Genomic DNA, 57,671 nt, shown 5'->3' with positions numbered 1-57,671 from the left:
CTACGCTCAGAACGCCACTACTACTGAAGTCTGGTTTGCCATCAACGAGCACTGGCTCTCTACCGTCAAAGGTTGCTCGCTCTTTGGCATCAATAAAGACACTGGCACCAGCCCCTTCTCCACTTATATCTGCAAACACTTGAGCACCCTTTCTCATTGCGAGAGAGTTGGTATCAATGCGGACTTTACCACCATTTCCTACAGCGTCTTTTTGTACCCTATTAAAAATACCAGTGTTTACACCAACAAACTCTACTTGCTCGGCTTTGATAGTTACATCACCAGCATTCCCTCTTCCACCTGTATCAGTTAACAGCTGACCGCCATTGGTAAGGGAAAACACTCCGGTTTCAATTTCTATATTTCCTCCCTTGCCCTGACCGTTTTTAGCTAGACTCGCATTTAATGTAGCTCTATTGGTGAGTTCAAGCAATTTGGTCTTAATGCTGATTGCTCCGCTATTTCCCTCGGCACCACCTTGCACTACGCTCAGAACGCCACTACTATTATCTCCTACCCTGCCATCAAAAATCACTTGTTCTTGGGCATCAATAATGACATTAGCCCCATTCCCCTTTCCGTTGATATCTGCAAACAGTGCTGCACCATCTTTTGCTACTAACGAGTTAGTATTAATGCGGATTTCGCCACCGTTTGCCACAGCGCCTTTTTGTACTCTATCATAAATACCACTATTTGCACCAACTAACTCGACCCGCTCGGCTTTGATAATGACATCACCAGCATTCCCTGTTCCAGATGTATCAGCCAACAGCTGACCCCTATTGATAAGAGAAAGCACTCCGGCTGTAATTTCAATATTTCCGCCCTTGCCCCGACCATTTTGATCTACACTGGTATTGAATGTAGCCCCATTAGTGAGTTCCAACAATTTGGTATTAATGCGGATTGCTCCGCCATTTCCCTCAGCACCACCTTGCACTGGGCTAAAAATGGCATTAAATCCTACGCTGCCATCAAAGGTCACTCGCTCTTTCGCATCAATAATGACATTGGCACCATCCCCTTTTCCGAAGATAGCGGCAAAGAGTGTAGCGCCATTTTTTGCTACAAACGAGTTGGTATTAATACGAATTTCACCACCCTTTCCCTCAGCGTTTGCTAGTACCCTGTTAAAAATAAAACTATCTGGGCCGACCAAGTTGACCTCATTGGCATTGATAATTACATTACCAGCATTCCCTTTTCCATTTGTATCAGCGAAAAGCTGACTGCCATTGGTAAGGGAAAAAACACCGGGGGTTGTTGTAATTTCAATATTTCCGCCCTTGCCCTTGACCGGACTGTTGCCAGCTGCACTGCTATTGACTTGACTTCCTGAATCGATCTGGATGCGGTTACTCGCATTTAGGATAATGTTGCCTGCATTCCCCTGTGCCACGCTAGCAGTATAAAAGTTTGTATTATTGGTAAGTGTGAGCGTTTTGGTAGTAATGCGAATGTCTCCACTATTGCCTATGGCATCCGTTGAATCTGCAGGGCTTGCGGCTCTACTTCTATTAAATAAGACGTTCTCACCAGCATTGATAATGACATTGCCTGCATTCCCCTGTCCATAAGTACGGTTATCTATTTTTGAATTATCCGTGACCGAGACAGACTCAATCGCATTGAGTCTAATATCTCCAGCTGTAGCGTTATCCGTTTGCAAGTCTTTGGCGATGCCAGCTGTTAGTAAGCTGCCAGTTGAAATTCTAATGTTTTGTCCATTAATCGTAATACTTCCACCACTCCGGTTGTCATTAACCATGACATTGATTCCTGCTTGATTCGTTAAGGTTACATCAGCTCGTTGCACTCCTTCAGGAAAGATTAAAGTGTTGTCCTTTAGCTCTACTGTTCCCTGTTTTGCCAAACCTCCCAACTGAACTTGACCGCCGGGAGCTTGCAAAACGCCACCATCTAAAGTGACATTTCCCCCCACAAAAGCTAAAGTCTTTCCTGCTGGCACTTGGAGTAAAGCTAGATCGGTCTGTCCTGGCGGCACGTTGTTAAGATCGGTGTTCTTGAAACTTGCCTCTGCACCATTCTTTTGTCCCAAATTCTGACCGGAACCCCGCACCTCAATTGAGCTGGGATTATCTCGAAAACGCAAGCCAATAGGAATATTAATATTTAACGTTGGTGGTAGTGCTTGAGGATTGGTGGCGCTAAACTCGAATCCATCAAACAATAAGCTCTCAGCAGTACTGGCAAAAAATGAACCACCCACATCTAGACGCGCATTTAGTCCAAAGACAATGCCATTTGGATTGATGAAGAATAAGTTAGCATTACTACTCAGCACACCCAGTGTTCCTTGAATATTTGATTGATTTGTTCCTGTCACTCGACTGAAAATATTTTGAATGCCACTTTGCGGATTAAAGTAGATTCTCCCGTTGGGATCGACGTTAAATTTCTCAAAGCTATGGAACAAACTTGTCCCGCGAGTCGCTCCACCGTCAATGCGATCGCCAAGACTGCCTTTCACATCAACATTAGTATTGACAATAGAACTTTCACTACCTAAGGTGTTGTCGGGAATAACTTGTTGTGCGTTTGCAGGGGTGACAGCGACAAGACTTGCAATAGAGCACAAGGGGAAAGAGAAGAAAAAGAGCGATCGCTGTATCTGTTTCATAATTAAATCCACAATTCAAAAGTATTTGTGAGAAATTTCTTAAAAAGGGCTGTAATTGACTGAAAAATAAAAGCCTTTTTCTTGTAAAGTGCGATCGTTATCCCTCAAATCAGCGTTAATCAGAGGAATACCGTAATCGATACGGGCGGTTAACGTGTCGTTCATTTGCCATTGCAAGCCCAAACCAACACTTATTAAAGTATTGTCATCTAGGCTGCGGGTATCAGAACTGTTCCAGCCAACACCAAAATCAACAAATGGGACGATTTGCAAAACTCCATTCACCTCTTGTACGCGTAGAATCGGAAACCTAACTTCTGCTGAGGCAAAAAAGCCATTATCAACCAACAGTTCATCCTGTCTGTAACCCCGGACACTTCGCAAACCCCCCAAGCCTATTTGCTCTAGAGGGACTAGGGATTTCGAGGAAAACTGTAGATCGGAGCGAAATAACAGTAGGGTGTCTGGTGCTAAAAGTCGTATGTATTGTCCTTGTCCCCGCCAAGAGAAAAATCGACTATCTGGGGGATCGTTATTAATAGTTGCATCAAATAACCCTACACCAAGACTAAATTGAGAGCGGAGAGCAAAGACTTGTCGCTGGCTGCGCTGTGTATATTCCTGTACAAACCGCAGTGCTGATACACGTGTTTCTCCATTCCTGTCAGCGCCTGCAGAAATGGGAAAGCCTTCCCCGTCAATTTCTGTCTGGCTTTGCTGGCGAGAAAAGGATAAGCCCAGCGCCAATTCTTGGGACGGTGTTTGGATGATAGGTTGGCGAAACCCTGCTTCTATGTAAAAAGAATCACCCGTGATATCAATGCGATCGAAGGGGGGTTCAATCACTGTAGTATCAGTAAATCCGCCTGCTATATTGATAGAGCCGTTGCGGGAATTGACTGGTACACTGTAGCTCAGGTCAAGGGCATTACTTCCATCTGTATTTGTATATGTTGCTGCAAAGCCATCACCTATACCAAAAACATTGCCTTCACTAATACGGATACCTCGGCGAAAACTACCCACACTAGGAGCACGACCATTATCGACAAATAATTCTGTTCTAAAAGAGTCTGCTTCAACAACCCTCACTTCCACTACACTCTGTTCGGGGCGCGAACCTGCGGACACTTCAGCAGAAAGCCTTTCAATTAAGGGATTAAGTTGTAGTAATTGTAGTGCTTTGAGCAGGCGATCTCGATTTAAAGGTTTAGATGTACTACGTTTGATGCGAGAGCGTATGTAGTTTGGATTTAACCGTCGAGTTCCTGTAATCTTAATTTCCTCAACTCCGCCTTCAACAATTTGAACTTTAACAATTGCTCCTTCCGGAGATAATTCTTGTCCTGCTGTAATCAGAGCACCAGAGTTAATGTATCCAGCATCAACATAAAGTTTTGTGATGACAGCCTCAACTTGCAGCAGTTCGGAAAAGGTAATTGGTCGGTTAGTATATTCTGCTGTCCTCTTGCTTAAGGTTTCATCACTAAAGGCTGTGTTACCTTCAAATTCAAACTTTTTGACTGTGATACTTTCAGAAACATCAGGACTGGATTCTGAGGAAGGAGGTGTAGGTGGAGTGGTATCAAGTGGAGTTTCTGGTAAGGGTTGTGGAGCGGGGATAGGTTGTGGTGGTGGTGGTGTGGGAGTTAAAGGATTGGGGATATCGGGGGGATTGGGAGCCTGAGAAATAATAATGTTGTCGGACGCTGTCTTGTTATCTGTAAAAGTTAAGCTCTCTAATTCAGAAGGGGGTAAACCTCTGGAATTGATACGCTCGCGAGGTAAAGTCTCAGCTGAGACTTTACAAGTGCAAGAGGTAGCTATTAACGCCTTCAGCATTAATGAAACAACGAAATTAATTTTTAAATAACCGGGCTCTTTGCCCATACTCATGGTATAATTCACTCCTTCGTAAATTTGACTCTTGCAAGCAACGCTCGCGTCTGGTATTTTAAACAAGATTAGAGTTATTTTTTCTACTTAGGAATAATTACCATAGTTTCCCTTGTTAGTCACTATAAATTTAACAATCCTTACATAAGGGAACACCAAAAAATAAATTATCCCAAATTCAAAACTAACGTGTGGGGGCGCAAGGCATTAGACCCTTAAGATGGGATGATTGTTTAATTGGAAGTCCCTAATAAAAAATCATGAATTATGAGAAGAAACTGCCTCTTGCCATTAGTTAGATAAAATTTACTCTGAGTGAGAAATTCACATAGTATAGAAAGTATAGATTTTTAATAAAACCTGCAAATTCACGTGCGTTTAATTTAACAATAACAATGTAATGTGAATCACTTAATTATAATAGAGTACAGGTAACTTGAGAATAGGTATAGGAATTCTATTTGATTTTTAAAATACACGTAGGTAGGGCTATGCCTACCACCCCTTTATTGAGAAGGTGCAAGATGTCAGATATGAAATAATATAGCCTTTCTCAGTCTAATGAGGTACACCCCCCTTTCATCCCCCCTTAGTAAGGGGGGACAGAGGGGGGTAATTTTTGTACCTCACTAGGTTGAAATTTGCTATAATATATTAAATTTTGTTGACCTGGGGAGTGACAAACTGTTGCTGAAAAATTAAAGAATTAAGTGTATAAAAATGACGAAACAAACGGAAGGTTTAATAGTTGGACGCTACAAAATTGTTAAAGAATTATTACAAGGATGCTTTGGTATAACATTGATATTGAAATACCTAATATGGTATGCAACAATTAAAGTAAATCAGGTAGAGCCAAGTTTGGTTAGATGAGATTTACGGAATCAGCAATGAGTAGGTTGTAGTTATTGTTGGGGTAAAACCTGAAAGGAAACTTCACCTAAAGAGTTTTCCATAACCAGATAACAGTACATTTGGGTTCATATGTGTACAAGTGGCACTGCGTTGAGTAGTGTGTTTGAGTCGGCGGAAAATCTTCTTAATTAAAAGTGCATAAAAAGTTAATTTTGTTTACCCCAGTAAGAATGTATGAGGAAAGCTCTTTGAGCTAAACTTCCATTTAGTAAAAAAGGGTAGGGGTTACGCGCATATGAAAACTTTTGTCAAGATGTAAGTCCTATCCTTAAGCGAAAGTTGAGAAAGTATCAAATAGTATCTGTGGAGGTATCTATACTTATGCTTACTCAAAATCTGAATACCCTAAAAACTAAAGATTGGTTCAGAAAATTAGCTTGTGTTGTGGGAATTGCTAGCGCTATCACTCTTATCAGCTTTCCTGTACTTGCTAAAAAATTTTATCCCCCCTATAGTCTGTTCCAGCCTTATGCGGCTCGCAGTTATCCCTACCGTAACTCTGAGAAGAGCATTGCTGATACTCTTGCCCAAGATACCAAATTTGATAATTTGGTATATGAATTAAAACAAGCAGGTCTTCTAGACACTCTCAAGCAAAAAGGTCAATTGACAATTTTTGCTCCTACCAATGAAGCTTTTAAGGCTTTATCTAAAGAAGAGTATCAACGCTACAGCCAAAAGCTAAATCGCGTAAAAGTTTTGAAATACCACGTGGTTCAAGGTCTAATTACTGACAAAAATCTCAACGGTAAGGAAATTACAACTCTAGAGGGTCAAAAGGTCAAGATTACGGTTAAGGACGACACAGTTAAGCTGAATAATGCGACTGGAATACATCCCTCAACTCAAACCAAGAATGGTGTGATTATTGAAGTTAATCGGGTGCTTTTACCTCCTGGGTTTTAGTCTCACTCATTTGAGTCCTAAATTAAAATACTACGCTCTTCGCGCACGCTAACGCCAACGGGCAGCTTAAACCTGTTAAAACGGGTTAAAAGCCCTGCGAAGACAGCGTAGCTTGCACTGTCTTATACCCTTTCACGAAAAATACGGATACATTTTCTTGAATTTTTACGCTGATACGTTTTTTAACATCTTTTAGGAGTTTATTAATTTGCTAATTGTGTTGATGGATGTAGTTACTTTACGTTTTTGAGAAAAAATCTCTCAATGAGAATTCTTTAAGAAAGACTAGAAAATAAATAAAAATTTTGAATAAAAAATTTGAAATTGATTATGAAACAGAGTACGCGATCGCTGTTTCTTACAACCATACCCCTAGTCACCTTGGGGTGGATTGCTTCTATAAACACCGCCAAAGCGCAAATCACCCCAGATAACAGTCTTGGAAATGAAAGTTCCGTCGTGACTCCCGATGTTGAGATTAAGGGAGTTCCGAGCGATCGCATTGATGGAGGTGCAGTTCGCGGAACAAACCTGTTCCACAGTTTTCAGCAATTCAATGTGGGTGAAGCAAGAGGAGCGTATTTTAGGAATCCGCCTGGGATTGAGAACATTCTGAGTAGAGTCACAGGGAATAATCCCTCGAACATTCTGGGGACGTTAGGTGTATTGGGCAACGCTAACCTATTCTTCATCAATCCTAACGGCATTGTCTTTGGACCGAATGCCCGTCTAGACGTGAGTGGTTCATTTTTAGCAAGTACAGCCAACAGTCTAGTATTTGATAATAATTTTGAGTTTAGTGCTACTAATCCCCAAGCACCACCACTGTTAAGTGTTAATATTCCTAATGGTTTGCGATTTCGGGATAATCCAGAGAAGATTCTGGTGCAGGGCAATGGTCAGGGAGTCAGATTAAACGATGATCTTATAGATACTGTAGATGCATTGCGGGTGGAATCCGATAAAACCTTAGCTTTAGTGGGTGGCAATCTCAGTTTGGAGGGAGCAACCTTAAAGACTGCTGGAGGACGAATTGAATTGGGTAGTGTTGCTGGAGTTGGTTTAGTTCGCCTCAATCCAATTAATAAAGGTTTATCCCTGGACTATGGTGGCGTGCAAAACTTCGGCAATATTCAACTATCCCAACAGACGACAGTTGATGCTAGTGGGAAAGGTGGCGGTGATGTACACGTAACAGGCAGGCAAATTACTCTCACCAATGGTTCCCAGATTGAAGCAAGTACTCTAGAGTCTGAACCAGGAGGTAGTTTGGTAGTAAACGCTTCCGATTCAGTAGATTTGATTGGGGTCTCTCCATTTAGTTTAGTTCCCAGCGCTTTAGTAACTTTTGTCTACTCAGGAGCCACCAGTCGAGGGGGAGATATTACTCTCAACACTGAACGCTTGAGCATCAGAGATGGAGCAGGAATGTTCACGGGTACTCAAGGAGAAGGAAATGCTGGCAATTTGTTCATTAATGTTAGTTCTCTGTCCGTGACTAATCGTTCTTTAATCGATTCCAGTACTTACGCCAAAGGAGCAGGGGGAGATATTACTATCAATACTACTGGACTCTTGAGCATCAGAGATGGAGCAGGAGTATTCACGGATACTTTTGGAGAAGGAAATGCTGGCAATTTGTTCATTAATGTTGGTTCTCTGTCTGTGACTAATCGTTCTGTAATCAGTGCCAGTACTTCTGGAAAAGGAAATGCTGGCAATTTGTTCATTAATGTTGGTTCTTTGTCTGTGACTAATCGTTCTGTAATCAGTGCCAGTACTTTTGGAGAAGGAAATGCTGGCAACTTGTCTATCAAAGCCAGTGAGTTAGTAGAAGTGCTTGGTACAGAAGAACCCAATACAAACCCTTCTTTGCGGGCTAACGTAGAACGAGAAGCCACGGGATCTGGCGGAAATTTAACTATCGACACAAAAAAATTAGTAATCAGAAATGCTCAAGTAGGAGCTTCGACTTTTGGCAAAGGAGATGCAGGTAATCTTACAGTTAACGCTTCCGAGTCAGTAGAAATCACTGGAAAAGTCTTTGGCATTAACCCAGAACCTGGAAAGCCGCCAATTAGAAACCCTGCTGGTTTGTTCTCTCAGGTGAATACCCAAGGAGAAGGTAAAGGGGGGGACCTGACTGTCAACACTCCACGCTTAAGTATTGGTGATGGTGGCAAAGTACAAGTCGCTGTTTTCGGTAAAGGCGATGCAGGCGATTTATTGATTCGCGCTTCTGATATCGACATTTATGACACACCAGGTAAGGCTGACTTCTTTGAGGGGGGTATATTTGCTGGCTTTCAAGTAGATGAGGATGAAACTACCGCTCCACCCAAAGGCGATTTTGGCGGAACTGTAACTATAGAAACTGATAGATTACGTGTTCGAGATGGCGGAACAGTCACAGTATTTACTGAAGGTGATGGCAATGCAGGGACGTTGCGAATCACTGCCAAAGATTCTATAGAGGTGTTTGGTGAAGTTGTTGGTAAAACCACCAACCGTAAATTCACGAGTTCAATCAGTGCCAGAGCTACAGCAGATAGTACGGGCAATGGAGGAACATTAATACTTAATACTGACAAGTTAATTGTCAGGGATCGGGGTCAAATAACCGTCAGTAGCGAAAATAACAAACTTGCAGGCAACCTAGAAATCACAGCTCGCACTATCAACCTTAACAATCAAGGCGTCATCACAGCTACCTCCAGGGGAGGTGACGGTGGTAACATCACTCTCAACTTCAGAGACTATTTATTCATGCGCCGCAATAGCGAAATTTCTACTTCTGCAGGCACACGGGAGACTGATGGTGGTAACGGCGGCAATATCTTTATCAATAACCTTCCTGGTTACCGAGGCTTTGCGATCGCCACACCCGATGAAAACAACGATATCACCGCTAATGCTTTTAGGGGTCAGGGTGGTCAAGTGGTTATCAACTCAAATGGCATTTTTGGGTTTGTACCTCGCAGCCGTCAAGAGTTGGAGAAGTTGCGTCCCGATGATTTAGATCCAAGACAAATACTGACTAATGATATTAGTGCCATTTCCCAACAAAATCCGTCTTTGAGTGGCACTGTCACTCTTAACACCCCAGAAGTTGACACCAATCGGGAGTTAGTGAAATTACCAGAGAATGTCGTAGACCCCACACAGCTGATTGCCCAAAATCCATGTCAGCAAGTTGCTCGAAGTGAATTTATTGTCACCGGACGAGGCGGATTACCTCTTAATCCCAATCAAACCATCAGTAGCGACAATGTTCGCATTGATTTGGTAAAACCTGTTGCTAACACAAGGAGTTTTAAGAGTACAATTCAGAATCAGCAATCCATGAGTTCAACAGTCAAACAGATTGAACCCGCTCGAGGATGGGTTTTTAATGAAAAGGGTCTGGTAGTTCTCACAGCATTTGACTCAAGCAGTACTGGCTTCCAGCGCTCCTGGCAAACACCGACAGCTTGCCCTGCATTGTGAGGACAGAATGGCGGGAGTTTTACCCCACCCTAACCCTCCCCTTGTAAAGGGGAGGGAACAAGAAATCAAGTTCCCTCCCAATCCATCGCTACGGTGTACTATCTCAGAGGTATTTACTGCCAATTTCCTACAAGAACAAAGGGTGCCCAAAAATGGGGATGCTTGAAATTAAATAGCTTGTACCGCACATTCTTGGGGTTGAGAAGGGCCAGTTGTGCTTGACGCAGTGCTTCTGCTTTACTGGTGTTGTTCTTCCTAGCTTGGTTTAACTGGTCGTAAAATTCACTCATCATATCACCAGTGCTTTGATCTTCAACTCGCCACAGTGTTGCTAGTGTACTGCGAGCACCAGCTCGCACTGCGACTCCAGCTAGCCCCAAAGCAGCTCGGTTATCTCCAACAGCTGTCTCGCAAGCACTCAAAACCAATAATTCAATTGGTCTAGTTTGGGAAAGAGAGCTACCCCTAAGTATATTACCTAAATCATTGACACCGATACGTCTATCCCAAGCGAGGATAAAGGTGTCGTTAGCTTTAGAGCTAAATTGACCGTGAGTCGCTAGATGAACTATGGAAGGGACGCGAGCATTAGCAATCTGTTGTTTGATTTGTTTGCTTGTAAATTGCTCGTTAAGAATCAACCGACTTGAGATTCCAAATTCCTGAATTTTTTTCAGTTCCAGTTCTACGTTGCGTAATGGTTGAAATTCCGATTGAAATTCTTCATTAATTTTGCTGAGCCCTGCTGTGAGAGCTGTGAAATTAATCTGTGTGATTGGTTTTGGATCGACTAGCTGTAAAGTAGGTGTGACAGCAACAGCATACTTTTCTACTAGATATTGTTTGCCATCAAATAGCACACTCATTGGGATATTTCGTAAATTTCCATCTAGCACAAAAGCCAGAGTTCGGATATTATTCCTACTTGCTAACTCTGCCTCTAGGGGTTCGATCAGCCAATCATACAACTGTTTATAGTACGTGCGCGAAAACTCTTCTGCATTACTGACAGGAGTTTTCAAAGAACGTTGTACCTGTTCTACAGTTTCTTCAAACTCTTTTGGCTCAATAGGTGTTGCATGAAGGCTTAAGGTTCGCTGATTGTTTTGAGTGGGTAGGCTGAGAATAACATTTAATTGATTTTTCAAAACAATTGTGTAAATAACTGCTGCTGTTTGGTCTACTTCATCAGCCTGTCGGGGATTTGAGGTGACACAGGCTTCTCTAAAAAAGTTGTTAAGTTCTGCAACTTGGAGTGATTCTATCACATTCCGCGCTTGAACGAGCGGTTCTTTACTCTCCTCATTTTTCCCTGCTTGTTTTAAAGAAGTTGCGTATTCCAAATCTAACGCAACTAACTCTCGGTACACTGGTTCAACACTGTCTCGAAACGAAAACTGAATTTCTGGGTTGATTGCCAATAAATCGTTACGCAGTGACTGTAGGGCATTATAAGCTTGGGTATAAGCGCTAATTGCGTCTTGAATGTCTCCTGTTTGTCTCCGTATCCTTCCCAACTGCCAGAAAAACTGCGAGGATATATCTGGAGATTCAAAGGTTGAAGCCAAGCGCAAAGCCTGTTTTGTCAATTCTTCCGATCGGGACAAATTTTGCATTGAGCCAGACACTTCATACACTCCGCCCCGATTTCCCAAAGCATAAGCTTCGGCTCTTTTATCTCCCAAACTTTGAGCTTGTTCTGCTGCTCGTACTAAGATTTGATCGATCTCGTTGAATGATGGTTGTTGGGTGTTAGTCTTGAGCATAGAACTATCTTTCTGAGCCAATTTCACAAGACTTTGGGCAAAGTTGATTTGGCGGTACACTCCTGTGTGGCTGGGGGAGAGGCTACTTAGTTGAGGGTAGAGCGATCGCGTCAGTTCTTCTGCTGCTGGCAATTGGTCAAGTTGTATCAAGAAACTGAGATGATTGAGTTGTGCTTGCTGGCGAGTGGTTGGTGATGGGGACAACTTCGCCGCTTGGTTATAATAATTTAATGCGCTGGTTTCATATTTTTGTTTTTTGTCCAGAATGATTTCTCCTTCAGAGAGAGCTCGTAAGGTATTGCCTAAACTCAGATAGGTAGCAGCTATCTCTTGGCGAGAGTTCAATTTTTGAGCTAATTCTAGACTCGGTTCTAAAATGATTCTAGACTTTTCTAACTGACCCTCAAACCGCAGCAATTCTCCCAAACTTCTTAATGCCACAACTACAGGTAGAGAAGAGGCTTGATTCCTAATTTTTTGGAGTTTCATTGTAACCTGAACTGGACTTAATTCACTGAATTTTTGACAATTTTGAACTCCAATTTCTTGACTTAAAACTTCTAACAAAGTATTGCAAGCACGAGGAAAAAGACCCATATCTTGCATGATTTGAGCTTGGTTAATCTTGCTTTGAGCTAATTTTGACTTTTCCTCAATTTGACTGTATATTTGAGCAGCTTGTTGCCAAGTTTTTAGAGCATCTGCTGATTGGCCTCTTTCCCGTTGTAAATAACCCAGAACATCCAAAGTTTGAGCTTGGATTTTGAGTTTTTCATTTTCCTGCGGTTGCGTTTTTAAAAGTCCCAAGCTATCTTCAACTGCTTTTGTTGCTTTATCCCAAGCTCCCAATTGTTGATAAGTTAAAGAGAGATTGCTCAACGCCATTGCTTGGTTTAAACCATCTCCTTTGGCAGCAAAAACAGTTGCTGTTTGTTCCCATACCGTCGCTGCTTCCTCAAACTTTCCATTGCGGTAGAGTGCAGTAGCCTTGTTTGCTAGCTGTCCCCCATCTTGCTGAGATGAGACAATGGGGGTTGGTGAAGACACGTTAGCAACAACAGGCGAGATGGTTGCTGAGAGAATAAATAATAAGGCGGCAAGAAAAAGGGAACGTCTTCTATATATTCTTTTGAAGAAAGTTTGTAATTTTTTGAGTCTAGAGTCTCTGGATTTCATATTTCTTTACTCCCGTCAAGTTTTTGGACTCGTTCCCCGACTCACTCTGGGAACGCACTTCTCAAAGACATTCCCATGCAAAGCAAGGGAACGAGGAAGTCAGCGTGCTGCACAACTAGCAGGTGTCTGCCAAGAGCGTTGCGTGCCAGTACTTGTGGGATCGTAAGCTGTCAGAACTATCTCGCCTTTATCGTTGAATACCCATCCTTGGGCTGGTACTATCTGTTTAACAGTAGAACTGATTGAGGGCTGATTTGTCCACGCCCGGTAATGAAAAACCTACTACCTAGATCCTGTTGACAGGGATTTTGGGCGAGCTGCTGTGTGGCATCTACAACATTCTCTGGCAATTCAACTAAATCTTGGCTGGGATCGACATCTGGCGTATTTATTTGTACTATACCATTTAAGGACAAACTTTGTTCGGCAAAAGCTGTGATGTGATAAAGCTAACGAGGAAGTCAGGGTGCAGCACAACTAGCAGGCGTTTGCCAAGAGCGTTGCGTACCAGTACTAATGGGGTCATAAGCTGTCAGAACTATCTCGCCTTTGTCGTTGAATACCCACCCTTGAGCGGGTACAACCTGTTTGGCAGTTGGACTGGTGGATAGCTGATTTATCGTTGCGTTACCAGAATTCGTGGTACTAGCAATAGGCGCAAGCAAATCAACGCGAACATTGTCACTGCCTATAACTTGATTGGGGCTAGTTGGTACACCGCCACGTCCGGTGATGATAAATTCACTAGCAGAAAACTGTTGACAAGGATTTTGGGCAATCTGTTGTGTGGGGTCTACAAAATTCTCTGACAATTCAACTAACCCTTGGCTGGGATCGACTTCTGGTGTGTTGAATTGCACTGTACCACTGAACTGAGCACCGAGATTTGAGCTAGCATCAATTTCATTATTTGCGTTTCCACGAATTGCGCGAGTTTGAACTAAACCAAAAATACCTTGAGATGTAATTTGAATATCACCGCCGAAACCTGTTGAAGCATTGGCAATAATGTCATTGTCTTGTCTTGGAAATGCGATTACAAAACCCCTGGCTGCATCAATAGTAATGTTACCTCCATTGGCATTCGTGTCTGGGTTTGCCTGAGCAGAAATGAGGCTACCATTTCGCAACGACAATAACTCTAAGCCCCGTAGCGTAATATTGGCTCCTGGTTGATTATCGCTCGATCTTCCGGTTTCAGCAATTAGACTTCCGTTGTTCAAGCGAATCGTTCTCGCAAAAATATCTAAATTTCCTGCTTGTCCTTGCGGGCTGCTCACCGAAACCGTTCCTCCATTCTCAACTGTCACTTCTCTAACTGGCAAATCTCTAGTGTTCTGAATTGTCAAGTTTCCTCCCTGTCCCCCTGCGGTGGCGTTAGCAAATATCCCACTGGCAGCTCCTTGATTACTTTCAAAGTTAGGGTCAAAACCGGAAAGGGTGAGGCGATCGGCAACATTCAAGGTAATATCTCCAGCACGACCGGTATTACGACTCGTTGCAATTACTTGTCCGCCACCAGTCGCGGTAAAGGTATTGGCGTTAATCGTGATGTCTCCACCACGACCAGAATTGTCAGTTAATGCTTCAATTACAGCCGCGTCCGCTAAGCGAAAGTCTCCTGTTGTCAGGATAATATTTCCTGCGGCAATCGGTTCTGTGGGAGTTGTTCCTCTTTCGGCACTAGCAAACAATCCACTGGAAAATCCTGTAGAACCAATGCCAGAAATATTGACAAAATCTGTAGCATTGACAGTTACATTTCCCGCTCTTCCGGTTCCACCTGGTTGACCATTTTCTGCTCGGAAAACAACAGCACCGATTGCAGCACCATCTGTGAGGGTGAGCGATCGCGCCCTGATTTCGATATCACCACCAATCCCTATCCCTCCTTGTCCTACAGAGCTATTGATTTGGCTGGAGTTAGCAAGCGTAACCGAATCATTAACCCGTACTGATACATCACCTGCTTCTGATACACCTCCTGATGCTCCCCGACCAGAAGTCACAGTGGAGATTCCACTAGAATCATTCAATGATAGCGAGCCCGCTTGAATGGTGATACCACCACCATTGCCGATGCCTCCCTGTTCTACCGTGCTGAAGATGGCACTGGGGAAGAGTCCTGAATTGCCTGAAATATCTCTGTTTGTGAACCCGGTAAACAAGACCTCTCCACTAGCTTGAATGCCAATGCTGCCGGCATTTCCTTGTCCAAGAACACTGGTTTGCAGTTGAGAGCCATCTCTTAAGAAGAGGTTTCTGGCAAAGACAGTGATATTACCCGCATCACCAATTCCTCCCCGTTCTACTGTACTGAAAACCGCATTTACACCAGTAAACGAAATATCTCCATTCTCTGCTCGTAGCGTTACGCTCCCAGCATTACCCAATCGCTCAGTGGAAGTTCGTATTGCAGACTGATTTATAAAAGAGATTCCATCAGTAGCATCTATTAATATGCTACCTGCATTTCCACGTACAACCTCTGAACTTTGTGGGTTAGAGCCGAGAACAAGGGTTTGCAATTCAGCGCCATCTCTTAAGGAGAAATTTCTAGCTGTAATATTGATATTGCCACCATTGCCGATGCCTCCCTGTCCTACTGTGCTGAAGATGGCACTGGGGAAGAGTCCTGAATTGCCTGAAATATCTCTGTTTGTGAACCCGGTAAACAAGACCTCTCCACTAGCTTGAATGCCAATGCTGCCGGCATTTCCTTGTCCAAGAACACTGGTTTGCAGTTGAGAGCCATCTCTTAAGAAGAGGTTTCTGGCAAGGACAGTGATATTACCCGCATCACCAATTCCTCCCCGTTCTACCGTACTAAAGACCACACTTCCACCAGTCAGCGAGACGTCTCCATTCTCTGCTTGTAGCGTCACACTTCCAGCATTACCCAATCTTTGGGTTAAAGTTTGTATTGCAGACTGATTTACAAAGGAGATGCCATCAGTAGCATTTATTAATATGCTACCCGCGTTTCCACGTACAATCTCTGAACTTTGTGGGTTAGAGCCGAAAACAAGGGTTCGCAATTCAGCGCCATCTCTTAAGGAGAATGTTCTGGCTGTAATATTAATATTTCCACCATTGCCGATTCCTCCCTGGTCTACCGTGCTTAAGACACCACTAGGGAAAAATCCTGGATTGCCTGAAAAAACATCTCTATCTGTAGACCCAGTAAACAAGACCTCTCCACTAGCTTGAATGCCAATGCTGCCAGCATTTCCTTGTCCAAGAACACTGGTTTGCAGTTGAGAGCCATCTCTTAAGAAAAGGTTTCTGGCAAGGACATTGATGTTACCTGCATCACCAATTCCTCCCCGTTCTACTGTACTGAAAACCGCATTTACACCAGTAAACGAAATATCTCCATTCTCTGCTCGTAGCGTTACGCTCCCAGCATTACCCAATCGCGCAGTAGAAGTTCGTATTGCAGACTGATTTATAAAGGAGATCCCATCAGTAGCATCTATTAATATGCTACCTGCATTTCCACGTACAACATCTGAACTTTGTGGGTTAGAGCCGAAAACAAGGGTTTGCAATTCAGCGCTATCTCTTAAGGAGAATGTTCTAGCTGTAATATTAATATTGCCAGCATCACCAATAGCTCCCGTTTGCACATTAGTAAAAACGGCACTGGGGTTTTCATTTTGTGGGTCGAAACCACTAATCGTCACATTGCCCAGAACATCAATCGTCACATTGCCACTGTTTCCTTGAGTGGTCGAAGAATTGTTATCTGTAGAACCAAGAACACTGGATTGCAGTTGTGCACCACTAAGTAAAGAAAGGGAGCCAGCTTTGATGGTAATGTTACCCCCTTGACCATTTTGTGCTCCAGGAGCCACATTGCTAAAAAACAAACCAGTTTTTAACTCCACAGCGCCACTAGCTTCGATAGATATGTCGCCAGCTTTACTAGAGCCAAAGATACTGGAACTTAATTCTGCCTGATCGATAAGCACGCTCCCGGCAACAACAGAGATATTACCAGCCCCACCAAAGCTAAAGTTTGAGGCATCCAACTGTGCCTGATTGGTTAGAACAAATGAACCTGTTCTAATATTGATATTACTACCATTAGCCGTAGTTCCAAAGTTGACATTGTTCTCAATTCTGCTTTGGTCTATTCTGGTTTCTCCAGTAGCATCAAGCGTAATATCCCCAGCTCTAGAGTTAACCGTTCCCAAATTACTAAAAAAGCCAGAGGTCAGCAAACTTGTTCCTGAAATACTTATATTTCGAGCGGTAATATTAGTACTTCCACCACCAAATCGGTCAGTAATAACGTTGATACCTGCTTGATTGGTTAGAGAGACATCAGCACGTTGCACACCCGTAGGAAAACGCAAATCGTTAAAACGCACACTATCACTCTGTATCTCTACAACTCCAGGGGAAGCCAAGCCTCCCACCTTAACTAGACCTCCGGGGGCTTGCAACACCCCGCCTTCTAAACTGACATTACCACCGACTAAGGCTAAATTCTCTCCTATTGGCACTTCGAGTGTTGGGCTAGAAAAACTTTCAGATGTGCCATCAAGTCCCGCCTGCTGACCAAAACCCTGCACCTGAATTGGTTGTGGATTTTCTCGAAATCGCAAGCCATTGGGAATATTTACGCTTAACAGTGGTGCTACTTGTGTGTCAGTAGCGCTAAACTCTCTACCATCAGGAAATTGGAAACTGCTGGCTGTGGTTGCCAAAAATGAACCACCAATGTTCAATTGGGCATTCTGTCCAAAAACAATACCAGCAGGATTGAGTAGAAATAAGTTAGCACCGCCATTGGCGCGAATTAAACCATCAATACTCGAAATCGAACCACCCGTGACTCGGCTGATAATGTTTTGCACGTCGGGAGCATTGTTGAAGAAAGCCGAGCCACCTGTGAGCACAGAAAATTCTCTGAAACTGTGAAACAGGTTTCCCCCTGCTCTATCGCCGTTATTTATGGTGAAATCTATACCATTAGTGGTATTGACAGTCGTCGAGAGAGTGCCATCAGAAGAAATTTGCGCTCTGACAGTGCTGATAGAAGCAAGAAACCCTAAGGTGACAGGGGGTAAGGTGAATAAAAAGAGCGATCGCTTAACTTGTTTCATAATTAATACTTAAAGGAAAATGGGAGTAGGGGTAGGGGGTAGGGTGTAGGGGAAGAGGAATTTTCCCGTAAATGACATTCTCTAAAACGGACTGAAATTAACTGAAAATAAAAACCTCTCTCTTGCAAAGTCCTATCGCTATCCTTGACTCAACATCAGTCAGTGGAAAACCATAGTCCAAGCGAGCATTCAAAGTGTCACCTATCTGAAATTGCAAGCCCACGCCAACACCAACTAAAGTATTGGGGCTTCGGTTAGGTCTCCCAGAACTATTCCAGCCAACACCAAAATCAGCAAATGGCACGAGTTGCAAAAGTCCATCTATATTTCTCACTCGTAGAATAGGCAACCTTACCTCCGCTAACGCAAAAACACCATTATCGACCAACAGTTCATCCTGGCGGTAACCTCGAACGCTTTGCAAACCCCCTACACCAAATTGTTCTAAAGGTACCAAATCGCTTGTTGATAGCTGGACATCAGAACGCAAAACCAGTAACGTATCTCGTGCTAACAACCGTACATATTGCCCTTGTCCCCGCCAGGAGAAAAACCGACTATCAGGAGCATTGTTGTTGACAGTCGCATCAAACCACCCCACTCCCAAACTAAATTGAGAGCGCAAGGCAAAGACTTGTTGAGAATTACGCTGTGTATATTCTTGAAAAAAGCGCAGTGCTGATATGCGGGTTTCTCCATTTTCATCTGCTCCTGGGGACAGGTTGCCAAAACCCAGTCCTTGAATTTGCGTCCTACTTTGCTGTCGAGAAAAGGTGAAACCCAGTGCTAATTCTTGAGTAGGAGATTGGATGACAGGTTGACGGAAACCCAAATTTATGTAGAAAGAATCTCCCGTAATGTCTATACGGTCAAAAGGTGGTTCAATGACCGAAGTATCGTTAAATCCACCTTGCACAAGGATAGAACCATTGCGGGGATTGACTGGTGCTGAGTAGCTGAGGTCAAGGGTATTGCTACCATCAGTATTGGTGTAGGTGGCAGAAAAACCATCACCAAAGCCAAAGACATTGCCTTCGCTAATGCGGATACCCCGTCGGAAACTACCAACACTGGGAGCACGACCATTATCAAGTAAAAATTCTGTTCTAAAGGAGTCTGCTTCTACGACATTAACTTGCAAGACACTCTGTTCTGGACGCGAACCTGCGGACAATTCAGCTGAAAGATTTTCGATGAGAGGGTTGAGTTGCAATAGCTGCAGTGCTTCTAGCAGACGGAATCGATTTAAAGGTTTAGAGGTACCAAGTTTGATTCGACTGCGTATGTAATTCGAGTTCAATCGACGAGTTCCTGTGACTTTAATGACCTCAATTGAACCTTCAACAATCTGAACTTTGACGACTGCTCCCTGTGGTGACAATGCTTGTCCTGCAGGGATAACAGCACCAGAATTGACATACCCAGCATCGGTATAAAGTTTAGTAATAATGGCCTCAACTTGCAGCAGTTGAGCAAAGGTAATTGGTCTATTAGTAAAGTTAACTGTAATCTCGTTTAATTTTTGGTCGTTAAATGCTGTGTTACCTTCAAACTCAAATCTTTCAACAGTGATATTTCCAGGAATTCCAGGGCGCTGTTCTGATGGCTGGGGTGTTGGCGTTACATCCAGTGGAGGTTCCAGAACAGGCTGCGGAGTAGGAATTGGCTTTGGTGGTGGGGGAGGAATTGGACGAGGGAGGATAGTACCTGGTGGATCGGTTTGAGACAGGTCGGTAGGATTCTGAACCTGAGATAAAATGAAAGGTGGTACCGTGTTGTTATCTTTCGGAGTCTGAATCTGAAATTCAGAAGGAGGTAAACTTTTCGTACTTCGATCTTCATTAGGCAAGCTTTCAGCCAAGGCTTTGCACGAAAGTGAAGCGATTGATACTTCGAGTATCAATGAAACAGCTAGATTGAGTTTTAAGCACGCAGGCTGTTTACCCATAATCATGGTAAAATTTACTCCTCTCTAAAAGTTTCTCTTGTAGAAAGCAATCCCTGTATTAAGTTGAGTTAAGAAAGTGGATTACATCTGACTTAAGGAATATCTACCACAGATTGTTCTTGTAAGTCACTACAATTGCAATCCAAATTAACTGATTTATAGTGGGGAAATTAAGTTGGTCGGTACAAATAAAGTAGACAAAATACTGTCAACTTAATAAAATTTATACAATTCACATCAATGGCAATGGAAACTATCGTAATTTTAGCTACACAATACTAGAAAGTTAAAGATAAGGTTAACGGAATTCTAATTTTCTCTGCTTGTTTGGTAACGAATGCTTACGTAAACCTGAAAGACTAAATCAAGTATATAAAATGACACAAGAAACGAAAGGATTAATAGTTGGACGATATCAACTTGTCAAAGAAATAGCACGAGGGGGCTTCGGTGTAACATATCTTGCTCAAGACATTGTATCTTCCAACTCTCCTTGCGTTGTCAAAAAGCTCAACCCTCAGAATGCAGACATTGAGACGGCAAAGATATTATTTCAAAGAGAAGCACAGACTCTGAACTTTTTGCAAAGAAATCAACAAATACCAAAATTTCTAAATTATTTTGAAGAAGGACAAAATTACTACTTAGTTCAAGAATATATTCAAGGGCAATCTTTAGATAAATTACTCGAACGACGGTGGGAAAAGCAAAAAGTCATTAATTTTTTGCAAGAAATGCTATTCATTCTAAACTCACTTCATAAAATAAATATTATTCATCGTGATATTAAACCATCTAATGTTATAAGAAGAGATGAAGACAAAAAATTCATTCTCATTGACTTTGGTTCTGTTAAACAACTAGAGCAACAAGATTTATCTTTAAAATCAGGACAGCAGTTAGTAACGCATACCATGATTGGAACTCCTGGGTATGCTCCTACAGAACAAATGGATGGCAGACCAAGCTTTAACAGTGATATTTATGGCTTGGGTATGACCGCAATTCATCTTTTGACTGGAATACACCCAAGAGATTTAAAACGAGATGAACAGGATAATGTGAAATTTCCTAAAGGGGTTGAGCCTGACGATAAATTATCCAAGATTTTAACAAAAATGGTGCATTTTAGCACCGAGCGTCGCTACCAAACAGTAGACGAAGTCATTGAAAATTTAAGTGAAATTACAGTGCAAGCAAATGGAGTTGTTAAAAATTGGACTCCCAATCTACCAGAAACAAAAATTAACGTTACACCAGTATCTATAACACAAAATGACAGAACTTTATTACCTTCACAGATATGGTTCAAGCCTTGGTACACTGCAATTGGGCTACTAGCAATCAGTCTTTTTGTCATTTTTATTGAATTTCTAATTCATCCGTTTATCCGCCCGTTCTATTACTTGTATCAAGGGAATCGTTTACTGGATTTGCGTCAGCCAGAAGCAGCTAGTGAAGAATTTGAAAACATTATAGCGATCGCGCCAAACTCTTTTGAAGCATGGAAAGGGAGAGGCGATTCTCTTTTTAGCCTAGGACGCTATCCAGGAGCATTATCAGCATATGAGAAAGCTCTCTTCTACAAACCTAATGATTTAAAAACCTTAAATAGTAAAGGGAGAGCTTTATATAAATTACAGAAATATCAAGAAACTCTAGAGACTTATGAAAAGGTATTAAAACTTGACCCTAATAATGCCGAAGGTTGGAGTGGTAAAGGGATAGCCTATATGAGCTTGCGACAGTATAAAGAAGCAACAAATGCTTTTCAGAAGCTCAGGCAAATTAGACCAGATATACCGAATATTTGGTATGAAATCGGTTTAGCAGTGGAACCGTTCCAAGGAGCACAAACAGCCAAAGAATACTTTAAAGAAGCACTATGGCTTTATAACAATTTTATCAAAAAACATCCTGATGCCCTCATTGAGTTAAGCGATCGTGGAAACGTTTTACAAAAATTGAATATGCTTCCAGAAGCACTTGATTCTTATGAGAAAGCACTTAAAATTGATCGCAATTTTTATGAGGCTTTATTTGGTAAAGGTAATATCCTTTTTAGAATGGGAAAGTATGAAGAATCACTTTTAGCTTTTAATCAAGCCAGTCAAATCCGTCCACAAGACGATCAAATTTGGTATGCACGAGGAATTTTACTAGCACGTCACTTTCAAAAACATGAGGAAGCTTTAAAATCCTTTGGCCAAGCCATTCAATTAAGAAGTGATTTTTATCCGACTTGGCAAGAAAAAGGATTAGTACTTTACGATTTAGAACGCTATGAAGAAGCTCTAGCGTCTTTTAACAAAGCTAAAGAGTTGGCTCCAGACAATCCTTATGTTTGGGCTAATTTATGGTCGGCTTTAGAGAAGTTAGGAAAAATTCAAGAAGCACAACAAGCAAAGGACAAAGCCATCGCACTGGGATTTCCCCCCGAACAATTTGAACAATCTCAAAATGAGAAGTAAATGGATGCTCTTTCAATATGCGATCGCCCTTTGTGTTTTACCCCACCCTAACCCTCCCCGATGTATTAGTCCGGGAACTTGATTTTCAGTTTCCCCCCTTTATAAGGGGGGATTAAGGGGGGTAAATCCCACTTGTATCTTGAAACACTATGCTACTCCAAATCCTGTATATTCTCTTACATACGGCGCTTGGAATCCCAATACAATATCCTCTTTAGGTACTCCCATAGCCACCAACTCATGAGCAATTCGCATCTCTGTAGAATTGTGCTCTAACCAAATCTTACCATCCTTAATGTTTAGATGCATAACACAACCATGCACCCGTCGATATCCATCCCAGCCAACATTCATGACTTGATAGCGATCTTGCTGAGTATCAAAAACTGTTTGCGATTCAATTTCGCCATTAGAGATCGGTACTGCTACATATTCTGTCAGTAGCTTTTGAATGCATTCGCGATACTTCACTAATTTATCCATTGTACAATAACCTCTCTTATTAATCACATGATTACCCCCCTTAATCCCCCCTTATAAAGGGGGGAAATTGAATAGGTTATTTGAAAAGTGGTTGATTGTCATTTTAATCACATGATTACCCCCCTTAATCCCCCCTTATAAAGGGGGGAAATTGAATTTCCAATTCCCTCCCCTTTACAAGGGGAGGGTTAGGGTGGGGTAAAAATATTTAATACACCAATCGTGACTTTTCAAACATCCTCTAATGGCTATAAAAAAGAAAGCTGAGTTGCTGATTGATTCATCACATAAGTAACAGGTTTGTTTGTTTTTCTCACATGACCTTCCACAACAGCTTTGTCTAACCAATCCTGCATTTGCGATCGCCTCACATTTAAAGACTCAGCAAGTGCTTCTACATTTTGTGGTTGCTGTAGATGCTCGAGGATCAATGGCAAGACTGCTTCATATATAATGTCCTTTGTGCCATCGTCACCGTTTTGTAGGTGAGAGTGTGCGATCGCCTGAGGTATCTGTACTGGTTCATCCAAAGATGCAGATGTTGCCAAAAGTTCTTTAAAAGAAGTCTCCCAAGGTTCGGATGGAAAAGGTTTTGCCCCTTTGTCATGCAGTTGCTGATTACCTTCTGATACACTTGGATGCATCCGTACAAAAATCGGTATATCCCTAATTTTTTCCAAAGCTTCCACGGCCCCAGCCCAAGTACCCCCTTTCCCCAGCGACGAACTGACAACAAGAGCACGATCTGCTAAGGCGTAGATATACTTATTTCGTCCCATTGCATTACCAGTATTGAAACCAGCATCAGGGTCATAACTAGAAATTAAGGCAAGTCTACCTTCTTTGATACTAGTACGATACTTACCATTAACAGATGCTTTAGTCAAACTATCTGCTAGTACGCCGATGGATGTTCCCCCAGATTCCAATACACCTAACATTGCTGCTTGATCTACTCCACGCGCTCCACCAGATATCACCTGGATGTCATGAGCAAAGCAAGTTTGTGCAACCCTTTGAGTATAACTGAGACTTTCCCCATCCACATCGCGAGAACCCACAATTGCCAATCCTCCCCTTGAGAGCAATTCAATATTGCCAACACCGTAGAGAATTGCAGGTGCGGAGTGTCTCAGTCTCTGCTTGAGACGCTTGGGATAATTGGAGTCACCTCTCCCCAACACCCACAACCCCTGATTTGTCCACTTCTCCACAGCTAAACTCAGCATCGCACCCCGCTCTAGTAAAGTTAGTAACCTGTGGGGGTGAAGTTTAGGATTGGTTATTTTTTCTACAACTTCTTTTGCTGTTGGTTCCAGTAAATCTGCTGGACGCAACTGCTGCGATCGCAACCAATCAGCTAAAGAGTTATATTCACTCAAGGTGAGAGGTTGGGGTTCAAGTTGACGATTTTGCCCAAAGCTAGCACATAACAGTAAGATAGCTTGAGTATCTGACGACAGCACGTGATTTAACATGATATTTTAATCACCTCAAGCGAATGTATTCAGTGCTAGTGCTAAAGGAAAAACCTGACTGCTTCCAGCACCACGTAAAAGTGCTGCAACCACAGTAAAAGTCCAACGGGAATCTACCATATCATCTACTAAAAAAACCGAACCTCCCATACCTTCCCAAGAGTCAACCGCAAAAGCACCATCTAAATTTTTCGCTTGTTGGTAACTGTTACTCATTTGTTTTTGTAACTGAGTCGGACGAATTTTTCTCACAACTGGTCTAAAAGGAATACCTAATTTTTCAGCCAATCGTTGAGCAAAATTCGGTACAAGCTCCGGACGATTCAAAGAAGGAACACAGGTAACCCAACTAGGAAAGGGCTGAGGTTCCCAGCGTTGAATCATTTCAAAAGTACCTTGAACTAGTGTATCGTCAAAACGATTATTCTGATATTTTCCCTGCTTAACTAACTCTCCCCAACCTGAATCGCCCCAGAGGGAGAGCGCTCGTCCCTCTTCAGCTTTTAAATTATCTTTAATTTTTCCAGAAAAACCATAACTGGGAAGTGCTTGTGCGATCCACATTTTACGTGGTTCAAGAATTTGGTCGCTGCGACGCAAATACTGAATAGCTTGATTGACAAGCTCTATGGAAGGGTTGGATGGGAATAATGGTTTACCCAAGCACACAGCACATTTACCACAAGGCATAGGATTGGGATCGTCTAATTCTGCTGCAAGAAAAGACATGAGGCATTGTTGAGCTTGCATATATGCTAACATTTGAGCCTGTTCTTGACGGCGAATTTGTGTTATTGTTCTTATCTTTTCTTCATCTACCTGATAATTGATTGGGGTTGCATACCATTTTGAATCTTGTTTAATAACTGGAGCGGGAGACTCCAGAGAAAGTAGTTTTAACACTTTATCAATTTGACTTTTAGAGAGATTGAGTTGCTGTTCTATCTGGGGAACTGAAAGCCCATTATCTGCTTGGTTTAAAACATTTAGAACTTGTTGTGTATGAGCTTGTGGAGGAAAAGCTGTATTGATAAAGTAGTTAGTAATTTCATCGTCTTCATGTCCGCTAAGAAGAATCCCGTAAGCTTTTTCTACTGCTCTCCCTGCTCGTCCCACTTGTTGGTAATAATGAATAACAGAACCGGGGCGTTGGTAATGAATCACAAATCCTAAATCTGGTTTGTCAAAACCCATTCCTAAAGCAGTTGTAGCTACCAAGGCTTTGATGTCATTTTTTAGAAGTTGTTCTTCTAATGTTTCCCGAAAAGAACTTTCAATTTCACTATGGTATGATTTGGCGTTGATACCTTGCATTTTTAACCAACCAGCAACTCTGTCCGCATCTCGCACTGTTAATGTATAGATAATACCACTTCCTGGTATTTTAGGAATCTGTTCTGCTAACCATGCCATTCGTGCGGCTGGACTGGGAATAAAAATATTTTGTAAATGTAAACTTTTTCTGGTTAAAGAACCTCTGAATACACGCAAGTTGCTTCCAAGTTGAGCAATAATATCGTTTATGACTCGATTGTTCGCTGTCGCTGTGGTAGCAAGGGCTGGAATATTTGAAGGAAGTGCTTGTAAAATTCTCACAATTCTTCGATAATCAGGACGAAAATCATGTCCCCAGTCAGAAATACAGTGGGCTTCATCAACAACAAATAAACTGATTCGTTGAGAAATGGGCAAAAGCACTTTTTCTCGAAATTCATCATTTGCTAATCTTTCTGGCGAAATTAACAGAATATCTACTTCTCCTGCTAACAATTGGTTTTGTACAATTTCCCATTCTTCTGTATTACTGGAGTTGATTGTGGCTGCTTTGATACCAATACGTTGTGCGGCTGCTATTTGGTTTCGCATCAAAGCAAGCAGTGGTGAGATTAACAGCGTACAACCAGCACTTTGGTCTTTTATTAAACGCGTTGCTAGAAAATAAACTATGCTTTTACCCCAACCAGTACGTTGAACCACTAACAGACGCGATCGCTTCTCGACTATCTCTTCGATAGCTTCCCACTGACCAGAACGAAACTCGGCTGCGGGGTCATCAAGCGCTTGACGGAGAAGCAACAGTGCTTTTTGTTGATTTGAAGTCATTATAAATACTCAGTATTTGCTGTCTCTTCTGTTTTAGCATCAAAAATAACCAATACCTTTAGTAGGTTGGGTTGAGGAACGAAACCCAACATGAATTCTTGTGTTGGGTTTCGTTCCTCAACCCAACCTACGTTGATAAAGCTTTTGGCATTAACGCACCTCTATACTTTGGTTTACAGCAATAGATAATTCATCAGGCGTATACTCAACTGCACGTATATTTTCATCACGTCGGCTTAAACGAAATAGTTTTCCAACAGAACGATCCTCTGATTGAGCAACAGCTTCTGCAAATGCAGTTATACAGTCCCAACTGTGTGTTGTCGCAAATACCTGTATGTTAAGTTGTTTTGCGACTTCCAAAACAAAATGCCACATATCGGTTTGAGTTTGATAGTATAATCCTGTGTCAATTTCATCCACAAGTAAAAAACCATTTTCAACTGTGACTGCTGCTATAGCAATAGCAAGAATACGGCGCATTCCATCTCCCATACTTGTTAAGGGAATAGGATGAGAATTTCCACTTAACTTAAGTAGAATACTATAAGTAGAAGTCGGGTGACTGGTAAAACCAATTCGTTCTATAGATGGCTCTAAAATTTGTAAAGCTTCTACAACTTTGTTTTCTTTAGGAGTTAATAAAATACTATTCCATAACTCAGCCATTTCATCAAAACTTAGAGTGCTAATAGTAAGAAATTTACTGGGATAATTAGAGCTTAAAAATTGTCCATTTTGACCTCTAATAGTTCCATCACTATGAATAATTATCTGATTTTCAAGCTGTAATCCATAGGAAAAAACAATTTCAAAATTATCAGAGTTTAAAAGATAGCGATCGCTTAATTGGGGTTCAATTGCAAGTGATAATGGGTCTTTTTTTTGAGAAATTATCCGAATTGGATGGTGAGAGCTAATTTGATAACCTTGAAATATATTCTTAAGTTCTTCATTATAGATACGGAAAGGTTGATTGGATAAATTTTTATTAAACGATTTCTTTAGAGCTTCACGACTATTTAGCATTTCAATTAAAGACCGAGGAATTCCGCCCTGATTCACTAATAAATAGATAGCTTCTAGCAAACTCGTTTTGCCACTGTTATTCATACCTACGATAAGATTGACACGTGCTAAATTATCTATGTAGAAATCTTGAAAACAACGATAATTTAAAATAGTAATGTCTTGTAACATATAAGTTATGTCAAGTTATAATGTCATTATAGGAATCATAAACGATTTAATGGATACTGTGATTTTTTAATCAGTCGATCGCCAGAACAAATCGAAGTGGAAGCTCCAGTAGTGGCGATCGTTGAAGCAAAGCAAGAAAACATCAAAACCGGACTGGGACAATGTGCAGCCACAATGGTAGCAGCACAACGGTTTCATCAAAACAAACACTTATCGATTCCAGTTGTTTATGGATGTGTTAGCACGGGAACACAATGGCGGTTTCTCAAACTTGAAGACAGTACCCTAACACTCGATGTCATGGATTATCCAGTTCCACCTGTTGAACAAATTCTCGGTATGCTGGTTTGGATGATTCAGCCATTCTAGTACATTTGTTTTATAAGTGGAACTCACCTATCTACCTTGGTCATTACCTGTAGTTTTCGCAAATTTCTGCCGCTATAACACCAGCAACTGTCCCAGGTGCTGCATAACCTGTAGTTTTTCCCCTATTGGTTTGAATGTAATAATTATTTGTGCTACAATTTACTACAAAGAGCGCACGTCCAATAGTTGCAGATCTAATTTCAGCACCGCGTAAATTACCCTTTATATAAACCGATTCACTATTTATGTATATTGGACGTTGTATGTCATCATAACCGATAGTCAACCATCCTGCTTTAGCTTGAAGGGGAAAACCAAGCACAACAGCGCTAGTATTTACTAAAACTAATAGATGAATTGGCTTAAAAAATTTCATGTTGGACAAGAACCCGCATTTTACAGATGCAATGTTAGATATTAGCTCTTTCATGATTTCTGATTTGTTTCGGTTGAATTCCAACTATAGAAATCCTGTCTGATTTCTGAAAAGAATTTCAGACGAAACCTGACAAAATGAGCTTTTAAATCTTAAAAAAGACTTGCACAGACTTAACGGGAGTTTGAGGATTTCATATGTTGTAAATTCCCCAAAATATCCTTAATGAGGCTATGCATAAGCCCTGTCAAGATGTTTTCAAAATCAAATTGGAGTTCTATAATCAGAACTTCAATTTGGAAAATTAGAATTTCGGATAAGTTAGTCGATCTTTAAAAAAAATATGTAAAAATATGTAAATTTGATAAACAGATAACGAGGATGTTTTAAAAGTGGTGAGGTGAGGTATCCAAAACTTTAGATTTTAGTCGGATTTCTACCCCACCCTAACCCTCCCCTTGGAAAGGGGAGGGAATTGGAAATTCAATTTCCCCCCTTTATAAGGGGGGATTAAGGGGGGTAAATTGGTTAGAGGAAAAAAAGCGTGCGAAAATAGCCCAACAAGCGGACGTATGGTGTGGGCTTGAGCCACCTTCCCGAACTAAAGTTGCGGGGATTCTGGCTGGAAGTCGGCGTTAACTTTTCGGGAACGCTTTTTTCAGCAAAGCCTTGCTAGTGTAGCGGTTCTGATTAGGTTCCTTATTGAACACCTTAAACTCAGTATGATATAGAAATTATCGCTCCGGTGCGGGTAGACCCCAGTTGGCAAACGAAGGCGCAACAAGGATTTGATAGTTCTAAGTTTCAGCCTCGTTTGGGATAATGAAAAAGTTACTTGTCCTCAAGGGCACCAAAGTACTAATTGGTTAGAAGGACTTGACGTTAGTGGAAAGCCGTTGATTAAAGTTCGGTGAGCGTGGCTCTGTTTGCCGTTCTATACGGTTGACAGATTATACTTGGAAGGCATTGGGTATTGCTTCTGAATGCTTAGGCTTAACCCGTGCCTACTTACTGAGAACACATTGCTAGGCGTAACAATTTACCAAGTATTACACGGGAAAAGGCAGAAATTTTCACTTCATATCGATCCCGCGTATTTTAGGTGTATTCGATATATCAGGTTTATGGTGAGAACTCAGAACATAGCAAGAGCGCTTTTTGAACCCTTTTGAGGAAAATCAAAATTTATTCAAATACGTATTGTTCTGCTACTTTCCAATAACGAGAAAAGCGCTTGAGGTCAATATAACCGTCGTAGTCAAAAAATGGTTCTACCTCAAAGACTTCCAATTCTAAAGATTGTTCAATTTCGTCACAGATAGCATCAAATCGAGGACTGGGACTATCTGCTGTGACGACTTTGTTAGCATTGTGCTCTTTGGCAAAAGCTAAAACTTCTTTTGCGACATCGCCACGGCGAATGACAACAGGTAATTCCAGCAAGCATTCGTAGATAAAGGTAAGGCGCTTTAAGCCGAGTTGCCATTCTTCTATCAAAGCTTCGTCCCAAACCCAAATAGCTGGTGCGTTGGGGTATTCTTCAAGTGCGGGGTTTCGAGGGCTGAGACAGTCGCCGTGTATCCAGATGATTGGTTTAGTCATAGGATGTGTGGATTTACGAATGGTTGGTATAGCAATCCTAGTTTTACTTATTTTTTTGAACCGCAGAGGACGCAGAGAACACGGAGGTAAGAGAGCAACGCTAGATTGTGAATCACCGTCGCTTTTTCCCTTTCTGCCAACTTTGGCTGTTGGGTTGTTTGGTAAATTCTCCTTTGGGAAAAAGTTTTGCTTCTATTGCTTCATAACTTCCCTCAAAATCACAATGACCGTATAGAGGACATTGGCGACAGTAAACGCCTTCAGTGTAGCGTTCTAAATTTTCGCGGTTGAAAAAATAGGGTTTGTGACTAAAGGTGCTGGCTACCCATTGCCATGACATATTATTACTGGCTGGGTCGCCATCAAGAAGGTGTTCGAGAAACCACTTTGCACCTGCTTGCCAACGGATGCGCCGCCAATGCACCATATATGCTGCCATCCACATGCGTGCATGGTTGTGCAAATAACCAGTCTCCCGCAACTCCCGGCTAAAGCTGTCTATACAAACTCGTCCTGTGGTTCCCTGTTTAATTTCATCGGGTAGTTCGGGCGCATATTCAGCAAGAGTGTAACCAGTTTTATATTCTTCTTGGTCTTTCCAAATGCCATCACCTAGTTTGGCGTACAGCCTTTGCCAGTAATCGCGCCAACCTAATTCATTAACCAATTTTGTGGCATCATCTTGGTTTTTGACTTTTTCTAGGGCGTAGTCCTTAACTTCGCGTAAACTGAGTACACCATAGCGAAAATAGGGAGAAAGCCGAGTGACAGCACCTGTGAAAAAGTTACGTGTTTTTCCATAGCGTGCTGGATCTACTTTTTGCAGTACTTTATTGGCGGCTTTGCGTCCACCTACAGTTTTACTGACGTTGTTATCGCGTTGTGCGGCTTCAGGAAATTGTTCGCGGAGGTAGGTTACTAGTTCATCGCGGTTGCTAAACTCGCGTCGCATATCGTTAGTCATGTTTCACCAGAATTCCAGGTTAGAAAAGCCAGGTAGTTCAATGGGCGCTAGCATATTTGCCTCCGCCGCCTTTGTAATTATTATGACCGATTGATACCAGCGATCGCATTCCTTCTTGGAACTGCAAGCGCATTCAAAAGCCTTTGTAGAATAGCGCTTTAGTAGGGGCGCAAGGCATTGCGCCCCTACAAATTTTGTGAACCCATTCTGAAAAAGAACAGTTGTTAGGCTTTCACAGTATAAACTAGAAGCACTTCTAAAAACTTTTCAAACAAATTTCCTTGCGGATTTAAAATTTTCCAAACTAAACTAGCAGAGAAAGACTTCTATTTTATTAAATACTGTGAGTTGGAAAAGTTTTTACAAAAATAACCAAAGGAATATTTTTGGAATTGCCTTATTAGGAGCCAGTTTTGCCACCCTATATTTTCTTTTAGCTCGTCAGGGATTTATGGTTCCCTTTACGTCAATTCCAGAGGTACTATGTCTAACAGGGTGTCCGTCACAACAAATCTTGCACGTTCCTCCCACAGGCAAAGAATTATTGAACTACAACAAATCTCTTTCACAACTTATTAATAGTGCAAATGTTAAGGAAAAAACCTCTATTTTGATTGAAAAGTCAAAGTATCGACTCACAGTTTACTACAATCAAAAACCATTGAAATCTTACCCTGTAGTTTTCGGTGGGACTCCAACAGGAGATAAGTTACAACAAGGTGATAATCGTACTCCAGAAGGTATCCTGCGTATCAAAGATTTATACCCTCACCCGCAATGGTCAAAGTTTCTATGGTTAGATTATCCCAACCCTCAATCCTGGAGAAAACATTTCCAAGCAAAAACTCAAGGTAAAATTGCTTGGTATCAGCCTATCGGTGGCGAAGTTGGTATTCACGGTGTTCCTCAAGGTGCAGACAACATGATAGACGATCGCACGAACTGGACATTGGGATGTCCTTCTTTGAAGAACAAAGATGTAGAGGAATTATATCAGGTTGTACAAAAAGGTACATTGGTAGAAATTGTTCCTTAACTAAAGACTAATGAAGAATCAAGGATTTTAAACTCAAACAGGTGGGTTTTACCTGTATAGCGCGACTCCCAATCGCCCAGACAAAAATAAATTGAGGCTTGGCACACATCCTCCTAAAATAATAGGAATGTTTATCTAAGCTGACATGAAAACTGACTCGATTTTTTACCGTCTATTTCAAACATTCCCGGAAGCTTTTTTTGAACTTATTTCCCAGCAAAAAACGGAAGCAAGTGCTTATGATTTTGCTTCCGTGGAATTAAAACAAACAGCTTTTCGGATAGATGGGATATTTCTTCCCACTCCTAATTTAAAGGAAAAACCGATTTTCTTTGTTGAAGTTCAATTTCAGAAAGATCCTGAACTATACGCCAGGTTATTCTCGGAAATTTTTCTCTACATACGTCTTTATGCGCCAACTAAAAAGTGGCGTGCTGTTGTGATTTTTGCCAGACGTAGTATGGAACCAAAGGAAGTAGATCCATTTGTGACTTTACTGGGAAGCGAGCAAGTCACGTGTTTGTATTTAAACGAGCTAGGGGATATAGCTGAACAATCCTTGGGAGTTGGAATCATGAAGCTAGTTGTGGAGACAAAAAAACGCACTCCACGAGCAGCACAAACTTTAGTTGACAAAGCACGTACACAACTGCCCAAACACGCACAACAGCAAGTGCTAGACTTGATAGAAACAATTGTACTGTACAAACTACCACGTATTAACCGTCAGGAGTTAGCTAAAATGTTCAGAATGAGTGATTTTGACATCAAGAAGACAAGGTACTACGAGGAAGTTCGCGAAGAAGTCAAAGAGGAAGTTCGCGAAGAAGTCAAAGAGGAAGTTCGCGAAGAAGTCAAAGAGGAAGCTAAGCAGGAAGAAGCACTACAGTTAATTTTGCGTCAACTTGAACGCCGCATAGGGGGAGTCACTCAGCAATTGCAACAACGTATGGCTCGATTATCAGTAACACAACTAGAGAATTTAGCTCTTGCACTATTAGATTTTTCTAATGAATCAGATTTGCTGACTTGGCTGCAAGAGAATTCTAATTAATCTCGGTTAAAGACGTAAGAAAGCGATCGCCCGTTTTAAGCTGAAGGACAAAGTGCGGCGTTGTTTATTGATAGAGTACAGCAAAGCGGCTAAATCAGCTGGAAGCCAACGCCATTGCAACAGCACGGGCGAAACTAGTTTCTGGATTACCGGGGGAAGCCACAAAGACAGCTGATTTTTTCGCACTTGGACAAGCGTGAGACATTGCAATTCCAAGACCCGCCCAAGAGAGCAGAGGTACGTCGTTGTTACCATCGCCAAAAGCAATAACTTCACTTGGCTTGACACCATAATGCTGAGCGACGGCTGCTACTCCGACTGCCTTATTGACTTCCAAGGCTGTAAAATCTAGATTCTCTGGATCTGTTGGTATGATGTTGAGGTGTTCCTGATAGCTTGCCTTTGCAGCTTGATGTAGTTCTGAAATACGTTCGGGATCTCCACTCCAAATTATCTTCTGCGGAGCCTCATGTAGATTTTGAACAAGATTGCTGTCCTCCGTTACCGCCTCACCAGTGCGCTTCTGGTACAAATCAGTCCAAACATTCTTCTCGCTGACACGTACTCCGTCACTGTAGTAGCAGATGAGAGTCAAGCCATAAGCTAGTCCATCTGCCATTACCTGACGTGCAAGATTGGCAGGTACTAATTGCTGTTGCAGGATTGTGCCTGTTTCTGCGTCTTTGACTAATGCTCCATGACTGGACACGATGAGACCGCGCAAACCAAGCTGTTGGTGAAATTGCAATATATTCTGATGTTTGCGCCCGGAAGCCAGTACCACACGCATACCAAGGTTCCGCAATAATTGTACTGCGGCTCTGTTTTCAGAACTAATCTGTTTGTCAGGACCCAATAAAGTATCATCAAGGTCGATCGCAGCAAGCTGGTAAGTTGTTGTAGTCATCGCCTTTTTCATAGTCTTTTCTTCCGCGTACAATGGAAAGATTCAAGCAACACTGTGCGTTGAAACTTATATATCAGATTATAAACGCATAAAAACGCATTTACAAACATAAACCTGTATTAAAACGCAAAACCGATGTTGAATGCTGAAAGAAAACAGTTTATTCTGGAATCCCTACGCCGTGAAGGAAAGGTGCTTTCATCGGACTTGAGCAACCATCTGAATGTTTCAGAAGACACCATTCGTCGGGACTTACGTGATTTGGCTGAAGCTGGGCTACTGATGCGCGTACATGGAGGCGCGTTGCCCGTGTCTGGGCAAGCACTTACCTACACAGCAAGGCAAAGCCAAGCTCAAAAAGCGAAGGTAGCGATTGGAAAGGCAGCTGCGGGTTTGGTTCGTCGGGGACAGGTGGTGCTTTTGGACGGTGGTACAACGACACTACAAGTCGTAGAATATTTACCAAAAGACTTACACGCTACAATCATCACCCACAGTCCCCCAATTGCTGTAGCTTTGGTAGAAAATTCAAATATTGAAGTCATACTCCTTGGTGGAAGGCTTTTGAAAAATTCTTTGGTAGCAGTTGGGGCTGCAACTGTTGATACTTTGCGGAGTATCCGTGCCGATTTATGCCTGTTAGGTGTACGCAGCTTGCACCCAGATATGGGAATTGGTGTACTTGATCTAGAGGAAGCTTATGTCAAGCGTGCAATGATGGATAGTTCTGCTGAGGTTGTTGCGCTTGCTTCTGAGGAAAAATTGGGAACAGCCGCACCATATATTGTAGGGGCGATCGCTCAACTGACACACTTAGTGACTGAAAACACTGTTAGCGAGCAAGCCCTTCAGCCTTACAAAGCAGCTGGGATAACTATTATCCGTGCTTGAATTGCAGTAGTTTATAAATAACGCGATAAAACCTCAACTGTAGCTAGCCCTGTTTTTTCCCAACTGAATTGATTTGCCCTATGGATTCCTTCGGTAGAAAGACGCTGACGCAATTGTGAATCAGTTGCTATTAATTGCATGGCTTCGGTTATTTCCTTAACATTGTAGGGATCGATCAAAATAGCAGCATCACCAGCGACTTCTGGTAAAGAGGAAATATTAGACGTAATTACGGGCGTACCGCAAGCCATTGCTTCTAAAACTGGAAAACCAAATCCTTCCCAAAGACTGGGGAAAACTAGAGCGATCGCACCTCCGATAATTTTGGGCAAATCTTCATAGGGAACATAGTTGAGGAATTTGATTTGATGGATAACATTAAGTTCCTCAGCTAGTTTTTGTAAACTTGGAGTGTAGCGTTTATCTTGTGATCCGGCAAACCACAGTTCATAATCTTTATGATTGGGTATTGCAGCAAAAGCTGAAATGAGTCTGAGTAAGTTTTTATAGGGGTCTTGTCGCCCAAGATAAAGGAAGTAGGGACATTTTGTGGTGAGGGAAGCTTGCTCGTTAGCCTCCAAAGAAACAGGGCAAAAACGACTGGCATCATGCGCCAAGGGAATGGGAGTAATTTTGCTTTCTGGTATGCGGTAGAACTGAGCGATATCCTTGGCTGTAGAATGAGAGTTACAAACAATATGTTGTGCTTGATTGAGCACTTGAGGAATGTAATAGCGAAAATAGTATGTTAGCGGGGACGAAAGTTTGGGAAAGCGTATTGGAATGAGGTCATGAACCATGACAATAAAACGACATTTTCTATACAAAGGCGCTTCCGGTATGGGTGAAAATATCAGGTGAGATTCTAGCTTTTTATAAATTTGAGGGAGTTGAAATTGAGTCCATAGAAGGCGGTCAAAATGCCCTTTTGTACCTTGAGCGGGTGTGAGTTTTCCAGGAATTGAATAACAACTAAAATCAGGATAGTCATAGGCAGTTAATAAAGTTGGATTGAGGGTTTTTAAATAGGGAAAAAGATTTTTTGCATAGTTGCTTATACCAGTAGGCTGGGAAAAAACAACTGATAGATTAATTAATAATTTGCTCATTTAAGATTGCGATCGGTTTTGACAAAAATTTAGTAGGGTGGGCACTACAGGGAGCACGAGGCAGAGCCTCCCAGACTGCATTCCCAGGCTCCGCCTGGGAACGAGAGTGGTTAATGAAGGGTGTTACTCACCATTCGCCTAAAATACATCAAAACTCCTGAAAATTTACCAAATGCAACTTGAGGCTTGACAATTATTAAAACTATAGCGTAAGCAAGCAGACGGATTAATCGCAGTACTAGAATCAAATTATTTGTATATTTCTCTAAAGTCATTAAATAACTATAAGTACTGTGTTTTATTTTTCTAAAAATGTATTTATTGGTAATTGAAGAAGGTTGATGAATCACACCAAATCGCTTAGTGACTGCAATAATATGTCCTTGAAGTGCATATCTTTTGCATAAGTCAAAATCTTCATAATAGAGAAAGTAAGCCCTGTCAAATTGAGGAACATTATCAAATTTCCGAAGATTGACAATTAGGCTGCAACCTGATACCCAATTACAGGTTACATACTCTGTTTCTGTATGTGTTAATAAATCTTGAGTGGCGATCGTCCCGGTAGCAGGAGTAAAGCATCCACCTGCAAACCAAATTTCTCCTGTGGGAGTATGAATAATCGTACCAAGAATTGATATTTCGGGATTTGACTCAAAGAACGAGCGAACTTTGTCTAAAGGGTTTTCTGATAAATAAGCATCTGGATTTATAATCCACACAATCCCTTGAGGGTCTTGCTCGTAAATCCATTTCAAACCTACATTACAAGCATGACCAAAACCCAGATTATGAGTTGACTCAAAAATCACTACAAATTCATTTTCGAGTTGTTTGATAGAATTATCATCAGGAGAATTGTTAATGATTATAATCTTGTATTCACACTGTTCAGTATCTGGTAAAGAACTAATTAACTTCTTAACAAGAGGAGTAGAATAATAGTTAATTGTTAAAAAATAAATCACGTTAATTCTATTTGACTGTCATCACCAATGAGAAATCGTAAAGCTTTTGGATGGCGGGGTGTAGCACTCAACAGTGCTCGTTGTCCGATCGCGCTATCAATAATACGTTGATGAATGCCCACTATTTTAGCACCTTCCAACAAAACACTGTGTTCCACATCTGTCTCAATGAGGGTACAGTCGTTAGCAATGCTAGTGTAAGGACCAATAAAACAGTTGTCTATATAACAATTGTTACCAATGACAACTGGTCCACGAATTGTACAGTTGATGATTTTAGAGCCACTCCCAATTTTCACCCGTCCAATAATTTGGCTTTGGGTATCAATTTCTCCTAAAATAGAAGTCTTTAAGTAAGTATCGAGAATCAGCCGATTAGCTTCTAGTAAATCATCCTTTTTCCCAGTATCCAACCACCAACCTTCCAATTGACAAGCTACCACGTGTTTTTGATTGTCAATCAGACATTGAATAGCATCAGTGATTTCTAATTCGCCTCTTGCAGAAGGTTTGATATTAGCGATCGCATCATGAATCACGTGAGAAAAGAAATAAACACCAACCAAAGCCAGATTGGAAGGAGGGTCTTTTGGTTTTTCAATCAGCTCTACCACTCGCCCTGTTTCATCAACCCTAGCCACTCCAAAAGCACTGGGGTTAGTAACTTCACGTAAAAGAATCAAAGCGTCTTGCTGATTTTGAGTAAAAAGTTGTAGAAAATGGCTTAAATCGCCTTGTTGAATTAAGTTATCCCCCAAATACATCAGAAATGGAGAATCTTCCAGAAACGGATGAGCAACTTGAACTGCATGAGCAAGCCCTGCAGGTCGATCTTGTAAGATATAGGTGATATTTGCTCCGAAAAGTTCCCCATTTCCGGTTTTGGCTTTAACTTCTCCTCCCGTTTCCGGGCTGATAATGATGCCAATATCCGTCAACCCAGCACTGACCATTTCTTCAATGCCGTACCATAATATTGGTTTATTTGCAACCGGTACTAGTTGTTTTGCTCCCGTATAAGTGAGAGGTCGTAGACGCGTACCTTTACCGCCTGAGAGAATCAATGCTTTCATAGTCATTTGTCATTTGTCATTTGTCATTTGTCATTTGTCAGTCTTCCATGAGCCATTAGCCATTAGCCATTAGCCATTAGCCATTTGTTATTACTCTTATTTAGAACAACTAACAACTAACAACTATCTACTATCAACTAACCACTAACAACTAACAACTCTTCAATCATTTCCCTAAGACTTTGTCGCCAGTGAGGTGGATAAGTTCCTAAAACTTTGGTTATTTTGGCACAAGAAAGCACAGAATAGCTGGGGCGGCGGGCTGGTGTTGGATATTCTAATGTCGAGATAGGGATAACTTTCTGCACTTTTAGGGGAAACCCAAGCCGCTGCGCTTCTTCAAAAATGGTAACAGCAAAGTCGTACCAACTCGCAACACCACTGTTAGTGTAATGGTAAATTCCGGACATTTCTGGACTAAGTTGGGGAAGAATTTGGGCGATCGCAGCTGCAATATCTCTCGCCCAAGTCGGGCTACCAATTTGATCGGCTACAACGCGAAGTTCTTCTCTTTCTCCTCCCAGTCTCAGCATGGTTTTGACAAAGTTACTTTTACCGAAAGTTCCATATACCCAAGCCGTGCGAAGAATAAAGTAATTGGTACAAAGTTTTTGGATCGCTTCTTCTCCTCTGAGCTTGGTTTTGCCATAGACGCTTAAAGGATTGATTGTGTCAGTCTCCAAGTAAGGACGACTATTGTTACCATCAAAAACATAATCAGTAGAGATGTGTATCAGGGAAGCGCCTAATTTGTCAGCTTCTTCAGCTAAAATTCCTGGTGCTATGCCATTGACAGCCATTGCTTCTTCCACTTCATTTTCTGCTTTGTCAACAGCGGTATATGCAGCAGCGTTGATGATAATTTGAGGTTTGTATTCTCCAATGATACTGCACAGAGTCTCCGGTTTTGTCATGTCTATAGTTGGACGTGCAACTGCGACGGTATTTCCGTAGGGGGTCAGGATTTTTTGCAGTTCTGTACCCACTTGACCGTTGCTGCCAATCAGCAGAATGGATTGACTCATTTTTTCCCCTTAGTCTAGCAACAGTGAATCTAGATTATCATCGATCGCTTGCATAAATCCGGAAAATGCTTCTGAAAATTTATGTATTTTAGTTTACAAGTATTTTGGGATTTCTTTTGATACCATATTTGCTTGTGTTCCCATTTAACATTTTTTCTTAAACTCTCTACTTTGAAAATTCAGTATTTTCAAGGTTTGAGATGTTATGGCATAGGGAATACCAAGGTAAAACAAACCCATTAAGTATCTCTTTGAACGCTACCTATGTCCGTAAATGCATTTGATGTGAATTTTTATCGAAGTGCCAATCCAGACCTCAAAAATCTAACAGATGCACAAGCGCTGTCACATTTTCAAAACTTTGGTCTGGCAGAAAATCGCCTCTTCTCTCCGTTAGTTGATTTATCCTTCTACCGTGCTAGCAATAGCGATTTAGCTAATTTCAGCAACCAACAAGCTTACGACCATTTATCCAATTACGGTATTTCACAAGGACGGCGATTTTCACCCTTTTTTGACCTCAATTTCTACCGTCAGAACAACGCTGACCTTGCAAGCTTAAGCAACGAGCAACTTTTTGACCATTTACGCACCTCTGGTTTAACCGAAGGTCGCCAAGCGTCTCCCTTTGTCGATATCAGCATGAGTCGCGATTATGCTGGTAATGCGTTAAATTTGGCTCGCAACATTGTTTTAAATTCCCAGACAGTTGTATACAGGGAATCTATTGGTGATGCTGACCAAAATGATTACTACCGTGTAGACCTAAGTTCTCAAAACACCAACCTTAACTTAAGATTAAATGGTTTAAGTGCTAATGCAGACGTACAACTACTGAATAGTACCGGACAAATCATATCGGCATCGACTAACGGCAGTGCTGCAAATGAAGCTCTGAGTTTTAGCAATTTACAAGCTGGTACTTATTACGTTCGAGTTTATCAAGGAGTTGGCGGTGCAAATACTAACTACAATTTGAGCTTGTCTGGTGTACCGACATCATCACCCGTACCTACTTCAGTCCCACAACCTTTAAGTGCAGGTAACAATTCTTTCATACAGAGTATCTTAGATTTGACAAATGCCGAACGTCAGAAAGCAGGCGTACAACTGCTTCAGTTGAGTGACAAGTTAAATAATTCAGCCCAGACACACGTTCAAAATATGGCGCTCAACGACTTTTTCAGCCACACCGATTCTAATGGTTCCTCCGTGGGCAATCGCGCTATAGCGGCGGGCTTCCAATATTCCACCATTGGAGAAAATATTGCCGCAGGTCAGTCAACTCCTCAACAGGTTTTTCAAGGATGGATGAACAGTCCGGAACATCGTGCCAATATATTAAATCCAGTATTTCAATTCCTTGGAGTTGGATACTATTATCTTGCCCATGACACTGGCACCATTAATTACAACCACTACTGGGTGCAAGATTTAGGTACTCTTGCTTAAACTGAAAAGCTTTTCTTTTCTCTTCATAAGGAAAAGTAGGAGCATCTACCATTCTTCACTCGTTTTTTCAACATGCTTAATTAATATTGAGTACGTAAAATACGCATTTAGCTCGCTCATACTGAATATGTAAATTGTTTGTAAAACTTATTCACCTAAATGTTAGAACGGTTTTAAGTCACAGGGCATAGGGGAACACTAGACATAGCGAACTGCTAGTTAGTCATGATGTTCTAGAACTGCAAATATGTCTATCAGCTTATTCAATGCCAATTTTTATCGTGCTGCTAATTCCGATCTCGCCAGCTTCAACGATACCCAATTACTGTCACACTTTCAAAATTATGGCCTCAATGAGGGTCGTCGCTTCTCTCCACTTGTAGATCTGAATCTCTACCGTTCCAGTAATAGCGATCTTACTAATTTTAGCTACTATCAAGCTTACGAACATTTACAAAGCTATGGTGTTCGGGAAGGAAGAACGTTCTCAGCGTTTTTCGATTTCAACTTTTACCGTGCTACTAATGGTGACCTAGCAAGCTTAAACAATGAGCAACTATTTAAGCATCTGCAAAATTATGGGATAGAGGAAGGAAGGCAATTCTCTTCTTTTGTCAACCTTAACTTCTACCGCAGTGTCAATAGTGACTTATCTAGTTTTAGCAACAATCAAGCCCTACAACATCTCATCATGTTTGGTGTTGAAGAAGGACGCCGTTTTTCACCGTTTGTCGATCTCAATATCTATCGATCTGCCAATCCCGATTTGTTTGCGACAGGTGCAAATAATAGCCAACTGTTAGAGCATTTCACAACTTTTGGTATTGCTGAAGGACGGAGGTTTTCCGTATCTTTTGATAGCAATTATTATCGCAATACCCATTCTGATTTGAAAACAGCAGGTCTATCTCACAATCAATTGTTGGAACACTTTCAAACTTATGGCTTAAGTGAAGGGCGTGCTTCCTCAGAATCCTTTAGTGTCAGCAACTACCTAGCTAATAATTCTGACTTAAGAGCATTAAACTTCAATAACCAGCAGGCACAACAACATTTTGAGATTTTTGGGTTTCTGGAAAAACGCCAAGCTTCTGAGCCAAACTCAATTTCGCCATTAGCCAACCGAGATGACAATACCCTAGGCAGTGCTTTTAACATTGGCATTCTCAATAGTAGCCGTAATATCACCAACCAATTTATCGGTACTACAGATCGCAATGATTATTACCGTTTTACCTTAGCTCAGTTAAGCAATGTGAGCGTGTCCCTAACTGGTTTGAGCGATCTTGTTTACTTATCGCTCATTCATGACACCAACGGCAACGGTGTATACGATCTTAATGATTATGAGCAATTGAACTATGACTCTGGAGGTACCTACGATAAAGCCTCAATGAGTACTACCTTAGAAGCAGCCACTTACTTCATTCGTGTCTATACTAACTACTCCGACGATAACAGTAATTATGCTTTAGGAGTATCCGTAACTGCTGCCCCACGGGCAATACCAAAAGATCCAGGCAATACTTTTGGTAAGGCTTATGATATTGGGGCATTGAACTCCAATCGCAGTTTCACAGATTTTGTAGGCAGTGCTGACCGCAACGATTACTACCGCTTCAGCCTCACTCAGAACAGTAATGTCAACCTATCCTTATCTGGTTTAAGCGATCTTGCTTATGTTGCACTGATCTACGACAGTAATGGTAACGGTGTACAGGATTCCAACGAACAGTTAAAATATGACTCGGGTTATGTTTCCGACAATGCTCTTATCAATGCGATTTTGGGAGCAGGTACTTACTTAATTCGTGTTTATACCAACTACTCCAACGATAACACGAGCTATACCTTAGGACTATCGGCGACGCCTGCTCCTCGCACAACACCAAAAGATCCAGGGAGTTCTTTTGACACGGTTGTTGATGTCGGTACCTTGTACACCAGCCGCAGTTACACAGATTTTGTCGGCAGTGGCGATCGCAATGACTATTATCGCTTCACATTAGCTCAAAACAGTAAAGTCAACCTGTCTCTGTCTGGTTTAAATGATTCTGCTGAGATGGATCTGATTTACGACAGCAACGGCAATGGTGTGTATGATTCTGGTGAGGAATTAGGATATAGCTCTGGCAGTAGCTATTCCAATGCTTCAATACAAGCTACTCTGGCAGCCGGGAATTACTTTGTTCGTATCTATACTGACTACTTCTATAACAATACGAATTACTTTCTCAGCTTGACACGCACTTCTTACAACGCAAATCCCACCGATCCTGGCAGCGATATGGCTAGTGCTCTCAATCTTGGTACTTTAAGTAGTACGCGCACATATAATGACTTGGTGGGTAGTAGCGATCGCGAAGACTGGTACCGCTTCAATTTGTCTGGCAACGTTAACTATAACCTTAACTTGTCATTGACAAATTTAACAGACTCTATTTCTGTAGACCTTATTTATGACACCACCAACAATGGTATTTATGACCCTGCTGAACAAATCAGATATGATTACGGTAGTCAGTATGGTGATGCTACCATTAACGTAGCATTGGGAGCAGGGACTTACTTTATTCGAGTGTATACTGAGTATTCTGACAGTAATAGTGGTTACACTATGACGTTATCATCGTAGTACAATACACATAGAGGGGCTAACAAGCCTTTCGAAATTAGTACGGTTTTTAAGAATCATCATAAGATTGGCTAATTTTCCGTATTTATACATAAAAAAAGCTATAGGGCATGGGGAACACTAACAATACCTAAAAGTGTTCCAAAAAGTTCTTAAACTTTAACTATGTCCGTAAATCTATTTAATGCTAATTTTTACCGTGCTGCTAATCCTGACTTAGGAAACTTTGATAATAACCAATTACTATCACACTTTCAAAACTATGGTCTAAATGAGGGTCGCCGCTTTTCTTCTCTTGTAGATCTCAACTTTTACCGTGCTAGTAATAGCGATGTAGCCAACTTTAACAACTACCAGGCTTACGAACACCTACAAAACAACGGTGTTCGGGAAGGAAGAAAGTTCTCACCATTTTTTGATTTTAACTTCTACCGTGCTAACAATGGGGATTTAGGCAGCTTCAATAACGAACAACTATTTGAGCATTTGCAAAATTATGGGACTTGGGAAGGAAGAAAGTTCTCACCGTTTTTTGATTTTAACTTCTACCGTAGCAATAATGGTGACTTAGCAAACTTAAACAACGTACAACTGTTTGAGCATCTCCAAAATTATGGTTTAGGTGAGGGACGCCAATTCTCGTCTTTTGTGAATCTCAACTTTTACCGCAGTACTAACACTGATTTATCAAGTTTCAATAACAACCAAGCCTTGCAACATCTTGTTAATTATGGTCTTGAGGAAGGACGTCGCTTTTCATCGTTTGTCGATCTTAATGTCTATCGGGCTGTCAATGCTGACTTATTTGCTTTAGGTTTCAATAATAGCCAATTGTTAGAGCACTTGGAAACTTATGGTGTTGCGGAAGGACGTAGAGTTTCCATCTCTTTTGATAGCAATTACTACCGTAACGCTCATGCTGACTTAATTGCAGCAGGTTTTTCTAACACTCAATCATTTGAACACTTTCAGAAATATGGTTTGCAAGAGGGACGCGCTTCCTCAGAATCTTTTAATGTCAGTTACTACCTGGCTAATAATTCTGATTTAAAAGCATTAAACCTCAGCAACCAGCAGGCGCAACAACACTTTGAGATTTTCGGATTTCTGGAAAATCGTATAGCAGCCCCACCAGACACCCTCTCTCCATCCGCTAACCGAGATGATAATGCCTTAAGCAACGCTTTTAATATCGGTTTTCTGAATGGTAGCCGCAATTTCTCGAATCAGTTTATTGGTTCGAGCGATCGCAATGACTATTATCGCTTTACCCTCACTCAAACGAGTTACTTTAACTTATCCTTAACGGATTTAAATGATTCCGCTGATATTGAAGTTATTTTTGATGCTAATGGTAATGGAGTTTATGATTCTAACGAACTGTTGTACGACGGTTATGGTAGCAGCAACCAACAAGGTTCAATTAACGCAACATTAGGAGCGGGGACTTACTTCATTCGTATCTTTTCTGCTGACTCGAACACCAACACTAACTATACATTAGGAGTATCAGCAACAGCAGCCCCACGTACAACACCAAAAGATCCAGGTAACACTTTTGGTACTGCCGTTGATGTTGGTCTGTTAAATACAAAGCTTAGTTTTACAGACTTTGTGGGTAGCGCCGATCGCAATGATTACTATCGCTTCAGTTTAGACCAAACTAGCAACTTTAATCTGTCCTTAAGTGGCTTAAGTAGCTATGCAGACGTGGAGTTAATTTTTGATAGTAACGGCAACGGTATATATGATACCAATGAAAAGTGGTATCAGTCTGATGGTAATCCTTGGAGAAATGGTGCAATTAACTCAACATTAGGGCATGGTACTTATTTTATTCGTGTCTATACTGCTGACCTCTTAGATAATACTAATTACACTCTTGAATTGGCTAATGGCTAATGGCTCATGGCTCATGGCTCATAGCTAATGGCTAATGGCTCATGGCTAATGGCTCATGGCTCATGGCTCATGGAAGATTGACAATTAGCAGTTAGCAGTTAGCAATTAGCAATCAGCAATTAGCAGTTAGCAACTATAAAAAAATCTCAGATGTTTTGAAAGATTGACCGACTGCATCTTTGGGGGATAGGATTGGTAGGCTTGTCAAATGCCAATCTATAGCTAAATCGGAATCGTTCCAAATAATACAGCGCTCGTATTTGGGGGCGTAGTAATCTGTAGTTTTGTATAGAACTTCGGCTGTTTCTGAACGGACAACAAAACCGTGGGCAAAACCAGGAGGTATCCATAATTGTCGCCTATTCAAATCGCTGAGTTCACAGCCAACCCATTGACCGAAAGTAGGAGAACTTTTTCTAATGTCTACAGCTACATCAAAAATAGTGCCGACGATCGCACGAATAAGCTTGCCCTGAGGTTGTTGGATTTGGTAATGCAATCCCCGTAGAACATTCTGCTTTGAGGCGGAGTGATTGTCTTGTACAAAGTTAGCAAAAATACCTGTTTGCTCTGTAAATTTTTTGAAATTGAAAGCTTCAAAGAAAAAGCCGCGATCGTCCTGAAAGACTTTTGGTTCGATAATGAGAACTTCAGGGATTTCCGTAGTGATAATATTCATTAGACCCAATTTGGCAATTCAAAATTAAACGATATAGATAATAATTGAATATAGTTAATATTGAACAGCATCGTACAATATGGTTTTAGAAAAAGATTTTGGCAAAAATAGCCAATTGCCATATATACTTAACAGCATTCGTGGCTCGTTCTGATAAAAAATGATGACAAAGCCTTGGTATTGGCGATCACTCCCTTTAGAAAATCGTACAGGTTCTGATATTTTCATTGCCTTATTTCGCCATACCTCCACATATAAAATTGCCACTTTACTGGAAAGCCCTTACCCAACACCAACAGATTGTCCCCACCTGGCTCAATATTCTATCTGTGCTGGCGCACCTCGGATCGTTGATGGAGTTCCACGCATGTGGACACCACCACTAGGAGAAGTTTTACCATTTTTAGACAAGTTGCTACGGGAACAAGAGGACAAGGAGACAAGGGAACGAGGGGACAACTCACTCCCTCCCCCTCCCCCTCTCCCCTTCACAGGTGGTTGGCTGGGTTGGTTGGGCTATGATGTGGCATGGGAAATTGAACAGCTACCTTTCAACAGACCAGACATCTTACCATTTCCAGTAGCCTTTTGGTACGAACCAGAGTGTTTTGCGGTCCTAAATCATAAAGAGCAAATTTTATGGCTAGCCGCCAGTAGTCCTGTTGGACTCAATGAGCTTGAGAAGAAGTTAGAAGCAACTGATGACAAAGGAATAAAATCCACCTCAGCCCCGAGTTATCAGAACACCCCACCTCTCCACCTCCCCACTCCCTTCTTCCACGTATCTCAACAAAAGTACGAGGCAGCAGTCAACCGGGCAAAAAAATACATTCAAGCTGGAGATATTTTTCAGGCAAATCTGTCGCTTCGTTTTGAAATACAAACAACAGCTTGTGGTTGGGATGTGTATCGGGTTCTTCAACAGATCAATCCTTCCCCGTTTGCAAGCTACTGGCAAACTCCCTGGGGAGAAGTCGTAAGTTGTTCCCCAGAAAGGTTAGTACAACTACAAAAATATGGAGACACAAAATGTTTAGCATCTACAAGACCTATTGCCGGGACGCGATCGCGTGGAATAACACTGAGCGAAGATCGACAGTTGGCGCAAGAACTACTTAGCAATACCAAAGAACGCGCCGAACACATTATGCTTGTGGATTTAGAACGCAATGATCTAGGACGAGTCTGTGAATGGGGAACTGTGACTGTTGATGAATTATTGACAATTGAGCGTTACAGTCATGTCATGCATCTTGTCAGCAACATCAAAGGTACTCTAAAATCGGGTTGTGACACCCTTGACTTAATTCGTGCTATGTTTCCTGGCGGCACAATTACGGGTTGCCCCAAAGTACGTTGCATGGAGATTATTGAAGAACTCGAACCTACACGGCGCAGCTTGTTCTATGGTTCATGCGGCTATTTAGATTGGCAGGGTAAGTTAGACTTAAATATCCTCATCCGTACTCTTCTCTTAGCTCCTTGTATTAGAGATGACAACGGAGACAAGGCAGACAAGGGAGCAGAGGAGCAGGTAAGTAGAATCCAAAATCCAAAATCCAAAATCCAAAATCCAAAATCCAAAATCCAAAATCCAAAATCCAAAATCAACACTGTCTGGGGACAAGTAGGAGCTGGAATTGTAGCAGACAGCGATCCTGAGAGAGAATGGTATGAATCGTTGTCTAAAGCGCAAGCACAAATTCAAGCTCTGGCAGCAGTCTTAAACCAAAAGTCTTTGAGTGGTGAGACCAGAGCCTGTAATTGAAGCTATTGGTAAATGACTTCTTTTGGAATAGCTCTTGACTAATAGCTCGTGACAAAATCTAATGGTTTTACACTACTTTGGCACTTTTCAGCAAAAATTCAGCGATACATCCATCACTGTCAGAATTTTTGCACATTTATTGATAAATCCATCATCAAACAGTATTAAATGTACTCAGAAAACTCGGAAACTTACATAAATCATCCAACTTGGGGTTTGCTTTATAGGATTTGTATGGTAGACGAGAACCAGGAGTTGTTCACCACACTTTACGCACAGCGCTTGTTCTTTTTAGTAACAACTGATGCTAAGGGTCTCAAATTCCAGTCAATTGGACGCACAGAAGCAAGAATGTTATTAGAAACCCGTTTACGTAATCTACGACGTAGCGGACAATCACAAGAGTACGATCAGCTTCACAGTGTTTTCCAACGCACCTTCCAATGAGTAGTTCGCCCAAGGAACGTATTATTGCCATTCGGTCATCTCTCCCAAGTTCAATTCGGTTAATTGCTGTTACCAAGCAAGTAACCTCTGAAATGATGCGCCATGCTTATGCTGCCGGAATTCGCGATTTTGGAGAGAGTCGCGTCCAAGAGGCAGCAACCAAACAAGTTGAGTTGCAAGATTTGCCAGATATTACCTGGCATTTTATTGGTCACTTGCAAAGTAACAAAGCAAAACTTGCCCTTGAACACTTCCAGTGGATACATTCTGTGGATAGTTTGAAACTGGCTCAACGCTTAAACCAATTAGCACAGCAATTGGGACGAAGCCCTTTGGTTTGCCTGCAAGTCAAAATTCTTAGCGATCCCAACAAGTCAGGTTGGACTGTACCACAGTTACTAGAAGATTTATCGCAACTTAATGAATGTCAAAGCCTACAAATTAATGGTTTGATGACAATTCCACCACTTGGATTAAATGATTCTGAGATACTGGATGTCTTTTATCGCACTCGAGACCTAGCGAAAGAAATTCAAGAAAAAAATTTATCTAACATTAAAATGCACCAACTGAGCATGGGTATGTCAAGTGATTACCACCTGGCAATACAAGCCGGGACAACAATGGTAAGATTGGGCACCATTCTATTTGGTGAAAGACTGTATCAGTGACCACCTGACCAGTGACCACCTGGTCAGGTGGTCACTGGTCAGGTGGTTACTGGTCGCTGATTTAATAAAGATTAAAAAAAGGATGTCATAAACTTCCCCTAGCGTTCCAGTTAAGTTATAATCTGGACTCATTGTTGTATGCAAGACAATATAAAGGAAAGTTCAGGGGGCATTTTCTGTTTATAAAAAAAAACATAATAAATGCTACAAACAGCGCTAGAATTCGCTGGGTTGTCCAACCATTGTAGCAGTGAGGGTTGACTGAGTTATTTTGGTCACTACAGTCAATAGTGATTGGCACTAGGAGCGCAAACCATGAACAACATATTTTCCAAGTTGAGAGACTTCGTCGGTCTAAATGAGCCAGTAGAGTACTACTATGAAGAAGATGACAACGATACAGACAGTTACCAAAATCTGTATCAAGAACAAAATGCGTCTCAACAAACACCACCACAAGAACCTACACCAACTAATCGACGATGGCGCGAACCTGTGCCTACAATGGGGAATGATATAGCAGCAGGTTCTAAGCCGATGAGTAATGTTATTGGTATGCCAGGAGCAATGAACGGAATCTCGGAAGTATTGGTGCTAGAGCCACGCACCTTTGAAGAAATGCCCCAGGCGATTCAAGCATTGCGAGAGCGTAAGTCAGTTGTGTTAAATCTAACAATTATGGATCCGGATCAGGCACAACGGGCAGTAGATTTTGTTGCAGGTGGAACTTACGCGCTAGATGGTCATCAAGAACGTATCGGCGAAAGCATATTCTTGTTTACACCCAGCTGCGTTCAAGTTAGCACTCAATCGGGAGTTCTGCACGAAGTTCCCCAACCACCTGCACGTCCACGTCCTACGGCAACCCCAAATCAAAATTGGGGCAATGACGCCAACCGGGTAGCACAGTAAATATATGAGTCATTAGTCCTTTGTCAATTGTCCTGATTTTAAAGACAAATGACAAATGACAAATAACACATGACAAATGACAACTAAATTTGGCTTAATAGGCGGCGGGGTAATGGGAGAAGCGCTGTTATCCCGTCTTATTGCTCGAAAAATATACCAACCATCAGAAGTTATAGTGAGCGAACCACAACCCTCACGGCAAGTTTTCTTGCAGGAGGAGTACGGTGTGACTTTGACACCAGATAATCGTCTGGTTTTTACACAAGCGACAGAAGTCTTGTTTCTGGCAGTTAAGCCCCAGGTATTTAGTGCGATCGCTCAAGAATTAGCAGATGTCATATCCACAGGTTCAAAACCTTTAGTCATTTCCATTTTGGCAGGTGTGACTCTGAGTCAATTAGAAGCAGCTTTTCCCCACACACCCGTCATACGGGCGATGCCAAACACTCCTGCAACTGTAGGGGCAGGAATAACTGCGATATGTATGGGGGCATATACCAAGGCACATCACCAAGACATAGCAAAGAAACTTTTTTCGGCAGTAGGAGAAGTCGTAGAAGTTTCAGAAAGCTTGATGGATGCAGTCACAGGACTATCAGGATCGGGTCCGGCTTACGTAGCGCTGATGGTAGAAGCACTTGCTGATGGGGGAGTCTTCTCAGGTTTACCAAGAGCAATTGCCAACCAACTCGCCCTACAAACTGTACTGGGAACAGCAAAGCTTCTCCACGAAACAAAACTTCACCCAGCAGAACTCAAAGATCGCGTTACCAGTCCAGGTGGTACAACAATTGCTGGCATTGCTCAACTAGAGCAAGCTTCTTTTCGTTCGGCTTTAATTCAAGCAGTCAAAGCAGCCACAGCAAGATCTCAGGAATTGGGTCGTGGCTAATCGCTAATGGCTAATGGCTAATGGCTAATGGCTCATCTTAAATTAAGAATTAGCAATTAGCAATTAGCAATTAGCAATTAACAATCGTCTAAGTTGACAAAAGACTGGTTAATATAGTAAATAATATGGTTGCAATTAAGATTGAGTGAACTATCCTGCGCTGTCTCCTGAAGTTGACCCAAGTTCGATATTCCCTTTTGAACTGGATCGGTTCCAAAAGGATGCGATCGCCTCTCTGAACGCCGGACGCTCCGTAGTTGTGTGTGCGCCCACTGGTTCAGGTAAAACATTAATAGGGGAATATGGTATTTATCGCGCCCTGTCGCGAGGAAAGCGAGTTTTCTATACAACTCCTCTCAAAGCACTCTCAAATCAGAAACTGCGAGACTTTCGTGAAAAATTTGGTTTTGACAATGTCGGGCTGTTGACAGGAGACGCCTCCATCAACCGTGATGCATCGATATTGGTTATGACCACCGAAATTTTTCGCAATATGCTCTATGGAACGCCTATCGGGCAAGTTGGAATTTCCTTAGCGGATGTTGAGGCAGTGGTGCTTGACGAGTGCCATTATATGAACGATCGCCAACGCGGAACCGTTTGGGAAGAATCTATCATATATTGTCCTCGAACAGTTCAACTTGTAGCCCTGTCAGCAACAGTTGCCAATAGTGATGAACTGACTGACTGGTTAAATCAAGTCCACGGTCCCACAGACTTGATTTACTCTGATTTTCGACCTGTCCCGTTAGAATTTCACTTTGGGACAACCAAAGGGCTGTTTCCTCTGTTGAATGACGACAAAACCAAAATTAACTCCCGCCTCCTTAAGAAAAAGAAAAAGGGCGACAAAGAAAAAGGCAAAAATGTAAGAGCTGAAGCACCTGAAATCATTCACGTTCTGAGCGAACTCCACGAACGGGATATGTTACCAGCTATTTACTTTATCTTCAGTCGCCGGGGTTGTGATAAAGCAGTGGGAGAAGTCGGCGATCTCTGGCTTGTGAACAGAGAAGAAGCGCAACAGTTACGCAGGCAAATTGACGAATTTTTAACACGCAATCCAGATGCAGGTCGTTCCGGACACGTTGGACCGCTGTACCGAGGTATTGCCGCACACCATGCGGGGATATTACCTGCTTGGAAAGTACTGGTAGAAGAACTCTTTCAGCAAGGGCTGATTAAAGTTGTATTTGCTACTGAAACCTTGGCGGCAGGGATTAATATGCCTGCTAGAACGACAGTCATTTCTACCTTATCCAAGCGTACCGATACAGGACATCGCTTGTTGAACGCTTCCGAGTTTCTGCAAATGGCAGGAAGAGCAGGTCGTCGGGGGATGGATGAACGGGGTCATGTGGTGACGCTGCAAACTCCTTTTGAAGGAGCAAAGGAAGCAGCATATTTAGCCACATCGAAACCAGATCCCCTAGTCAGTCAGTTTACACCAAGTTACGGCATGGTGTTAAACCTACTGCAAACTCATACGCTTGAACAATCCAGAGAACTGATAGAACGCAGTTTTGGGCAATACTTGGCAAACCTCCATCTCAAACCGCAGTATGAGTATATAGACTATTTGGAAACACAATTAGGCGATCTTGAAGCGCAGATTGAAGCGATTGACGAAGGTGAACTGGCTGTGTATGAAAAATTGCGGCAACGCTTGCGAGTAGAACGTCAGTTATTGAAAACGCTGCAAGAGCAAGCTCAAGAAACCCGTCAAGAAGAATTGGCAATGATGTTAGATTTTGCCGTATCGGGAACGCTTTTGAGTCTCAAGAGTAAAAACTTTACAATGCCCGCACCAATTCCAGCTATGTTGGTGGGGAAAACACCAGGTCCTTCTCAAACGCGTTATCTAGTTTGTTTGGGGCGAGACAATCGGTGGTATGTCGTGACAAGCTCCGATGTGTTGGATTTGCATGCAGAATTACCCAGAGTAGAAGTGCCAGCCGATTTACTGCCACCACCAGAGATGCCTTTGAAACGGGGACAAACACTTGCAGGTAATCGGGAAACAGCAGTCATAGCCCAACAAATTCCCGATCCCAGTGGAACTGAATACATGGCTCCAGAAGTAGCAGAACAATTGAGCCGTCTCGTTTCGGTACAGCAGCAATTAGAGGCTCATCCCTTGCATCAAGCTGGGAATGCAAGCAATCTTTCCAAACGCAAAGCACGTGCGGCTGAATTGAAAGAAGAAATTCAGGAATTGCGATCGCAAGTTGAGCAAGAATCCCAGCGCCATTGGGAGGAATTTCTGAATTTAATTGAAATTCTACAGCACTTTGAATGTTTGGTTGATTTAGTTCCCACAGAATTGGGACAGAGTGCTGCAGCCCTTCGAGGAGAAAATGAATTGTGGTTGGGCTTGGTACTTGCTAGTAAGGAACTAGATAACTTAGATCCGCAACATTTAGCAGCGACAGTAGCAGCATTAGTTACCGAATCACCACGTCCAGACAGCAAAGTTAACTTTGAGATCTCCTCCAACGTGGATGAGGCTTGGACAAGACTGCAAAAAATTCGTCGTTCCGTACTTAAAGTGCAATACCGCCATGGCGTAGCACTACCTGTGGGTTTGGAGACTAAATATATCAATTTGGTTTCTTTAGTAGAACAGTGGGCATTGGGAATGGATTGGGTAGAATTGTGCGATAGCACAAGTTTAGATGAAGGCGACGTAGTCAGAATTTTACGCCGGACTTTAGATTTACTCTCACAAATTCCTCACGTACCCCATTTGTCAGACACCTTGCGTCGTAATGCCAATCGCGCAACGCAATTGATTGATAGATTTCCTGTGAATGAGGTTACAGAATAGCAAATCTTGCGTAGAGACAAGGGTTAATCGCGTCTCTACAATCGCCTAAAATGACGCAAAATCGTTGCGGTGAGGGGTCAGATCCATCATTCGCCAACAGTATCCTTAATGAAGTTGGGGATCTGAGTTTTTCAATGCCCACTAGAGCGCCGATCAAGTCATAACGGTTGACAAAAACAGAATTATATGCTTAAGTTAAAACGCCTATTTCAGGCTAAATTTTTAGGTGTAGTTTTTAGCGATTCTCCTTTGGAGACGCTACGCGATCGCATAAAATCTAAGCTCCTAAAAGTTCGATTTCCACAAGATACATATCCTGCCTGTTAAGTACTAAAATGATTAAAACTATAGATACTTAATAGTACGTAGATGTTGAGAGAAAATGGTTAAGCATTTAATGAAGAGTAAAGTCTTCAATGCATCATGGAGTAGTGTTAAGGACACCCTGCCAAGTCCCTCTTTTATATTGTTTATCAAACTTAAAAGGGAACGGTTGTGATGGAACATCTAGCAGAGTTAGGTTACACAAAAAATCCCACTGGGGATTTTCAACCAGATTCCACTCAACCAGGTTCAAACCATACTTTTGAGCTAATTTTCTTGCCTGTTCTAAGTGATTCCAGTAGCAATTGATAAAACGCTCTCGCTCAAATGTGAGTCCACCATACAGATACCAACGAACTTGTTGTGTAAAAGGGTCAAGCGTACTAAGTGGTCTGCTCTCAAACCAGACTTGACATGCCTCCAACCAAGATTCAATTTCTCTTACCGTTAGGACAAAAGTAGCATCCAGAGGTAGCAATCCTGGCCTAAACCAAAAAGCGACGGGGGTATCAGTTAACACATCAAAATCAGGAATCCAAGCAAGACTGGTCGGAAAGTGCGCGGCTCTATACCCCAGCATATGCATCGCAGTAGCAGCCGTATAATTTCCTGTGGCAGTGAGTCCGATGAAAAAATATTTAGATGAGAATTTGTTAGGAGAGAGCATGGAGTCAAGTTGGATTAAAGTATTTTCGCTCTGATCGCAGCGAGCAATAGCAACTGAGTCTTGGGAAGCTCGTTCTTTGAAATCGTTGCTTCCCAATTGCATAATGGCTTGCTTGTTTTAGATAAAACAACGAGGCTTCTACGTAAGAGATACTAAATCTTTGATGACAAATAAGTAAGACTACTGTTATTGACCGCGTAATTGTGTTGATAAACTCTAAAGTCAGGGTTAAATATAACAAAGCTAAATAATGTGTTATCTGATGTTTAGACAATTACAGTCTGAAATCCCAACACTTTAATAAGTCATGAAATATACATAGGGCTTCAAATAAGCCGAAGTTTGTACCCTAGCAAAGACTTTATGGAAAAATCGATTTCTATCATCATGACGGTGTACAATCGGGAGCGCTATCTTGCTGACGCAATTAAGAGTGTCTTAATACAAACTTGCCCCGACTTTGAACTGTTAATTTGGGATGATGGTTCCACTGACCGTTCTGTTGAAATCGCTCGTTATTTTGCTCAAATTGATCCACGGGTGCGTGTAGTAGCAGCAGATCATCAAGGGCGAGCACGATCTTTGAAGGCGGCGATCGCACAAACAACTTGTCCCTACTTTGGGTGGGTAGACAGTGATGACTTACTGGCACCGACTGCCCTAGAGGAAACGACGGCTATACTTGATGCGCGAAAAGAAGTGGGACTAGTCTACACCGACTATCAGGTCATCAATGAACGCAACAAAATCATGGGATACGGACAGCGCTGTCGTATTCCCTATTCTAAAGAGCAATTGTTGGTTGATTTCATGATATTCCACTTCCGACTGCTGCGTCGATCTGTTTACGAGCAAGTGGGCGGAATCAACGAGCAATTTGAACTAGCTCAAGACTATGACTTATGTTTGCGACTATCTGAAGTGACGAAGATAGAACACTTAGCAAAACCCCTCTACTACTATCGGCGACACTCTGAGAGTGCGTCCCATCAAAAGCGAGTTGAGCAAATTCTGGCAGCAAGGGATGCGATAAACCTTGCCCTATTGCGTCGGGGACTGAACGAGCGTTATGAATTAGACGTGGAAATTGTAGGGCGGTATAGCTTGCGTCCAAAAGTGTAAGTGCAAATGTACTTCCTGTTAACTTTTGTTGTTCCTTTTCAAGCCCATGACATCAAATTGAGAGACACATTAAATTAGTGCTATATAGTCCACGGGTGTCTCTGAAACTGAAAAAGGATAAAGCTCCTTTTGTTTGTAAGTTCTATTTCGCGTGCATATACATCTCGCTCCCAAAGATCCACCAGTCCCATTTGGATAAACGCTTGTCCCACTTGCTCAATGGGTGATTGGACAAGAACTAGGTAATCGTTTAAGTCAATGTTTTCGGTTCCTCGACGCTGCTCTATAGAAACGCCATCTTGATTTATTATGTATCTGCCAAAATTTTTCATTTAAACCTCCAAGATACGTGTGATTTGAACCATAATTTGGTTTTCAGATAGGCAAACATTTCCTTTAAGTCACAAAAATAAGCGTTCTACCTCCCCTGGCTCTGCCACTTTATGCTTTAAAAACTGCCACTTAATCTTTTAAGTCACAAGGGATGCGATAAACTTTGCTCTAGTGCGTTGGGGGCTGAACGAGCGTTATGAATTAGACGTGGAGATTGTGGGACGGTACAGCTTGCGTCCAAAAGTGTAAGTGCAAATGTACTTCCTGTTAACTTTTATTGTTCCTTTTCAAACCCATGACATCAAATTGAGAGACACATCAAATTAGTGCTATATAGTCCATGCGTTCAAAATCGTTACGTTCAAGACCTGATACCCGTACAGTAACCTTCTGACCAACTCCAAAGTCCCTTATCCAAGAAATGCCGGGAGCATAGGCATCTTGCTCTCGCAAAAATTGGGTCGTTTTCAAAGCGGATAGTGTAATTTAAGGGGTCAGATGTTACCCAATGTTCTGCACCAAACCCTTGGGGATCAAGGATGTATTACATGAATTTTTAGTATAATTATAATAAATATATCATAGAAGTCTAAGGTGGATTAAGGTATTATGTCAAACAAAGTTTTTGGTGATGATTTTGATAAATCGCAAAGTTCAAACAGCAGTAATATATCAAATGTTTCCCTAGAGAACAGAAGAGGAATTATGACCTATGATTTTAATGGTCTCTTTGTTCTTGTTAAAGCACCAATTGAGCAAGTTGGTCAAGCTGTTTGTCAGATGAAACAGGTAACTAATTGGGAACGTGATGTATACGAACGAGAAATTGAAATTGTAGATCGACCTAGTTTTTTAATGTTTCAACTTCGGAAACACTCTTGGACTATCATTAGTCCATTCATATTACTACAAAATAATATAATTTCTCTGTCCGAAGAAACTGCCAAATCAATGTCTCTCTGGTTACATACAACATCTATCTATTTTATCACTAGTGATGTTGGCTGTTATATTGGATATCATTTATATAACAGTGGTCAATCAATAGAAAGGCTTTATGCTGAGCAAGGAGATTATGATTTAGTAATAAAATTCCCTAATAATAGAGATGAAGATGAGTACAGATCGGAAAACGGTGTCTGTCAATTTCGCTCGCATCTTCGTCAACTAAAAGCCTATCAAATCCAAGACCCCTATGCCTTTACTAACAAGTTTTTGCAAGAGCAAGATGTTTTAGTTATTGATTTTTATTTGCTAAATAGATTTAAAGGTGAAAAAAAATATACCGTTACTAGTTGGCTTAAACGTGATGATTTAGAACGAATGGATTACATAGCACTATCCCAAGCTTGTACTGACTTGACGTGATTGAGTATAAGAATTCAGGGATCTATAGAGTTATTAACTTTTGCGATTTAGAAACAAAAACAGAGTATCGCTTAGGAGAGCAAAAAACTTTGGAATCTTCCGCACTTTTGGTGATGGCTGTTAAGGCAGAGGGCAGAAGGAGAAAGTAGTCTAATTAAGAGACTTCAAACCTCCGACTTGAACCCTCTTTTGTCACTCTAGGCAGAAGAAAATAGAAATTAGGGTTTTTTAGTTCAATAAAAATTGAACTATTGAGGTGACTGATAATTTTTTGAAGTTTAGAAAATTTTGAGGATAATTGAAGAATAGGGAAGACGCGCTCAACTGCCTCACTCAAATTCTTTAACAACAGATACATCACCTATAAATTTGCCATTGCAATTTTCTTTGTTACCACAAATTAGTTTTTTCAAAGTTGCTTCGTCAGGTAATTTTCCATCATAGTTTTCATAAATAACTTGCACAGACTCTTTTATATTGTTTGTTTCTATGGAGATATGATGTGTTTTTTCAAGGTTGTTTGAAACTCCACAGATTTTACTTAAGTCCAACAAATTACCTTTTTTGGTTTGCATATAGCAAACAGGAGGTTTAAAAAAATTGGAATTTGAGAGCGACTGAACTGGAGAACTTTTAGACATATTTTGACATAAAGCGACTTGCGAAGTTAGTAAAAATAATCCCGACAGTGTAAGAAAAAAACTAAATAACT

At 41.6% G+C, this 57,671-nt stretch carries 41 protein-coding genes and 1 pseudogene (1 of these 42 running past the window's edge); 19 read left to right on the top strand and 23 right to left on the bottom strand.

The genetic code is table 11. The features are described from left to right. Both F7734_RS08080 and F7734_RS08075 read right to left on the bottom strand, forming a co-directional pair. Positions 1-2,644, bottom strand: the 5' portion of a protein-coding gene (locus F7734_RS08080; RefSeq protein ID WP_155744184.1) for a filamentous hemagglutinin N-terminal domain-containing protein. Its footprint begins 1,322 nt before the window's first position; only the first 2,644 of its 3,966 coding nucleotides appear in the window; it begins with the start codon at positions 2,642-2,644; the stop codon falls past the left edge of the window. A 39-nt stretch (positions 2,645-2,683) separates the two neighbouring features. Next, positions 2,684-4,540, bottom strand: coding sequence for a ShlB/FhaC/HecB family hemolysin secretion/activation protein (locus F7734_RS08075; RefSeq protein ID WP_155744183.1), 1,857 nt, complete (start codon positions 4,538-4,540; stop codon positions 2,684-2,686). Between the two features lie 1,236 nt (positions 4,541-5,776). Here F7734_RS08075 and F7734_RS08070 point away from each other — a divergent pair. Then, positions 5,777-6,361, top strand: a complete 585-nt coding sequence (locus tag F7734_RS08070; protein ID WP_155744182.1) for a fasciclin domain-containing protein — start codon at positions 5,777-5,779, stop codon at positions 6,359-6,361. 330 nt (positions 6,362-6,691) lie between these two features. Then, on the top strand, positions 6,692-9,847 hold the full coding sequence (locus F7734_RS08065; protein ID WP_155744181.1) for an S-layer family protein: 3,156 nt from the start codon (positions 6,692-6,694) through the stop codon (positions 9,845-9,847). 113 nt (positions 9,848-9,960) lie between these two features. Here F7734_RS08065 and F7734_RS08060 read toward each other — a convergent pair whose 3' ends face one another. From F7734_RS08060 to F7734_RS08045, 4 genes are all read right to left on the bottom strand, one after another. Further along, entirely contained in the window at positions 9,961-12,789 is a 2,829-nt protein-coding gene (locus tag F7734_RS08060) for a CHAT domain-containing protein (RefSeq protein ID WP_155744180.1), read from the bottom strand. Positions 12,790-13,007: 218 nt separating this feature from the next. Continuing rightward, positions 13,008-13,205, bottom strand: a complete 198-nt coding sequence (locus F7734_RS08055) for an S-layer family protein (RefSeq protein WP_155744179.1) — start codon at positions 13,203-13,205, stop codon at positions 13,008-13,010. Between the two features lie 45 nt (positions 13,206-13,250). Continuing rightward, positions 13,251-17,903, bottom strand: coding sequence for a filamentous hemagglutinin N-terminal domain-containing protein (locus F7734_RS08050; protein ID WP_155744178.1), 4,653 nt, complete (start codon positions 17,901-17,903; stop codon positions 13,251-13,253). A 97-nt stretch (positions 17,904-18,000) separates the two neighbouring features. Then, a complete protein-coding gene (locus tag F7734_RS08045) occupies positions 18,001-19,857 on the bottom strand; it encodes a ShlB/FhaC/HecB family hemolysin secretion/activation protein (RefSeq protein ID WP_243146752.1) in 1,857 nt (618 codons plus the stop codon). Positions 19,858-20,228: 371 nt separating this feature from the next. Here F7734_RS08045 and F7734_RS08040 point away from each other — a divergent pair, with 371 nt between their 5' ends. Next, positions 20,229-22,322 (top strand): serine/threonine-protein kinase, encoded by a 2,094-nt coding sequence (locus tag F7734_RS08040; protein WP_155744177.1) that lies wholly within the window; start codon positions 20,229-20,231, stop codon positions 22,320-22,322. Positions 22,323-22,469: 147 nt separating this feature from the next. Here the strand turns inward: F7734_RS08040 and F7734_RS08035 are convergent, their stop codons facing one another. From F7734_RS08035 to F7734_RS08020, 4 genes are all read right to left on the bottom strand, one after another. After that, positions 22,470-22,805 (bottom strand): XisI protein, encoded by a 336-nt coding sequence (locus F7734_RS08035; RefSeq protein ID WP_155744176.1) that lies wholly within the window; start codon positions 22,803-22,805, stop codon positions 22,470-22,472. A gap of 248 nt (positions 22,806-23,053) precedes the next feature. Next, positions 23,054-24,283 (bottom strand): DNA-processing protein DprA, encoded by a 1,230-nt coding sequence (locus tag F7734_RS08030; protein ID WP_155744175.1) that lies wholly within the window; start codon positions 24,281-24,283, stop codon positions 23,054-23,056. Positions 24,284-24,298: 15 nt separating this feature from the next. Beyond that, positions 24,299-26,386: a RecQ family ATP-dependent DNA helicase gene (locus tag F7734_RS08025; RefSeq protein WP_155744174.1), complete on the bottom strand. Its 2,088-nt coding sequence runs from the start codon at positions 26,384-26,386 to the stop codon at positions 24,299-24,301. A gap of 150 nt (positions 26,387-26,536) precedes the next feature. Continuing rightward, the gene (locus tag F7734_RS08020; RefSeq protein WP_155744173.1) at positions 26,537-27,586 is read right to left on the bottom strand and encodes an ATP-binding protein; all 1,050 of its coding nucleotides are present in this window, start codon (positions 27,584-27,586) and stop codon (positions 26,537-26,539) included. A gap of 48 nt (positions 27,587-27,634) precedes the next feature. Between F7734_RS08020 and F7734_RS08015 the strand changes: the two are divergent. Continuing rightward, positions 27,635-27,955 (top strand): annotated as a pseudogene (locus tag F7734_RS08015) (hypothetical protein); the annotation flags it as partial. Positions 27,956-27,998: 43 nt separating this feature from the next. On the opposite strand, the gene F7734_RS08010 reads toward F7734_RS08015, so the two are convergent. The 3 genes from F7734_RS08010 to F7734_RS08000 all read right to left on the bottom strand — a co-directional run bounded on the left by F7734_RS08010 (position 27,999) and on the right by F7734_RS08000 (position 30,897). Continuing rightward, positions 27,999-28,385 carry a hypothetical protein gene (locus tag F7734_RS08010; RefSeq protein ID WP_155744172.1) on the bottom strand — a complete coding sequence of 129 codons (387 nt, stop codon included), beginning with the start codon at positions 28,383-28,385 and terminating at the stop codon, positions 27,999-28,001. Positions 28,386-29,516: 1,131 nt separating this feature from the next. Further along, positions 29,517-29,933, bottom strand: a complete 417-nt coding sequence (locus F7734_RS08005) for a hypothetical protein (protein WP_155744171.1) — start codon at positions 29,931-29,933, stop codon at positions 29,517-29,519. Positions 29,934-30,045: 112 nt separating this feature from the next. After that, complete coding sequence (locus F7734_RS08000; RefSeq protein WP_155744170.1) at positions 30,046-30,897, bottom strand: FAD-binding domain-containing protein; 852 nt, start codon at positions 30,895-30,897, stop codon at positions 30,046-30,048. 343 nt (positions 30,898-31,240) lie between these two features. Here F7734_RS08000 and F7734_RS07995 point away from each other — a divergent pair, with 343 nt between their 5' ends. Continuing rightward, positions 31,241-31,933, top strand: a complete 693-nt coding sequence (locus F7734_RS07995; RefSeq protein ID WP_347566146.1) for a L,D-transpeptidase — start codon at positions 31,241-31,243, stop codon at positions 31,931-31,933. Positions 31,934-32,078: 145 nt separating this feature from the next. Continuing rightward, positions 32,079-32,987 (top strand): Rpn family recombination-promoting nuclease/putative transposase, encoded by a 909-nt coding sequence (locus F7734_RS07990; RefSeq protein WP_155744169.1) that lies wholly within the window; start codon positions 32,079-32,081, stop codon positions 32,985-32,987. A 94-nt stretch (positions 32,988-33,081) separates the two neighbouring features. Here the strand turns inward: F7734_RS07990 and F7734_RS07985 are convergent, their stop codons facing one another. Then, positions 33,082-33,906, bottom strand: a complete 825-nt coding sequence (locus F7734_RS07985) for a Cof-type HAD-IIB family hydrolase (RefSeq protein ID WP_155744168.1) — start codon at positions 33,904-33,906, stop codon at positions 33,082-33,084. 123 nt (positions 33,907-34,029) lie between these two features. Here F7734_RS07985 and F7734_RS07980 point away from each other — a divergent pair, with 123 nt between their 5' ends. Then, positions 34,030-34,785 (top strand): DeoR/GlpR family DNA-binding transcription regulator, encoded by a 756-nt coding sequence (locus tag F7734_RS07980; protein ID WP_155744167.1) that lies wholly within the window; start codon positions 34,030-34,032, stop codon positions 34,783-34,785. 11 nt (positions 34,786-34,796) lie between these two features. Here the strand turns inward: F7734_RS07980 and F7734_RS07975 are convergent, their stop codons facing one another. The 4 genes from F7734_RS07975 to rfbD form a co-directional block, all read right to left on the bottom strand. After that, positions 34,797-35,894, bottom strand: a complete 1,098-nt coding sequence (locus F7734_RS07975; protein ID WP_155744166.1) for a glycosyltransferase family 1 protein — start codon at positions 35,892-35,894, stop codon at positions 34,797-34,799. A 110-nt stretch (positions 35,895-36,004) separates the two neighbouring features. Beyond that, complete coding sequence (locus F7734_RS07970) at positions 36,005-36,862, bottom strand: glycosyltransferase (protein ID WP_166481787.1); 858 nt, start codon at positions 36,860-36,862, stop codon at positions 36,005-36,007. Then, positions 36,859-37,935: a glucose-1-phosphate thymidylyltransferase gene (locus F7734_RS07965; protein WP_155744218.1), complete on the bottom strand. Its 1,077-nt coding sequence runs from the start codon at positions 37,933-37,935 to the stop codon at positions 36,859-36,861. Before F7734_RS07965 ends, F7734_RS07970 begins: the two co-directional genes overlap by 4 nt. A 137-nt stretch (positions 37,936-38,072) precedes the next feature. Further along, complete coding sequence (rfbD, locus tag F7734_RS07960; protein ID WP_155744165.1) at positions 38,073-38,960, bottom strand: dTDP-4-dehydrorhamnose reductase; 888 nt, start codon at positions 38,958-38,960, stop codon at positions 38,073-38,075. 264 nt (positions 38,961-39,224) lie between these two features. On the opposite strand from rfbD, the gene F7734_RS07955 reads away from it, so the two are divergent. The 3 genes from F7734_RS07955 (at position 39,225) to F7734_RS07945 (ending at position 44,949) form a co-directional block, all read left to right on the top strand. Continuing rightward, a complete protein-coding gene (locus F7734_RS07955; protein WP_155744164.1) occupies positions 39,225-40,412 on the top strand; it encodes a CAP domain-containing protein in 1,188 nt (395 codons plus the stop codon). 247 nt (positions 40,413-40,659) lie between these two features. Next, positions 40,660-43,047, top strand: a complete 2,388-nt coding sequence (locus tag F7734_RS07950) for a pre-peptidase C-terminal domain-containing protein (protein ID WP_155744163.1) — start codon at positions 40,660-40,662, stop codon at positions 43,045-43,047. A 165-nt stretch (positions 43,048-43,212) separates the two neighbouring features. Further along, complete coding sequence (locus F7734_RS07945) at positions 43,213-44,949, top strand: PPC domain-containing protein (RefSeq protein ID WP_155744162.1); 1,737 nt, start codon at positions 43,213-43,215, stop codon at positions 44,947-44,949. Positions 44,950-45,082: 133 nt separating this feature from the next. Here the strand turns inward: F7734_RS07945 and rfbC are convergent, their stop codons facing one another. Continuing rightward, positions 45,083-45,628, bottom strand: a complete 546-nt coding sequence (gene rfbC, locus F7734_RS07940; protein ID WP_155744161.1) for a dTDP-4-dehydrorhamnose 3,5-epimerase — start codon at positions 45,626-45,628, stop codon at positions 45,083-45,085. Positions 45,629-45,791: 163 nt separating this feature from the next. Between rfbC and F7734_RS07935 the strand changes: the two genes are divergently transcribed. From F7734_RS07935 to F7734_RS07905, 7 genes are all read left to right on the top strand, one after another. After that, entirely contained in the window at positions 45,792-47,396 is a 1,605-nt protein-coding gene (locus F7734_RS07935; protein WP_155744217.1) for an anthranilate synthase component I, read from the top strand. 168 nt (positions 47,397-47,564) lie between these two features. Then, positions 47,565-47,843 carry a transcriptional coactivator PipX gene (gene pipX, locus F7734_RS07930; protein ID WP_038071902.1) on the top strand — a complete coding sequence of 93 codons (279 nt, stop codon included), beginning with the start codon at positions 47,565-47,567 and terminating at the stop codon, positions 47,841-47,843. Continuing rightward, complete coding sequence (locus tag F7734_RS07925; RefSeq protein WP_155744160.1) at positions 47,840-48,514, top strand: YggS family pyridoxal phosphate-dependent enzyme; 675 nt, start codon at positions 47,840-47,842, stop codon at positions 48,512-48,514. The genes pipX and F7734_RS07925 overlap by 4 nt, the downstream gene beginning before the upstream one ends. Before the next feature lie 315 nt (positions 48,515-48,829). Continuing rightward, positions 48,830-49,426 (top strand): cell division protein SepF, encoded by a 597-nt coding sequence (locus F7734_RS07920; RefSeq protein WP_155744159.1) that lies wholly within the window; start codon positions 48,830-48,832, stop codon positions 49,424-49,426. Positions 49,427-49,502: 76 nt separating this feature from the next. Further along, entirely contained in the window at positions 49,503-50,318 is an 816-nt protein-coding gene (gene proC / locus F7734_RS07915; RefSeq protein ID WP_155744158.1) for a pyrroline-5-carboxylate reductase, read from the top strand. A 145-nt stretch (positions 50,319-50,463) separates the two neighbouring features. Next, entirely contained in the window at positions 50,464-53,145 is a 2,682-nt protein-coding gene (locus F7734_RS07910) for an RNA helicase (protein ID WP_166481786.1), read from the top strand. A 186-nt stretch (positions 53,146-53,331) separates the two neighbouring features. After that, on the top strand, positions 53,332-53,472 hold the full coding sequence (locus F7734_RS07905; protein ID WP_155744157.1) for a hypothetical protein: 141 nt from the start codon (positions 53,332-53,334) through the stop codon (positions 53,470-53,472). Positions 53,473-53,566: 94 nt separating this feature from the next. Here the strand turns inward: F7734_RS07905 and F7734_RS07900 are convergent, their stop codons facing one another. Beyond that, positions 53,567-54,238: a sulfotransferase gene (locus F7734_RS07900; protein WP_155744156.1), complete on the bottom strand. Its 672-nt coding sequence runs from the start codon at positions 54,236-54,238 to the stop codon at positions 53,567-53,569. 261 nt (positions 54,239-54,499) lie between these two features. Between F7734_RS07900 and F7734_RS07895 the strand changes: the two genes are divergently transcribed. Further along, complete coding sequence (locus F7734_RS07895; RefSeq protein WP_155744155.1) at positions 54,500-55,258, top strand: glycosyltransferase; 759 nt, start codon at positions 54,500-54,502, stop codon at positions 55,256-55,258. A gap of 80 nt (positions 55,259-55,338) precedes the next feature. Here F7734_RS07895 and F7734_RS07890 read toward each other — a convergent pair whose 3' ends face one another. Further along, the gene (locus F7734_RS07890; protein WP_155744154.1) at positions 55,339-55,590 is read right to left on the bottom strand and encodes a hypothetical protein; all 252 of its coding nucleotides are present in this window, start codon (positions 55,588-55,590) and stop codon (positions 55,339-55,341) included. A 319-nt stretch (positions 55,591-55,909) separates the two neighbouring features. Further along, a complete protein-coding gene (locus F7734_RS07885; RefSeq protein WP_155744153.1) occupies positions 55,910-56,062 on the bottom strand; it encodes a hypothetical protein in 153 nt (50 codons plus the stop codon). A gap of 138 nt (positions 56,063-56,200) precedes the next feature. Here F7734_RS07885 and F7734_RS07880 point away from each other — a divergent pair, with 138 nt between their 5' ends. Then, positions 56,201-56,959: a hypothetical protein gene (locus tag F7734_RS07880; protein ID WP_155744152.1), complete on the top strand. Its 759-nt coding sequence runs from the start codon at positions 56,201-56,203 to the stop codon at positions 56,957-56,959. 329 nt (positions 56,960-57,288) lie between these two features. Here F7734_RS07880 and F7734_RS61760 read toward each other — a convergent pair. Continuing rightward, positions 57,289-57,671: hypothetical protein (locus F7734_RS61760; protein WP_207714046.1), on the bottom strand; the 383-nt coding region annotated here is incomplete at its 5' end.

It is taken from the genome of Scytonema sp. UIC 10036 (assembly GCF_009725235.1).
The sequence above is the reverse complement of the archived record's forward strand: the minus strand, read 5'-3'. Positions and strand labels throughout refer to the sequence as shown.

Coding starts and splice junctions, on each gene's coding strand:
- F7734_RS08075 (WP_155744183.1), bottom strand. CDS start 4,540: ATGAGTATGGGCAAAGAGCCCGGTTATTTAAAAATTAATTTCGTTGTT.
- F7734_RS08070 (WP_155744182.1), top strand. CDS start 5,777: ATGCTTACTCAAAATCTGAATACCCTAAAAACTAAAGATTGGTTCAGA.
- F7734_RS08065 (WP_155744181.1), top strand. CDS start 6,692: ATGAAACAGAGTACGCGATCGCTGTTTCTTACAACCATACCCCTAGTC.
- F7734_RS08060 (WP_155744180.1), bottom strand. CDS start 12,789: ATGAAATCCAGAGACTCTAGACTCAAAAAATTACAAACTTTCTTCAAA.
- F7734_RS08050 (WP_155744178.1), bottom strand. CDS start 17,903: ATGAAACAAGTTAAGCGATCGCTCTTTTTATTCACCTTACCCCCTGTC.
- F7734_RS08045 (WP_243146752.1), bottom strand. CDS start 19,857: ATGATTATGGGTAAACAGCCTGCGTGCTTAAAACTCAATCTAGCTGTT.
- F7734_RS08040 (WP_155744177.1), top strand. CDS start 20,229: ATGACACAAGAAACGAAAGGATTAATAGTTGGACGATATCAACTTGTC.
- F7734_RS08035 (WP_155744176.1), bottom strand. CDS start 22,805: ATGGATAAATTAGTGAAGTATCGCGAATGCATTCAAAAGCTACTGACA.
- F7734_RS08030 (WP_155744175.1), bottom strand. CDS start 24,283: ATGTTAAATCACGTGCTGTCGTCAGATACTCAAGCTATCTTACTGTTA.
- F7734_RS08025 (WP_155744174.1), bottom strand. CDS start 26,386: ATGACTTCAAATCAACAAAAAGCACTGTTGCTTCTCCGTCAAGCGCTT.
- F7734_RS08020 (WP_155744173.1), bottom strand. CDS start 27,586: ATGTTACAAGACATTACTATTTTAAATTATCGTTGTTTTCAAGATTTC.
- F7734_RS08010 (WP_155744172.1), bottom strand. CDS start 28,385: ATGAAAGAGCTAATATCTAACATTGCATCTGTAAAATGCGGGTTCTTG.
- F7734_RS08005 (WP_155744171.1), bottom strand. CDS start 29,933: ATGACTAAACCAATCATCTGGATACACGGCGACTGTCTCAGCCCTCGA.
- F7734_RS08000 (WP_155744170.1), bottom strand. CDS start 30,897: ATGACTAACGATATGCGACGCGAGTTTAGCAACCGCGATGAACTAGTA.
- F7734_RS07990 (WP_155744169.1), top strand. CDS start 32,079: ATGAAAACTGACTCGATTTTTTACCGTCTATTTCAAACATTCCCGGAA.
- F7734_RS07985 (WP_155744168.1), bottom strand. CDS start 33,906: ATGAAAAAGGCGATGACTACAACAACTTACCAGCTTGCTGCGATCGAC.
- F7734_RS07980 (WP_155744167.1), top strand. CDS start 34,030: ATGTTGAATGCTGAAAGAAAACAGTTTATTCTGGAATCCCTACGCCGT.
- F7734_RS07975 (WP_155744166.1), bottom strand. CDS start 35,894: ATGAGCAAATTATTAATTAATCTATCAGTTGTTTTTTCCCAGCCTACT.
- F7734_RS07965 (WP_155744218.1), bottom strand. CDS start 37,935: ATGAAAGCATTGATTCTCTCAGGCGGTAAAGGTACGCGTCTACGACCT.
- rfbD (WP_155744165.1), bottom strand. CDS start 38,960: ATGAGTCAATCCATTCTGCTGATTGGCAGCAACGGTCAAGTGGGTACA.
- F7734_RS07955 (WP_155744164.1), top strand. CDS start 39,225: ATGTCCGTAAATGCATTTGATGTGAATTTTTATCGAAGTGCCAATCCA.
- F7734_RS07950 (WP_155744163.1), top strand. CDS start 40,660: ATGTCTATCAGCTTATTCAATGCCAATTTTTATCGTGCTGCTAATTCC.
- F7734_RS07945 (WP_155744162.1), top strand. CDS start 43,213: ATGTCCGTAAATCTATTTAATGCTAATTTTTACCGTGCTGCTAATCCT.
- rfbC (WP_155744161.1), bottom strand. CDS start 45,628: ATGAATATTATCACTACGGAAATCCCTGAAGTTCTCATTATCGAACCA.
- F7734_RS07935 (WP_155744217.1), top strand. CDS start 45,792: ATGACAAAGCCTTGGTATTGGCGATCACTCCCTTTAGAAAATCGTACA.
- pipX (WP_038071902.1), top strand. CDS start 47,565: ATGTACTCAGAAAACTCGGAAACTTACATAAATCATCCAACTTGGGGT.
- F7734_RS07925 (WP_155744160.1), top strand. CDS start 47,840: ATGAGTAGTTCGCCCAAGGAACGTATTATTGCCATTCGGTCATCTCTC.
- F7734_RS07920 (WP_155744159.1), top strand. CDS start 48,830: ATGAACAACATATTTTCCAAGTTGAGAGACTTCGTCGGTCTAAATGAG.
- proC (WP_155744158.1), top strand. CDS start 49,503: ATGACAACTAAATTTGGCTTAATAGGCGGCGGGGTAATGGGAGAAGCG.
- F7734_RS07905 (WP_155744157.1), top strand. CDS start 53,332: ATGCTTAAGTTAAAACGCCTATTTCAGGCTAAATTTTTAGGTGTAGTT.
- F7734_RS07900 (WP_155744156.1), bottom strand. CDS start 54,238: ATGCAATTGGGAAGCAACGATTTCAAAGAACGAGCTTCCCAAGACTCA.
- F7734_RS07895 (WP_155744155.1), top strand. CDS start 54,500: ATGGAAAAATCGATTTCTATCATCATGACGGTGTACAATCGGGAGCGC.
- F7734_RS07890 (WP_155744154.1), bottom strand. CDS start 55,590: ATGAAAAATTTTGGCAGATACATAATAAATCAAGATGGCGTTTCTATA.
- F7734_RS07880 (WP_155744152.1), top strand. CDS start 56,201: ATGTCAAACAAAGTTTTTGGTGATGATTTTGATAAATCGCAAAGTTCA.